The organism is Pontibacter sp. LHS2 (genome assembly GCF_058932845.1).
On record NZ_JBZYWG010000004.1, the window covers coordinates 230,686 to 288,356 of the forward strand.

The 57,671-nt window shown below is 46.7% G+C and carries 48 protein-coding genes and 2 pseudogenes (2 of these 50 only partly in view); 24 read left to right on the top strand and 26 right to left on the bottom strand.

Annotated elements, in window-relative coordinates:
* From AC5FX6_RS18910 to rbfA, 5 genes are all read right to left on the bottom strand, one after another.
* Window positions 1-2,762, bottom strand: partial view of a DEAD/DEAH box helicase gene (locus AC5FX6_RS18910; RefSeq protein ID WP_493598527.1) — the 5' portion only. It extends 172 nt beyond the left edge of the window; only the first 2,762 of its 2,934 coding nucleotides appear in the window; it begins with the start codon at window positions 2,760-2,762; its stop codon lies beyond the left edge, outside the window.
* A gap of 301 nt (window positions 2,763-3,063) precedes the next feature.
* Complete coding sequence (locus AC5FX6_RS18915) at window positions 3,064-3,564, bottom strand: hypothetical protein (protein ID WP_493598528.1); 501 nt, start codon at window positions 3,562-3,564, stop codon at window positions 3,064-3,066.
* A 92-nt stretch (window positions 3,565-3,656) separates the two neighbouring features.
* Window positions 3,657-4,880 (bottom strand): ABC transporter permease, encoded by a 1,224-nt coding sequence (locus tag AC5FX6_RS18920; protein ID WP_493598529.1) that lies wholly within the window; start codon window positions 4,878-4,880, stop codon window positions 3,657-3,659.
* 216 nt (window positions 4,881-5,096) lie between these two features.
* Window positions 5,097-5,906 (bottom strand): class I SAM-dependent methyltransferase, encoded by an 810-nt coding sequence (locus tag AC5FX6_RS18925; RefSeq protein ID WP_493598530.1) that lies wholly within the window; start codon window positions 5,904-5,906, stop codon window positions 5,097-5,099.
* Between the two features lie 17 nt (window positions 5,907-5,923).
* Window positions 5,924-6,319: a 30S ribosome-binding factor RbfA gene (gene rbfA / locus AC5FX6_RS18930; protein WP_493598531.1), complete on the bottom strand. Its 396-nt coding sequence runs from the start codon at window positions 6,317-6,319 to the stop codon at window positions 5,924-5,926.
* A gap of 103 nt (window positions 6,320-6,422) precedes the next feature.
* Here rbfA and AC5FX6_RS18935 point away from each other — a divergent pair, with 103 nt between their 5' ends.
* Complete coding sequence (locus tag AC5FX6_RS18935) at window positions 6,423-7,829, top strand: hypothetical protein (RefSeq protein WP_493598532.1); 1,407 nt, start codon at window positions 6,423-6,425, stop codon at window positions 7,827-7,829.
* Between the two features lie 15 nt (window positions 7,830-7,844).
* Here AC5FX6_RS18935 and rpiB read toward each other — a convergent pair whose 3' ends face one another.
* The 12 genes and pseudogenes from rpiB to AC5FX6_RS18995 form a co-directional block, all read right to left on the bottom strand.
* The gene (gene rpiB / locus AC5FX6_RS18940) at window positions 7,845-8,282 is read right to left on the bottom strand and encodes a ribose 5-phosphate isomerase B (RefSeq protein WP_493598533.1); all 438 of its coding nucleotides are present in this window, start codon (window positions 8,280-8,282) and stop codon (window positions 7,845-7,847) included.
* A gap of 4 nt (window positions 8,283-8,286) precedes the next feature.
* Entirely contained in the window at window positions 8,287-9,129 is an 843-nt protein-coding gene (gene tatC, locus AC5FX6_RS18945) for a twin-arginine translocase subunit TatC (RefSeq protein ID WP_493598534.1), read from the bottom strand.
* Window positions 9,130-9,164: 35 nt separating this feature from the next.
* Window positions 9,165-10,439 carry a serine hydroxymethyltransferase gene (glyA, locus tag AC5FX6_RS18950; RefSeq protein WP_493598535.1) on the bottom strand — a complete coding sequence of 425 codons (1,275 nt, stop codon included), beginning with the start codon at window positions 10,437-10,439 and terminating at the stop codon, window positions 9,165-9,167.
* A gap of 214 nt (window positions 10,440-10,653) precedes the next feature.
* A complete protein-coding gene (locus AC5FX6_RS18955; protein ID WP_493598536.1) occupies window positions 10,654-16,389 on the bottom strand; it encodes an IPT/TIG domain-containing protein in 5,736 nt (1,911 codons plus the stop codon).
* A 1,189-nt stretch (window positions 16,390-17,578) separates the two neighbouring features.
* Entirely contained in the window at window positions 17,579-18,247 is a 669-nt protein-coding gene (locus tag AC5FX6_RS18960) for a T9SS type A sorting domain-containing protein (RefSeq protein ID WP_493598760.1), read from the bottom strand.
* 198 nt (window positions 18,248-18,445) lie between these two features.
* Window positions 18,446-19,843, bottom strand: a pseudogene (locus tag AC5FX6_RS18965) (immunoglobulin domain-containing protein); the annotation flags it as partial.
* 756 nt (window positions 19,844-20,599) lie between these two features.
* Entirely contained in the window at window positions 20,600-21,178 is a 579-nt protein-coding gene (locus tag AC5FX6_RS18970) for a T9SS type A sorting domain-containing protein (RefSeq protein WP_493598761.1), read from the bottom strand.
* Window positions 21,179-21,505: 327 nt separating this feature from the next.
* Window positions 21,506-22,207 (bottom strand): annotated as a pseudogene (locus AC5FX6_RS18975) (IPT/TIG domain-containing protein); the annotation flags it as partial.
* A 411-nt stretch (window positions 22,208-22,618) separates the two neighbouring features.
* Entirely contained in the window at window positions 22,619-23,314 is a 696-nt protein-coding gene (locus tag AC5FX6_RS18980; protein ID WP_493598537.1) for a metallophosphoesterase family protein, read from the bottom strand.
* A 93-nt stretch (window positions 23,315-23,407) separates the two neighbouring features.
* The gene (locus AC5FX6_RS18985; RefSeq protein ID WP_493598538.1) at window positions 23,408-23,647 is read right to left on the bottom strand and encodes a hypothetical protein; all 240 of its coding nucleotides are present in this window, start codon (window positions 23,645-23,647) and stop codon (window positions 23,408-23,410) included.
* 91 nt (window positions 23,648-23,738) lie between these two features.
* Entirely contained in the window at window positions 23,739-24,050 is a 312-nt protein-coding gene (locus AC5FX6_RS18990) for a hypothetical protein (RefSeq protein ID WP_076421339.1), read from the bottom strand.
* Between the two features lie 76 nt (window positions 24,051-24,126).
* Window positions 24,127-24,996 carry an SDR family oxidoreductase gene (locus tag AC5FX6_RS18995; RefSeq protein ID WP_493598539.1) on the bottom strand — a complete coding sequence of 290 codons (870 nt, stop codon included), beginning with the start codon at window positions 24,994-24,996 and terminating at the stop codon, window positions 24,127-24,129.
* Window positions 24,997-25,114: 118 nt separating this feature from the next.
* Here AC5FX6_RS18995 and AC5FX6_RS19000 point away from each other — a divergent pair, with 118 nt between their 5' ends.
* The 6 genes from AC5FX6_RS19000 (at window position 25,115) to AC5FX6_RS19025 (ending at window position 28,954) form a co-directional block, all read left to right on the top strand.
* Window positions 25,115-25,390 carry a 4a-hydroxytetrahydrobiopterin dehydratase gene (locus tag AC5FX6_RS19000; RefSeq protein WP_493598540.1) on the top strand — a complete coding sequence of 92 codons (276 nt, stop codon included), beginning with the start codon at window positions 25,115-25,117 and terminating at the stop codon, window positions 25,388-25,390.
* A gap of 49 nt (window positions 25,391-25,439) precedes the next feature.
* Window positions 25,440-26,132 (top strand): 16S rRNA (cytidine(1402)-2'-O)-methyltransferase, encoded by a 693-nt coding sequence (gene rsmI, locus AC5FX6_RS19005; protein ID WP_493598541.1) that lies wholly within the window; start codon window positions 25,440-25,442, stop codon window positions 26,130-26,132.
* Between the two features lie 22 nt (window positions 26,133-26,154).
* A complete protein-coding gene (locus AC5FX6_RS19010; protein ID WP_493598542.1) occupies window positions 26,155-27,393 on the top strand; it encodes an Lnb N-terminal periplasmic domain-containing protein in 1,239 nt (412 codons plus the stop codon).
* Window positions 27,390-28,193: an inositol monophosphatase family protein gene (locus AC5FX6_RS19015; RefSeq protein WP_493598543.1), complete on the top strand. Its 804-nt coding sequence runs from the start codon at window positions 27,390-27,392 to the stop codon at window positions 28,191-28,193. Before AC5FX6_RS19010 ends, AC5FX6_RS19015 begins: the two co-directional genes overlap by 4 nt.
* Before the next feature lie 34 nt (window positions 28,194-28,227).
* Complete coding sequence (locus AC5FX6_RS19020) at window positions 28,228-28,404, top strand: FeoB-associated Cys-rich membrane protein (protein ID WP_493598544.1); 177 nt, start codon at window positions 28,228-28,230, stop codon at window positions 28,402-28,404.
* Between the two features lie 211 nt (window positions 28,405-28,615).
* A complete protein-coding gene (locus AC5FX6_RS19025; protein ID WP_493598545.1) occupies window positions 28,616-28,954 on the top strand; it encodes a hypothetical protein in 339 nt (112 codons plus the stop codon).
* Between the two features lie 56 nt (window positions 28,955-29,010).
* On the opposite strand, the gene AC5FX6_RS19030 is transcribed toward AC5FX6_RS19025, so the two are convergent.
* From AC5FX6_RS19030 to radA, 5 genes are all read right to left on the bottom strand, one after another.
* On the bottom strand, window positions 29,011-29,937 hold the full coding sequence (locus AC5FX6_RS19030; protein ID WP_493598546.1) for a mechanosensitive ion channel family protein: 927 nt from the start codon (window positions 29,935-29,937) through the stop codon (window positions 29,011-29,013).
* A 39-nt stretch (window positions 29,938-29,976) separates the two neighbouring features.
* A complete protein-coding gene (locus AC5FX6_RS19035; RefSeq protein WP_493598547.1) occupies window positions 29,977-30,999 on the bottom strand; it encodes an SPASM domain-containing protein in 1,023 nt (340 codons plus the stop codon).
* A gap of 88 nt (window positions 31,000-31,087) precedes the next feature.
* The gene (locus AC5FX6_RS19040) at window positions 31,088-32,275 is read right to left on the bottom strand and encodes a baeRF7 domain-containing protein (RefSeq protein ID WP_493598548.1); all 1,188 of its coding nucleotides are present in this window, start codon (window positions 32,273-32,275) and stop codon (window positions 31,088-31,090) included.
* 208 nt (window positions 32,276-32,483) lie between these two features.
* Window positions 32,484-33,899 carry a redoxin domain-containing protein gene (locus AC5FX6_RS19045; protein ID WP_493598549.1) on the bottom strand — a complete coding sequence of 472 codons (1,416 nt, stop codon included), beginning with the start codon at window positions 33,897-33,899 and terminating at the stop codon, window positions 32,484-32,486.
* Between the two features lie 197 nt (window positions 33,900-34,096).
* Window positions 34,097-35,482 carry a DNA repair protein RadA gene (radA, locus tag AC5FX6_RS19050; RefSeq protein ID WP_493598550.1) on the bottom strand — a complete coding sequence of 462 codons (1,386 nt, stop codon included), beginning with the start codon at window positions 35,480-35,482 and terminating at the stop codon, window positions 34,097-34,099.
* A gap of 143 nt (window positions 35,483-35,625) precedes the next feature.
* Between radA and AC5FX6_RS19055 the strand changes: the two genes are divergently transcribed.
* Window positions 35,626-36,771, top strand: a complete 1,146-nt coding sequence (locus tag AC5FX6_RS19055) for a porin family protein (RefSeq protein WP_493598551.1) — start codon at window positions 35,626-35,628, stop codon at window positions 36,769-36,771.
* 25 nt (window positions 36,772-36,796) lie between these two features.
* On the top strand, window positions 36,797-37,363 hold the full coding sequence (locus AC5FX6_RS19060; RefSeq protein ID WP_493598552.1) for a hypothetical protein: 567 nt from the start codon (window positions 36,797-36,799) through the stop codon (window positions 37,361-37,363).
* 140 nt (window positions 37,364-37,503) lie between these two features.
* Here AC5FX6_RS19060 and AC5FX6_RS19065 read toward each other — a convergent pair whose 3' ends face one another.
* Window positions 37,504-40,428 carry a CHASE domain-containing protein gene (locus tag AC5FX6_RS19065; RefSeq protein WP_493598553.1) on the bottom strand — a complete coding sequence of 975 codons (2,925 nt, stop codon included), beginning with the start codon at window positions 40,426-40,428 and terminating at the stop codon, window positions 37,504-37,506.
* A gap of 267 nt (window positions 40,429-40,695) precedes the next feature.
* On the opposite strand from AC5FX6_RS19065, the gene AC5FX6_RS19070 reads away from it, so the two are divergent.
* The 10 genes from AC5FX6_RS19070 to AC5FX6_RS19115 all read left to right on the top strand — a co-directional run bounded on the left by AC5FX6_RS19070 (window position 40,696) and on the right by AC5FX6_RS19115 (window position 48,869).
* Window positions 40,696-41,412, top strand: a complete 717-nt coding sequence (locus tag AC5FX6_RS19070; RefSeq protein ID WP_493598554.1) for a hypothetical protein — start codon at window positions 40,696-40,698, stop codon at window positions 41,410-41,412.
* A gap of 111 nt (window positions 41,413-41,523) precedes the next feature.
* Entirely contained in the window at window positions 41,524-42,921 is a 1,398-nt protein-coding gene (gene fumC, locus AC5FX6_RS19075; protein ID WP_493598555.1) for a class II fumarate hydratase, read from the top strand.
* 424 nt (window positions 42,922-43,345) lie between these two features.
* Window positions 43,346-44,374: a hypothetical protein gene (locus AC5FX6_RS19080; protein ID WP_493598556.1), complete on the top strand. Its 1,029-nt coding sequence runs from the start codon at window positions 43,346-43,348 to the stop codon at window positions 44,372-44,374.
* A gap of 309 nt (window positions 44,375-44,683) precedes the next feature.
* Window positions 44,684-45,655, top strand: a complete 972-nt coding sequence (gene rlmF / locus AC5FX6_RS19085) for a 23S rRNA (adenine(1618)-N(6))-methyltransferase RlmF (protein WP_493598557.1) — start codon at window positions 44,684-44,686, stop codon at window positions 45,653-45,655.
* A gap of 132 nt (window positions 45,656-45,787) precedes the next feature.
* Window positions 45,788-46,564, top strand: coding sequence for an SDR family NAD(P)-dependent oxidoreductase (locus AC5FX6_RS19090; RefSeq protein ID WP_493598558.1), 777 nt, complete (start codon window positions 45,788-45,790; stop codon window positions 46,562-46,564).
* Window positions 46,565-46,658: 94 nt separating this feature from the next.
* Entirely contained in the window at window positions 46,659-47,054 is a 396-nt protein-coding gene (locus AC5FX6_RS19095) for a methionine-R-sulfoxide reductase (RefSeq protein ID WP_493598559.1), read from the top strand.
* Between the two features lie 23 nt (window positions 47,055-47,077).
* Window positions 47,078-47,389 carry a peptide-methionine (R)-S-oxide reductase gene (locus tag AC5FX6_RS19100; protein WP_493598560.1) on the top strand — a complete coding sequence of 104 codons (312 nt, stop codon included), beginning with the start codon at window positions 47,078-47,080 and terminating at the stop codon, window positions 47,387-47,389.
* Window positions 47,390-47,477: 88 nt separating this feature from the next.
* The gene (locus AC5FX6_RS19105) at window positions 47,478-47,864 is read left to right on the top strand and encodes a diacylglycerol kinase family protein (RefSeq protein WP_493598561.1); all 387 of its coding nucleotides are present in this window, start codon (window positions 47,478-47,480) and stop codon (window positions 47,862-47,864) included.
* A gap of 131 nt (window positions 47,865-47,995) precedes the next feature.
* The gene (locus AC5FX6_RS19110) at window positions 47,996-48,385 is read left to right on the top strand and encodes a DUF6970 domain-containing protein (protein WP_493598562.1); all 390 of its coding nucleotides are present in this window, start codon (window positions 47,996-47,998) and stop codon (window positions 48,383-48,385) included.
* A 7-nt stretch (window positions 48,386-48,392) separates the two neighbouring features.
* Window positions 48,393-48,869, top strand: coding sequence for a DinB family protein (locus AC5FX6_RS19115; RefSeq protein ID WP_493598563.1), 477 nt, complete (start codon window positions 48,393-48,395; stop codon window positions 48,867-48,869).
* Window positions 48,870-48,998: 129 nt separating this feature from the next.
* Here the strand turns inward: AC5FX6_RS19115 and AC5FX6_RS19120 are convergent, their stop codons facing one another.
* Both AC5FX6_RS19120 and AC5FX6_RS19125 read right to left on the bottom strand, forming a co-directional pair.
* On the bottom strand, window positions 48,999-49,790 hold the full coding sequence (locus AC5FX6_RS19120; protein WP_493598564.1) for a DUF4382 domain-containing protein: 792 nt from the start codon (window positions 49,788-49,790) through the stop codon (window positions 48,999-49,001).
* A gap of 153 nt (window positions 49,791-49,943) precedes the next feature.
* Window positions 49,944-52,970 (bottom strand): AsmA family protein, encoded by a 3,027-nt coding sequence (locus AC5FX6_RS19125; protein WP_493598565.1) that lies wholly within the window; start codon window positions 52,968-52,970, stop codon window positions 49,944-49,946.
* A 107-nt stretch (window positions 52,971-53,077) separates the two neighbouring features.
* Between AC5FX6_RS19125 and AC5FX6_RS19130 the strand changes: the two genes are divergently transcribed.
* Window positions 53,078-54,094 carry a PorP/SprF family type IX secretion system membrane protein gene (locus AC5FX6_RS19130; RefSeq protein WP_493598566.1) on the top strand — a complete coding sequence of 339 codons (1,017 nt, stop codon included), beginning with the start codon at window positions 53,078-53,080 and terminating at the stop codon, window positions 54,092-54,094.
* Between the two features lie 63 nt (window positions 54,095-54,157).
* On the top strand, window positions 54,158-55,390 hold the full coding sequence (gldJ, locus tag AC5FX6_RS19135; protein WP_493598567.1) for a gliding motility lipoprotein GldJ: 1,233 nt from the start codon (window positions 54,158-54,160) through the stop codon (window positions 55,388-55,390).
* Between the two features lie 74 nt (window positions 55,391-55,464).
* Here the strand turns inward: gldJ and AC5FX6_RS19140 are convergent, their stop codons facing one another.
* The gene (locus AC5FX6_RS19140) at window positions 55,465-56,157 is read right to left on the bottom strand and encodes a ComF family protein (RefSeq protein WP_493598568.1); all 693 of its coding nucleotides are present in this window, start codon (window positions 56,155-56,157) and stop codon (window positions 55,465-55,467) included.
* A gap of 95 nt (window positions 56,158-56,252) precedes the next feature.
* Between AC5FX6_RS19140 and AC5FX6_RS19145 the strand changes: the two genes are divergently transcribed.
* From AC5FX6_RS19145 to AC5FX6_RS19155, 3 genes are all read left to right on the top strand, one after another.
* Window positions 56,253-56,606, top strand: a complete 354-nt coding sequence (locus AC5FX6_RS19145) for a carboxymuconolactone decarboxylase family protein (RefSeq protein ID WP_007656658.1) — start codon at window positions 56,253-56,255, stop codon at window positions 56,604-56,606.
* A 103-nt stretch (window positions 56,607-56,709) separates the two neighbouring features.
* Complete coding sequence (locus tag AC5FX6_RS19150) at window positions 56,710-57,060, top strand: hypothetical protein (RefSeq protein ID WP_493598569.1); 351 nt, start codon at window positions 56,710-56,712, stop codon at window positions 57,058-57,060.
* 97 nt (window positions 57,061-57,157) lie between these two features.
* Window positions 57,158-57,671, top strand: partial view of an exodeoxyribonuclease III gene (locus AC5FX6_RS19155; protein WP_493598570.1) — the 5' portion only. 248 nt of this gene lie beyond the right edge of the window; only the first 514 of its 762 coding nucleotides appear in the window; it begins with the start codon at window positions 57,158-57,160; its stop codon lies off the right edge, out of view.

Consider the following 57,671-nt stretch of genomic DNA (forward strand, 5'->3'; position numbering starts at 1 on the left):
ATGCGGTGAGCCCGGTCCACAGCCTGCGCCTCCACAGCTGGGTTCCACCACGGATCCAGGATGAACACATAGTCAGCGGCTGTCAGGTTGAGACCTACACCACCGGCTTTCAGAGAAATCAGGAAAACCTGTATGCTGGTATCATTTTGGAAAAGCTCTACTTGCTGCTGACGGTTCTTGGTATTGCCGTCCAGGTAAGCATAGGTGATCTCTTTCTCGTTTAGAGCCTGTCGGATAATCTCCAAGTGCTTTACGAACTGACTGAATATAAGCACCTTGTGACCTTTTGCCACAATGCTCTTAGTCATGCGCATTACCTCTTTCAGCTTACCAGACTCGCCCTCATAACTTGGGTCGGTCATGGAAGGGTGGTTGGCTATCTGGCGGAGTTTCATCAGACCCTGTAAGAGCATGAATTGCGTGTTGCCCGGTCCGTTTTCTTCCAGACTGGTCAGGATCTTGTTACGATAGTAGGACTTGGTTTCTTCGTAGGCATGCTCCTGCTCTTCTGTCATCTTGCAGAAAGTAGTATGCTCGATCTTAGGCGGCAGTTCACGGGCCACCTGCGACTTGTGCCTGCGCAGTATAAACGGCTTGATCAACGCATGCAATCGGCGCGTCTTGTGTTCGTCTTTCTCCTTCTCGATCGGCTTCAGGAACTCGTTGCGGAAGAAATGCTGATTACCTAGCAAACCCGGATTGATAAACGACATCTGTGACCAAAGATCCATGGTGCTGTTCTCAACCGGCGTACCTGTCAGGATCAGGCGGTGACGCGATTTGAGCGAACGAACTGCTTTCGAGGTATTGGAATCAGGGTTTTTGATCGCCTGCGACTCGTCCAGTATGATGTAGTCAAAGTAATAAGTCTTGAGCAGCTCCGTATCCAGGCGCACAATGCCGTAGGAGGTCAGAACCAGGTCATAGTTTTTGAACTGCTCTACGTTCTTGTCACGGTAAGTTCCGGTATAAGTAAGGATGCGCAGTTCCGGAGTAAATTTCTGCGCCTCGTTCATCCAGTTATAAATGAGCGATGTCGGCATAACCAAGAGCGAAGCTGACTCGGCCCCGTTCTCCTTGCGGTGCTGCAGCATCGCCAGTGTCTGCACTGTCTTGCCCAGGCCCATGTCGTCAGCCAGACAGCCTCCAAACTTGAAGTCTTTTACAAAGTGCAGCCAGTTGTAACCTGCCTTCTGGTAAGGGCGCAACTCACCCAGGAAACCTGCCGGCAACGGCTTATCTTCAATGGTATCGAACTCGCGCAGCTTCTCCAGCTTGCGTGTCATGGTTACCTGGGCCAGGTTGCCATTCTGCAGGTCGTTTACCAGCGCCATATGATGCTTGCGCAGCGTAAGCTGGTGCTCTCCTTCCGAAAAGGCGAACAGCTCTATGTACTGCGTAAACCACTCCTCCGGTATAATGGCCACCTGCCCGTTTGGCAACAGGTATTCGTTGTTGCGAGTCAGTATGTGGTTTTTAAGCCTGATAAAAGGAATTTCGAACTCGCCGAAGCGCACGGTACCGTAGATATCGAACCAGTCGTTGTTTTCGGTTATACCTACATTCACAGAGATCTCACCTATGAAGTAGTTCTTGCCGCTTTTCTCAGACTGCTCTACCGTGAACCCGAGCTCCTCCAGCGCCTGCAGGTTATTATTGAGCCAGGAGAAAGCTGCGCTCTTGTCCAGCACAGCCTGCCCGTTCTTCACTTCCAGTTCACGCTTGGTCAGTTCTTTCACATACTGCTTTTCGTGCACAGCATCGCGTATCAGCTTATGGAAAATGTAGGAATCCTCTGTCTTCTCCATGCTCACACTGATGCGCTTGGCATCCTGGGCTTCTACCAGGTGGTCGCCATACCTGAACGAGAGGTTGAACAGGATTTTGTCGGCAGCTGCTGCCTTATCTGCTTTGCTGGCCTCGCTGCCTCCGTTACTCAGCAGCGCCGATACCTCAGCCGATTTGATCTCGGAGAAGTTCAGGTGCGGCTTTGGTCTGAATTCCTGCGGTTTGATCTCAAACCCGTTTGGTTTCACGTCAAAGGACTCTACCAGCGAGGTCACAAACTTACGGTAGTAGTTTTCCTCCACAGATCGCGGAATCAGAATAAACTTCTTATTTAGGAAGGGTTGAAGCTTCTTACCGTCAATCCCGTTCTCGAAACTGTATACCACACCATCCAGCATCAGCCAAGCTGGTTCGTAACAGATGAGAGCCGCATTGCGATATTGGAAATTAAGTCGCTCCCCTTTGTATTTAATGGTAGGGTAGTAGTGGGTGTTATCTTCGTTTCGGTGCAAGTGAAAGCGCACTGTTGCCTTGTCGGCCGCCACCTGAATCTCTTTCCAAGCAGGGTCACCGTCTTTGCCCATTATAAACGTGCGGCGGTCTTCGAGCATTTCCAGGATCTTACCCATACGCACCTGAATGTAGTGGCTGATCGCCTCCTGCGTGCTTTTATCGCCTTTCTCAGGGTCGTATACCTTCAAGAAGAAATCAATAGGGGAGAGTTTCTTTGGAGAGAACTTCTTCAATACTGCGTCCTGCTGGATTTGGTCGATCAGGGCAATCAGTTTAAAGTCTTTCGCGTCAAGGCGAGCGGAAAATTCGTCGGCGTTTTTGGCAGAAATATTCTGGTGCTGTAAAGTCAGCTGCCCCTTGCTATTAATCTGCACCACAAAAGATTCGAACAGGTATCCCAGGTATTCGTGTTCAAACAACGAATATATTACCTGAAACGGCTGTGTGGTGTATACTTTCATACAAGTACAATTTTAGGACTTCAAATTTACTCCCAAAACTCTTGATTTCCTATCGTACACTCTTGAAATTACCGCCGCTAATCAAACTATTTTTATATTTTCGGTAGATGATTACAAGCTGTAACACATTAAAGACTTTTAATCTCAATATATAGGCCTTGGCATATATTCCCTAACGCTTATAGCCCTTCGCCGATCCAAAGTTCACTCCTGATCACCTCAGGTTTATTGACCTCTATCAGGCTGAGCGCATCGTTTTGAATTAAGAAAATATTCTTCTCTGCCCATTCCCAACCCGCATTCATGGGTATGCACCACTTGCCTTGAACCACACCTGCACTGTATCACCTGCAGTTGCCAGGTATATTTCATCAAACGTTTGTTGGCTCGAAGCAGTGTAGGGTACCCGAGGGCAGGAAGCCAAGCGATCCAGCACATCCTGATCTCTTCGGAACCAGTCCTTAAGAAACCCCAGATGCTGATCGGAGCACTGATATCTCAGGTTTAATGCGGTAAGCGTTTTGCATTCTAGATTACTGAACTCGTCATTTGCCTCACCATCCCAATCGCACTCACTCCCAATAAAAGTGGCGACATAGCCAAGCGCAGCTCGTTCGGCATCGGTCAGTTTATCAGCAACCTTCTGGTCAATCACTATGGTGCTCACAGAATCCTGCAGGTCTGCGTCGTATACCTGCTCACGCCATAAAAAACGAGTTTTGCCGTTAGCTAAGGTGCAGTTTTCTGTTCCGATCGTCGCTATACCTGATGCTGCCTCTTCTATAGGCGTATCTGTCTCCATTGTAGAGCAGCTAACTAACAGCACAGATAAGAAAAGAAGAACAGCCTTCATTTGCGGAGAAGTGAAAAGGGAAGAAGAGAAGATGCTATACCTTACAGGTTATCGCGCACGGACATGGCAGCGGCCTTACGGGCTGGGCGTATGGACACCAGCATCGTAATAGTCACAATAGCAGCCCCTGTTAGCACGAAGTCCATTAGCACAAGCTTTACAGGGTAGGAGTCGACCACTGAGGTAGCCATACCCATCGACACAATACCGAAGGTCTGCTGTAGGTTGGCAATCAGCATACCTAGCGAAAGGCCGTAAGACGCTCCGATAAAGGCTACCAAAGCACCTTCGAACAAGAATATATTGCGGATTTGCTCTTTTGTGGCGCCCATAGAGGCAAGTACTGCGATATCCTTTTTCTTATCGATGACGAGCATGGAAAGAGAAAAGAAGATGTTGAGCGAGGCGATCAGCAGGATAAAAGTAAAGGTAATGAACACAAAGAGCTTCTCAACCTTCACAGCACGTAATAGGCTGGTATGCTGCTCGTCGCTATTTTGCACCAGAAAGCCATCGCCCAGTATTTTCTGTAAAGAGCGCTTTACCGTTTCTATCCGGGTCCCATTCTCCACCTTGATCTCGATGGCCGTGCGCCGCCGGCCGTACTCCATTAGCTCCTCTGCAAACTGTATGGGCACAAATACATACGCGTCGTCATACTGCCGCTCAATGGCGAACACACCGCCAGGGGATATCTGCAGTGACTTAAAAGATCCTTCGGGGTTGAGTGGGTTAAATTTGGTATTGCGCGGGTAAAGGAACTGCATGTACGTAAACTGACTGCTCGTCCTGATGGAAAGCTGGTACTGCACGCCCCGCCCTACCAGTGCGTAGTAATTGTCATTGGCATACAGGTTATAGTCACCTTCCACTACCGAAGAACCGATCCTGTTTTGCTCAAAGAAGTTCTCACTCACGCCCTTTACCTTCACAACCATCTGCCGATCGTTGTAACGTAGCAGGGCATTGTCCTCTATTACCTCTGTCACTAGCGCTACACCAGGCGTACGGCGTATGCGGTTCATGAATTCGGTATCCGTCTCAAACGACTTGCCTTCTACAGACGATATCTTGAGGTTCGGATCAAAGCTGGTATAGATCGTACGGATCAGGTCCTCGAGCCCGTTAAAGACAGAAAGCACAATAATAAGCGCTGCCGTACCCACCGCCACGCCGATCATGGCAATGTTGGAGATAATGCTGATGATGCTCCTCTTCTTCTTAGAGAAAAAATAACGCTTCGCTATGAGATAAGGGACGTTCATTTAGCAGTTATGGGTGCTTGGACTAAAGGTTAATTGTTGATCGTTTTACAAATAATTATCTGGTCTCCAGTTACCTCAGAATACCAATACTATATTCAATTAATCCCTGCTATACCTATCCGATAAGGTCAGTTGCATAATCAGCTTATACCTCTTTAGCAATTCAATCAATTTGTTGAGACAACAATTTAGCAATTAAGCCATCAACAATTTAATTTATTTCCAGGCTTTTACGATCAGGCCTGTGCCAGAAGCGTGTTTGCCGTTCACATCAAACCAGTTCAGCACAAGACTTATAGGGAACGTGATCAGGTAATAGAATGGCAGCAGGATAAAGAAAGCCTTGGATGTGTTGAGCATCAGGAGCGGATACTTCATGGAGAGTCGCCATGAAATCTGACCGGGCTTGCCATAAGAGTATCGGGCTTCCACTTTGCTAAAACCGGCAATCCGGAGCTTGTCCTGAATCTCCTGGATGTTATACCCATCACGCACGTGTTCTTCAATGAACGAAGTTTCTCCGTCGCCATGTACATCCGAACCTCCCTGATCAGACGGGGTGGAGATAACCAGCATACCGCCCGGCACGAGCGATGCCTGAAAGTTGCGGAACACTTCCACATCCTCCAGAATATGCTCCATCACGTCTACTGACAGAATCAGGTCATAGGTGTTTTCTTCGCGGTACTTAACCAGATCCCCGATTCTAAATAGCACGTTCTGCCGACCGATGGCTCTGAAAAAACGGTTGCTGTCTGAGATCTGCTCTTCTTTTACATCTACCGCCAATATGCTCCATTTGCTACTCTGGCTGGATAGCCAGTAGGTATACTGTCCGAAGCCGGAGCCTGCATCCAGTATATGCTGCTCCTCATTTTTACGGGTGGCTGCCCACTCGCGCAACTCTTTGTGCACGTGCCAGGCACGTAGCAGGAGTAGGTCCAGCAGGTTATAAAATATGCGGCGCAGGAATGGGGTTTGGTTAAACACATCGCCCAGCACACGCTTAATCGGGTCGTACTGCATAAGGGTGTTGCTGATTCTTAGCGGGTATAGGTATCGTCCTCCTCGTCTTCCTCAGGAGCAGGCGGTATGTCCAGGTTAGAGAATAACTTGTCGATCTTGGCGGCATACTCGGCTGTGTCGTCCAAAAAGAACACCAGCTCAGGTATAACACGCACTTGTTTTTTGATGCGCTGGGCGAGCAGGTGGCGAATCGTTTTGGTATTCACGCGCAACTCCTGCAAGAGCATTTCGTTGCCGTCCTTGGCGTTCATTACGCTCAGGTATACACGCGCCAGGCCCAGGTCAGGCGACATGCGCACTACGCTCACCGAGATATAGGCCCCTCCGAACAAGTGTGGCACTTCCCGTTGGAATATCTCTGCCAACTCCCTCTGAATAAGGCGCGAAAATTTCTGTTGTCTTTTACTTTCCATATTGAAGATGCAAATATCATATTAATTTCGCATTTTTACCCCAATTGTGCCGTACTCATTTCGGCTCCGGCTGGTGTATAGTTCTTTCTAACTCCGTCTACCTTTGATTAGTTACTTCCGAAGCATACTGCCTTCCCGCTTATTTCTGCTAGTATTATTGTTCCTGGCTATCCGGTTACCTCTTATCTTCTTAGGTATACCTGCTACCGTGTCCGAGCTGCTGTACATGCTGGTGGGCGAACGTATGGCTGATGGCTTTGCCATGTACCGCGATATTTATGACACCACGGCCCCGCTTTCCGCCTTTGTGTACTGGACTATCGATGTCATCGCAGGGCGCTCATACCTGAGCTACAGAATAGTGGCTACGCTCTTGCTGCTTTTTCAGGCAGTTATGCTTAATCTAACGCTTAACCGCCACCAGGTATACGCTGGCAAAGGCTACATTCCCGCTTTGCTTTACCTGCTCATAGGCAGCCTGACCTTTGAGTTCGACATGTTGACGCCGTTGCTTATTGGTAATACTTTTGTCATTTTGTCGCTCCCTTACATTATCACGATCTCTCGCGAGGGATTTGAGAACAACCGGTTGTTTGTGGGCGGTTTCATGGTGGGCCTTGCCGCTCTGAGCTATTTGCCACTTGCGCTGTTTTTGCTGGTGGCAGCCTTTGGGGTTGTCCTCTTCGCCTCCAATACTTTTAGAAGCTTCTTATTGATGCTTTGTGGCTTTGCTTTTCCGTATGCTGTGTTGGTGACGTATTACCTTTACACCAATACTACTTCCAACTTCGCAGAGATGCATTTGCTACAGTCCTGGCAATTTGGGATCAATCCCTTGGTACCGCTGTCGCATTTAGCCTTGGCCATGTCTCTCCCTGCTGCCCTGCTGCTGCTTTCGCTGATCAGTACTACTTCGCTACCGCAGCGCCTGGTGTTTCAAGGCAAGTTTCAGCAATTGATGATTGTATGGCTTGTGGTAAGTATCCTTGTATTGATCACCAGAAATGAATTATCCCTTGGGTCCTTTGTGGTCGTGCTGCCGCCTATTGCTTATTTTGGCGAATTCCTTTTCACCAGCCGCATCAAGAAGTGGATATTAAACCTGATGTTTTTCATTCTGCTTGGCGGCGTTCTGCTTATTCGTTACCGGCAACCACTAGGTATAGCTTCGTATGTAAAGATCGATGATTCTCAGTTGCTGCTACCAGACAGTGGCCTGAGTGGAGAGATTAGGGGAGGGACAGTGTTAGTATTGGGTAACGACCTGAGTTACTACGAGCATAACAAGCTTGCAACGCCATACCTGAACTGGCAACTATCACAACGCCATTTCGGCCGCCTCGATGAGTACCAAGCTGTATATGACCTTTATCAAAACTTCACAAAAGAAACTCCTGACTACATCATAGACGAATCAGGACTCATGCCCCAGCTTAAACACAAACTGCCGTCTGTTTTCGATGGTTATGAGTCCACGCAAACAGCGGCAGTCTATAAGAAGGTTCGCTAGAAGGCTATACCTGACTTAGCAAACCGGAATTTTGTCTACCCGATTCTGGTGGCGTCCACCTTCGAATTCAGTCTCCAGAAACACGCGTGTCATATCAGCTGCTACGTCCTGCGACACAAAACGGGCAGGGATGCATAGCACGTTGGCATTATTATGCTCCCGTGACAGCTTAGCCAGTTCTGTTTGCCAGCACAGAGCTGCTCTTATTTCCTGATATTTATTAGCTGTCATGGCTACACCGTTACCGCTTCCACAGATTAGGATGCCAAAGTCAGCCTCTTTGTTCACTACAGCCTTCGCAAGCGGATGCACATGATCCGGATAGTCTACTGAGGCGTCGGATCCAGGACCAAAGTCCGTTACTTCGTGACCTGCTTCCGCTAACTGCTCTTTCAGCAAACTCTTGTATGTAAAGCCGGCATGGTCACCACCAATTGCAATTTTATATCCCATAGTTCTAAGCGTTATTTTCATTCAGTCTTTTCAAGTCACGCTTGATAATCCTTCTTGACACACTGATACTAACCTCATACAGCACGATCAATGGAAATGATATCAGTAGCTGACTAATTACATCTGGCGGCGTGATAACTGCAGACACGATCAGGATAACGATGATAGCGTGACGGCGGTACAGCTTCATGATTTCCGGTGAAAGAAGTCCAGCCTTGGTAAAGAAGTACACAATCACCGGCATTTCAAACATGAAAGCACATGCCAGGCATAGTGTAGTAAGCGTTGAGATGTAGGAGGATAGATCAAACTCGTTTATGATAGACGGGTCTACCTGGTAGCCCGCTAAAAAGTTAATGGAGATTGGGGCTACAACATAGTAGCCAAAGAGCAAGCCCATCGCAAACAGAACTGATACCCAAAATACAGCTCCACGCGAATTCTGTTGTTCCTGTGGGTAAAGGCCCGGCTTCACAAATCGCCAAATCTCCCAAAACGCATATGGAAAGGCCATAGCCAAACCAAGTAGCAGTGATACCATGATGTGCATGGAAAACTGACCACTCATCTGTCTACTTTGTATCGTAAATCCCAGGTCTTCAATGCAAAGTGCGGCTGATCCAAAATACTGACTGGCCTCGCACATCATCCTATAGCTTAGGAAATCTGTGCGTGACGGCGCCAGGATAATATCATGGAACACGAAGCCTTTAGCCAGGAATGCTGCCGTTGCGAATACGAGGATAGAAGCCACTGACCGTATAATGTGCCAACGCAACTCCTCTAAATGGTCCACAAAGGACATTTCCTGCTGCTTTTCCGCTCCCTCGAGGTGTGGTTGGTCCATTAATTATGGCTTATAAATAAAGTTTTAGTATTGAATTAGTAAGCGAAAAGTGGATAGTCTTTCATCCAGCTGTTCACTTCTTTGCGCACAGCTTCAATTTTGCTTTCATTGTCGTTATTGGTCAACACCGTGTCGATAAACTCTACGATACGGGCCATGTCAGCTTCTTTAAAACCACGGGTTGTGATAGCAGCTGTACCCACACGCATACCAGATGTTACGAACGGTGACTTATCATCAAAAGGCACCATGTTCTTGTTAATGGTGATATCTGCTTTCACGAGTGTGTTTTCAGCCAATTTACCAGTTATACCTTTTGAGCGTAGATCTATCAGCATCATGTGATTGTCTGTACCACCTGAAATGATATTGTAACCACGCTCTACAAAGGCAGACGCCATTGCCTGCGCATTCTGCTGCACCTGCTTAATGTAACCCATGTAGTCATCAGACAAAGCCTCGTAGTAAGCTACTGCTTTCGCAGCAATTACGTGCTCCAACGGACCACCTTGCGTACCAGGGAACACAGCACCATCTAACAAAGAGGACATCATGCGGATTTCGCCCTTTGGCGTTTTCAAACCGAATGGGTTTTCAAAATCCTTGCCCATCATGATCATACCGCCTCTAGGTCCGCGCAGTGTTTTGTGCGTGGTAGTTGTGATGATATGGCAATGCTCAAACGGATCGTTCAACAAACCTTTCGCAATCAAGCCAGAAGGGTGGGAGATATCAGCCAACAGGAGTGCGCCAACCTCATCAGCTGCTGCACGCAGTTTCTTATAATCCCAATCACGGCTATAAGCAGAAGCACCACAGATGATCAGCTTCGGCTTCTCGCGGCGGGCTGTTTCTACTATCTTATCAAAATCGATCAGGCCTGTTTCCTGCTCTACCCCATAAAAGCTTGGCTGGTACAGTTTGCCAGAGAAGTTTACCGGAGAGCCATGCGTCAGGTGACCGCCGTGCGACAGATCAAAACCAAGAATCTTATCCCCAGGTTGCAATACCGCCAGCATCACAGCTGAGTTAGCTTGTGCACCTGAGTGCGGTTGCACGTTTGCCCAGGTAGCACCAAATAGCTCCTTAGCACGGTCTATCGCCAGCTGCTCTGACTGATCCACAATTTCGCAACCACCATAGTAGCGCTTGCCCGGCAGGCCTTCAGCATACTTGTTGGTCATCACGCTGCCCATCGCCTCCATTACCTGATCCGAAACGAAGTTCTCGGACGCGATCAGTTCGATGCCGTGGGTCTGGCGTGCTTTTTCTTTTGCAATCAGGTCAAATATAGCTGTGTCTTTCTGCATGGCTGCTTTGGTTTATTAATCTTTCAAAATTAAAGCTTGTGCCTGAATAAACCAATGTTTCAAAAGTTTATCTACGACGCTGCTCCGCTTACTGGATTTAGTGATTTGTAATTTATTTCGATACACTACAAAATCTCTTCCTTGAAGTAATACCTCTTAAAACAAGAAGGCCCGCCATAATTGGTGGGCCTTCTTTATGATAGTAATGCTCGGATTACTGCTTCAGGAGTTTCACCTGTTCCGTCTTACCATTAAACTCTGTCATCAGGATATACATACCTGTCGGCAGGTTGTTGTTTAGGTTCAGGAGTATGGTGTTCTCACCTGCTTCGATGTCGTAAGATTGGTTCATAACAGCTGATCCGTTCATGTTTACAACTCTTACATTCAGTTTACCTGCATCTGCAGCATTGTACACTAGCTTAGACTCAGGAGTGATCGGGTTAGGATATACTCTTGGACCAACTGCCAGGTTCACTCCATTAGATGATACGGCCACTACTTTGCTGTATTCAAATGTTCCATCCAGGTCCACTTGCTTCAGTCTGTAGTAACGTGTACCGTTGAAGTTACCTTTGTGGTTGAACTGGTAGTCCTGACGAAGTGTAGTTGTGTTCACGTTGCTCTTCACTTTGCCTACTGCCTTAAATTCACCTTTCAGGTCTTCCGTCATCTGTACTTCGAAGTAGTCGTTGTCTAGCTCAGAAGCTGTCGCCCATGTCAGTTGAACATTGTTACCTTCTTTTCTAGCGTTGAAGGAGATGAGTTCTACTGGGAGAGGGATGATTTCAGACTGTAATGTCACAGTACTAGTAGTTGCTTCCAGTGAAGAATGGTTAGCAAATACTGTGTATCGATCTGATGAACTATTAGATACAGCAGTTGAGTTATTTCGGGCGTAAACTGTTTGGCTTAAATTACCATTAGCATCTGGTGTAAGTGTCATTCCAGTTGTCCAAGCATCTTCTGCAGTTGAGTTAGGGTCAAGTGACAGAAGATATGGTATGTTAGCGCTTAATGAAATGCTCAAGTCAGCACCTACAGCTAGGTTTGTCGCTGTCAGGGTATAGCTCTTCACATCGTATTCTGTCACACCTTCAGTTTCAACTGCTGCTTTAAAGCTTAGAACTGTTGGGTCAACTGTAATGTTAGGTGTTACAATTACCAAATTGCTTTCGCTTGCATCGCTACCTACCCCAGTTGTAACATTTACCAATCCTGTTCTAGCCGTTCTTGGTACAATCATCTCCAGGGTATTCTCGTTTTCTTCGTAGTAGCCAAACACGTTAGTGCTTCCAATTCTTAATCGCTGCACACCAACCAGATTATAGCCTTTTACGATTACCGTCTCCAGCAAACGAGCTGGTTTATTCGCATCGATTACAGTGTTATCAATATCATTCTTCTCAAATCTTACTACCACTGGGCTTGTAACAGTGTACACATCTATTTCAGTGTCTCTCGCTGCTGCTGTTGTAATTGTACCAGCTTCGTTTGTAAGTGTAATCACACCTGTAATTGCATTGGCTGGCACTGTTACTGCAATTGAACGAGCAGTTGTTAAGTCTTCTGCCGTTACTGCCGCAGGAAGATTAGCCATTAAATCAACATTAGTTACTGGTATAACCTCACCGCCATGGCCTTTGAAAGACACTTTGATTCTGCCATCAACATCTATCAAGTTTTCACCAGTAATGGTTACAGTTGAACTTGAAGGACCAGTCTTAGCATTGAAGTCATACACAATCGGCGCTTTCACTACTCTGAAGATTTGAGTGCTTACTACAGTGGTTCCATCTCCACCATTGAAAGGAGTTGTTACGGCTATTCTGCCGATTGTAGCTCCAGCTGGCACTGTAACTGTAAGTACTGTATTTGAAGTTCTAACGAAAGTAGCTTCTACCTCATCTTCTTCTCCGTCAATGCCCAGGAATGTTACCTTAGTTGCATCATCGAAGTTAGTTCCTGTGATGGTGAATACGTCACCCACAAGACCAACTACTTTGCTCAAACCAGTACTAGTAATTGTTGGCGTTCCAAGAACAGTGAACGTACCAGTTGTGCCAGTTGATTGGCCTGTACCACTACCACTTTCTATTCTTACGAAGTAGTCTCCTGCTGCAACACTTGTTGGAATATTGGCTACAATTAAATCTACACCATCTTCAGTTGTACTTGGTGTGAATGTGAACCCTGTTATAGCAGTTACGGCTCCGTTAGTGCCAGCCCTTACAAGAGACACAATTGGATCAGCTTTCGTCACTGCAGTTCCATTAAAGAACTCATCGAAACGTGTACCTCTGATTGTAACAGTGTTTACACCAGCGTACACTCTTCTGTCTTCAGAGCTCTCCTTACCTGTTTCGAAAACAGTTGAAACTACTGGACGGTAGATAGTAAACACTGTTGTACTGCCTGTACCACTTGTTGAAGTTACCGACAAAGTATTGCTGGTATTGAAATCAATTTTCGGAGCCACAAAGGTGATAGTACCTGTGCCTTTCTCAGTATCCGTTAACACAACATTATAACCAGTAATCGGAATGTTGCCATAGGACAGCCCTGTTACGTTGATAAAGTTTGTGCCAGAGATTGTTACCGTCTGACCTGCATAAGCTGCTGTAGGCGTCACAGATGATAATACAGGAGCAAGTACATTAAACTGCACCGGTTCACTTTCGCCGCTACCTGACATAACTGTTACGCTACCAGTTCTGGCAGAACCTGGTACTGTCACTGTGATGCTAGTACCATCTTGTTCATAATTGGTTGCCTCAACTTGTGCTCCGTTGAACTTAACAATTGGCGCCTTAAAGTCTTCTCCACCTTGACCGCCGTTCAATGTCTCATTCCAGTACTGCGTAAATAATTCACCAGTGATAGTTAACACTGTTTGGGCTGCGTAACCTTCGGTAGCACTAATGCTTGCTATCTTCGGCTCTCTCACAGTATAGTCATCAGCACTCACGCCCGAACCAGCAGGAGTAGTCACTGTGATCTTACCTGTTCCTGCATCAAATGGTGCTTTTACAGTAATCAATTGGAAACGGTCAGCTTCAGTACTGCCTTCAACTTCGTTTACAACTGTTATACCTGAAGTAATCTTCTTACCATTGAAATCAACTTCTGTTGCATTAGTGAAGTACTGACCTCTGATCGTTACTAACTGGTTAGCATAACTAATGGAAGGAGTGAATGTGATGTTCGCAGGTGTTGGAACAATAAAGTTCGCATGAGTTGCACTACCTGCTTCTGTTGTCACTACTAAGTTGCCAGTTGTAGCTGTAGTAGGAACTGTTACTGTAAGCACGTCGAATGTCTCATTGACCGCAATATTCTCAGCAGCAACTGCCACACCGTTAAAGGTAACAGACGTCACATCAATAAAGTTAGTACCTGTAATGGTCACTACTGTTCCTCCAACGCCACTGTTAGGAGTAACTGAAACAATAGTTGGTGCAGGTATAACTGTGAAGATTACATTTTCTGCTGTTGTGAACACTGGGGTTTCATTCTCTCCTTCGAATAGAGCCAATCTACCAGTTGTTGCACCTTCTGGCACTTTAACTGTAATTGTTCTACCATCTGCACTTGGTGTCACTGAAGCTTTCGTACCGTTGAAGGCTACGTAAGCCACGCTTTCCATCAACCAACCAGTAATTGTTACATCATCACCTACTTTACCTGTAGTAGGTGTAAAGCTGAAGATTTCTGGGGTAGTCGCAACGATGTAATCCGTTTCACTTGGCTCACTTGGTCCGGCAGCATTGCTTACAATCAAGTTACCTGTTACAGCACCTGCAGGTACTGTTACCTTCAGTTGTGTAGGAGTGACATCTCTAGCTGGCGCAATTACACGGCCTTCTGCACCTGCAAATGATACCGTAATGTTTTCGCCGTAGAAGTTAGTACCCGTTATAACTACTTCACTACCCACAATGCCTCTTTCCTCTACAAAAGATGCAATAGTAGGTGTTTTGATTACTGTGAAGTTTACAGCTTCACTACTGCCAGAAGCGTTTGTAATAACAACAGGGGAGATAACCGGCGCTTCCGCTGGAACTGTTACTGTAATCTGCTTATCTGACACAACGGTGAAGCCCTCTGTATCTTCAGTCGCTACTGGTATTACTATACCTCCAAAGTTTAGTGATGTTGCATTGTCGAAGTTATACCCTTCAATTGTCACAGTAGAAGCAACCACACCCATAGTTGGTGTGATAGACTGCACTACTGGGCGAAGAATTACTTCAAATTCATCTGCAGAAACAGCTGCATCAACAGAGTTTCTAACTAACAGTCTACCTAAACCAGCTGACGCACTAGTCGGCACATTAAACACAAGCTGTGTTTCACTATCATTAGGTGTTGTGAAAGTTACTCTTGCATCTGACTCATCTTCTGTATTGTTCTCACCAAGGAAGACAACTTCTGTTACATACTTCAGGTTTGTACCTGTCAGAGTGATCTCTTGGCCAATCGGGCCTTCAGCAGGTGTAAAGGCTGTGATAGTCGGCGCGTATACCACATCAAATGTACCGTTCCAAACGCCAGTGCCACCAAGCGGTGTGGTTACAGACACAGTGCCTGTTGTAGCGTCCGTAGGTATGGACAATGTGATGATCGTTCCATCTGTGTTAACTTCAAAGTTAGCAGCGAGCACTGTTCCGTTACCAATTTTTACAGATTCGGCATCCTGGAAGTTAGTACCTGTTATGGTTATTTCCGTTTCCACTTCACCATAGACTGGTGTAACAGTAGCGATAGAAGGAGCTGGCACAAACTCAAAAGTTTGTGAGCTAATCGCTATTTTATCACCGGGAGCAATTAACTGCAGAGTGCCAGTGGCAGCGCCTGTTGGTACAGTTACTGTCAACTCAGTATCAGTAGTTGCAACCAGGTTGGTGCCATCAACACCTTCACCTTCAGCACCCGCGAATACCACGCGGCTTACGCTTGCCAGGTTTTCACCGTAAATGGTAACCTGCTTGCCTGCGCCTGTTCTGGTTGGATTAAACTCTAGTTCTGCTGTTCCTTCTCCTACTGTAATTGTGCGTGCTACGAATTTAGGCGCTGGCACATCAAACGGTGTTTCGCTTGTACCAGTACCAGCCGGGCTTGTCACAGTTATAGGACCTGTGCTCGCACCAAGCGGCACGTTTACCGTAATCTCGTCATTTGTTTCATTAGTGGTGAAGCCTGTTGCAGTTACATCGTTAAACTTTACTTCTGTAACTCCATTGAAGAACTCACCAGAAATGGTCACTTCTGTTCCCGGTCCTTCGCTTACTGTTGGAGTAAATGTTGAGATTACCGGGATTGGCACTGTGAATGATGTGCTGTTTGCACTTCCTGAAGGAGTAGTTACTGTGATTGGGCCTGAACTAGCCAAAGCAGGAACTGTAGTAGTGATCTTGCCATTATGGTCTACTGTAAAAGTCGCTTCTACACCATTAAAGAGCACAGTTCTTGTATCGATAAAGTTACTGCCGCTCAATATTACCTCAGTACCCGCTACACCTGATGTTGGCGAGAAAGGTGCGGTCGCATTGAACACCGGAGCAGGAACTGTAAATGCTATTGGTGCTGTAGTGCCATAGGTAGTGCTTACTGTGATAGGAGAGTTTGATATTGCACCATAGGGAACATAAGCGATAATCTCTGTGCCTGCTGCATTAATGGTAACTCCATTTACTGTGCTTTCTGAACCTGTAGCATCTTTAACAGTCAATGTCGCTGGCACTTCAATTTCGCCAAATTTTACTGTCGCATTGTTCAGGCGGTTACCTGTAATGGCTACGGCCGTGCCAGGCACACCGCTAGCTGGCGTAACCGCAAGTACTTCCGGAGTTTGAACTAATTCAATCGCATCCAGCAAAACGTATGCTTCAGAGATAGAATTAAGCGTGAAGCGGATATTGGTCGTTGCTGCCGGAAGTAAATCCGTCAATCGCTGAGCGGTTCTCGCGGGTGTTATGGCATTAGCGCTTTCAGTTGGTGTGTAGGTGCTGCCATTATCTGTAGAATAGCTAACAGTAAAGCTCGCATTATATCCAGACCTTGTTGTTACAGCCTGTAGGCTATATCTCAAGCGGAAATCAGTAGTGCTTGCGTTTACAAAGCTAATTTGGATGGTAGCATCAGCACTTCTGAACTGAGCTGAGCCCTGACTACCGCCTTCTAAATCCTGACCAGTAATAATAGTACCAGTCTTCGACCAGCCTTGTGGAAGTTCACCTCCCCACGGACCATCATAATTAATTGGTAAAGTAGCTTGCGCCACACCCGTGGAGACAATTCCCAGCATAATAACGCACTGCAGAAGCAGTAAACGTATAAGCCGGCCTAATGGGGGGGAGTAGATTTGTGCCATAGCTAAAAGTTAAGAGTTAATAAATTTTTGTGCAGTTTTAATGCTAAGTTAATTATCACAAAATAAGATAATTTATCTTTTACAATTGCAATAATTACCACTGTTTTTTTGTCTGATTTTTACTCTCTCTTTTAAATAGGCTTTTTTGAATCATTGAAGCCAGTTTTTTAAAAAGTGCCTCAATTATGTTATTTGAAAACTTTTTAGATTTATTTTTTAGTTATAGAATAAAACAATGTTATAAATTAACTTTTTGCGGATTGCATAAAAATATTATATATAGAGTTTAGGTATTATTTAATTTCTATCTGTAATGCAATAAGGCAATTTTACTGGCTAGCAAACTAGTACAATTACCTGTACTTTTATAAATAATATTATTAGCATTTCATCATCATTTCGCAGTTAATTGCAAATAGACGTATTATGCTTTCCTGTCAACTAAAACACGCATAAAACCGCATTAAATAATGGTAATTCACCCCCCGAAATAGCGCTTATTGACTTTATTATGCATGTAACTTCCACATTATAGACTTCATTTATTGATACACTAGTATGCATTTTAAACCATCGCATACTTATCTCTTTAATATATCCCCGTCAATATATTACCCTTATTATCAGCCATCTAGTTTGTTTTCCTGTGCTCTGATTTAGAGTATAATCCATCTTCACAGCATTGCAAGGATCAAGGTTAACCCTTCAAGCAAAAAAGGGCTGCAGAAAACTGCAGCCCTTCAGAGTGTGTTATAGTCTTGCTGGCCTAGCGCTTCATCAACTTGAAGGTATGCTTGGTGCTGTTGTCGAGCACGTGCAGCACATACATGCCCTTGCTTGTCACGCCGCGCATGTCCACCGTGATGGAGTTGCCAGAGGTCTCCTCGGTGCGCTGCTGCAGCACCTTGCCCATCGCATCCATCAGCACCACCTGCACGCTGCGCGACTCTGCACCGTTGAGCGTCACGACAACGGCATCATCGAATGGGTTGGGGTATGCCGACACTGTAGCTTTGTCAGTATTCAAAGCCACCGCTCTGATTGGCGAGTAGGAAGCGGTCCCATCGAAGTCCACTTGCTTGAGGCGGTAGTAGCGGGTGCCAGACACCGCCTTCTTGTCCAGGAAGGCGTAGTCCTGGCGCAGCGAGGTGGTGCCCACCTTGCTCTCCACGAAGCCTATAGCGGCGAAGTCCCTGGCATTAGTGGATACCTGCACCTCGAAGCCCTTGTTTTCAAGCTCAGAGGCCGTCGCCCAGGTTAGGTTGACACCCCTGGTCTGCGCCTGCGCTTTGAAGAACATCAACTCTACAGGAAGGGGGGTGATAGGGAGGTTATTTATATAAACTTTGCCATCAGATGCATTGATATAGCAAACAGTCGGACTTAATGTTAGGACTACCCCTATACCTATCATCTCTTCTGAGACCGATTCCACCCTAAATGTAGCACTACTCCCCGTGTTAATTCTTTGAGGCTCAGTTTGGCCTCTAAAATAAAGCTCCCATTCATGGGATATTACTTCACTACTTTGAACATTAGAGCTATAAGTATAATCAGCAGGTTTACCCACCTCTGGATTAGAGAGACCAACTATTTCCCCACCGACTACCGTATTGTTAAAAGGATATGCTGAAGCAGTAACTAACACTCTTTGCCCATCACAACCAGTAGCTGTATTAACTTTACTTACATAGTAATTACGACTAGTCCCCTCAGTAATACTTGCTGTAGTAAATGTTAGACCTTGTGAAATATATGTTCCTCCTGATTGTGCAGTGTACCATCTATAACTCTCCCATTGCTCAGCTCCTGTAGCAGTTAAAACTACTGTTCCCGTACCACAACGTGTTCCGTTACTGGCTGAAGGAGCAATTGGGGCTATATTTGTTATATTCATGGGAGTTCTTTCGCTCTCACATCCTTCTACAGAGTCATATATAGCAGCGTAATAAATACCACTTTGGCTATTCCGGTTCCTTGAAAATGTTGCTCCTGTAGATAAAGGAGTTCCACCTGACGCAACACTATACCATCTGTAAATTTCATTGCCGGCCGCGCCACTTGCTGTTAAAGTAATGGATGGGTTACCATTGCCACAATCTCCATTTGAAGTAACTATAGGTTTTGATGGATTACCTATTCTTGCAACTACTGGTACTCTAGGACTAACACACCCAGCAGCATTTACAATACTTACATAATATGTATGAGTGCTTGTTAAGTTTTGAATGGTATAGGTTGGTCCAGTTGCTAAGATTGCTTGAGCATTTTCATTAGCGTACCATCTATAAGTACCACCTGTAGGTGTTCCTGAAGCTGCTAGGGTTACTGCTCCCGGATTGCATCGTCCACCACCTGTAACAATTGGACTAATATTACCTATAATAGCTCTAACTAAAACGCGAGAAGTTTCACATCCTGAGATGAAAGCACTTACATAGTAATCAGTCGTAGTTGTCAAGTTCTCGATAGTAAAGCTTGATCCGGTAAAAACTGGGGTTCCTCCAGTCGCAGCTGTATACCAACGATAACTATAACCTACTGGTGCTCCTGAAGCTGTCAGAGTAACTGGTCCAGCTGTACAGCTTTGCCCTGGTTGAGTGCTTAAATTAACTACTGTAACTGTTCTAGCATTAGAAGTTTCGAATTCGTTATTATTTTTCTGCCTAATTTTCACATCAAAATTAGCGCTATTTATGTAACTACTCGGAACAGTAACTATTATGCGATTTGGCTCTAATGTAGAAGGTATAAGGTAATTTGTATTATTATTTATAACAACTTCTGCTGCAAGCCCTTGGCCAGTTGTTCTGAAGTTTGAGCCTGTTATAGTTAGAGTTACATCTTGCCCTGCTAATACACAGCTAGGATTTACTCCAGAGATACTTTGCCCCATACCTTCCCCACTCACCAGCAGGAAAAAGCCAAGCAATAGTAACGTGATAATTTTACCACTTAAAGCCGTTCCCATAGCTGAAGTAGCTGACTGGAGGGTGGGACCAGCCGTAGTTGTTTTGTAGAAGTGTTTCATAATAAAATGTATTGTGTGAATTTCTAAGAGTGTTTTGCGAATGCGCACGTAAAATTTTGGGCAAAGAAATTCCACTATGCTTTTTTAAGCATTTAATTGCACTTATAGCACAACGGATTAAGAAGGAGTCATCAATAAAACAGATAATATTTCTAAGATCTGTTCAGCAGCCCTACTTAGCTAATAAATATTTTGGAATTTAATTTTGCCTCACAATAAATAAGTGTAATTATTTATTTATATAAGGCAATATTAGTTATAAGGAGACAATTATCAATACAATTATTGTTATTTTTTTTATAGCTTTTTTACAAATTGTATTATGATTTAGATAATTATATATTACACTTCATCAACAAACAAATATTATAAAAATATATATTGTATTGATCATCAATACTATATGAATCTAAAAAACTATAAATTAAATTGCACTAAAAATCCAATAAAAATATTGGCATAATTAAGACTGTATATTATATATAATTATCTACTGGCCATATCCTGCTTAACTTCTGAAATGGACAGTTTATGGTATTTGATTTATATGTATTTATTAGTGCAATATGTGATGCGCTTCGATTTTCATTAGCTTATAAGGCAGTATTGATTATCAGCCATCTAGTTTGTTTTCCTGTGCTCTGATTTAGAGTATAATCCATCTTCACAGCATTGCAAGGATCAAGGTTAACCCTTCAAGCAAAAAAGGGCTGCAGAAAACTGCAGCCCTTCAGAGTGTGTTATAGTCTTGCTGGCCTAGCGCTTCATCAACTTGAAGGTATGCTTGGTGCTGTTGTCGAGCACGTGCAGCACATACATGCCCTTGCTTGTCACGCCGCGCATGTCCACCGTGATGGAGTTGCCAGAGGTCTCCTCGGTGCGCTGCTGCAGCACCTTGCCCATCGCATCCATCAGCACCACCTGCACGCTGCGCGACTCTGCACCGTTGAGCGTCACGACAACGGCATCATCGAATGGGTTGGGGTATGCCGACACTGTAGCTTTGTCAGTATTCAAAGCCACCGCTCTGATTGGCGAGTAGGAAGCGGTCCCATCGAAGTCCACTTGCTTGAGGCGGTAGTAGCGGGTGCCAGACACCGCCTTCTTGTCCAGGAAGGCGTAGTCCTGGCGCAGCGAGGTGGTGCCCACCTTGCTCTCCACGAAGCCTATAGCGGCGAAGTCCCTGGCATTAGTGGATACCTGCACCTCGAAGCCCTTGTTCTCAAGCTCAGAGGCCGTCGCCCAGGTTAGGTTGACACCCCTGGTCTGCGCCTGCGCTTTGAAGAACATCAACTCCACAGGGAGGGGAACTATACCAATATTATTTATCTCCACGATTCTACTTGCTGGTAGGTTTGTGTAGCAACTACTAAGACTCCCTTCTTGCTTTGCGGTTAAGCGTACTTGAATGCCTTTTAAATTCTCAGGGACAGAGGAAATAGTGATCTCTCTTGAATTTGAATTTGGAATGCCAGCCCAACTTTCCCCATCTGTCGTTATAAACCAAGCGTAGCTTGAAACATCGTTTGCATCTACAATTTCTGACCATGCAATAAATGTAGCAGGCTTGAAAGCATCAATTCTATTATCCGGATTTTCTGTTCTTATATCTATCCTACCACCAGATAATGTAATAGCCCTTTTATGTATTACTCTCAAACTAGTAGATCCACTTGTAAAACAATTGTTACTTGCTGAAACTGATAAGGTTCCATCTATATCTGCATTTGTATATTCCAAAGTAATACTATTTGCATTACTAGCCCCTATTACAGATGCTCCTGATGGTATAACCCAGTTATAAGATGTAGCATTTGTTACTGCTGGAACTGAGTAGGTAACCCGCTGCACTCCACATGTGTTATTACTTGTGGAAGTTATATTTCCTATTGAGCTAAGAGTAGGCAGGATGTCATATAAATGTATTCTCTCAATGTTAGAAAGCGGATAAACATTGCCACTGCTTTCCCTTTGCCTAACCTGAATATCTAAAAAATTACCAGTTACCCTAGTAGCAGGAATAGTTACTCGCAATTCAGTCGATGTTTTATAAGTAGGAGTTATTAAGCTCGCATTCGTTGTAACTCCATTTATCACTACATGAGCATCATGATCATTACCCCCGCCTTGGTTTATCTTAAAGCCCGAACCAAATATTGTTAAATTTATAGCTTGGCCTCTTACACTACATTTCGGAGTAATATTAGTAATAACTGCAGCCTGCCCAAAACTCTCCTTGCTCACTAATAGGGCAAAGCAAAGTAACAGTGTATATAAAATTTTACTTACTATCGCCGTTCCCAAGGCTTTAGCATTTGACTGCGTTGCGTTCGCAGTTGAGTTTGAATTGTAGAAGTGTTTCATAAAGGATAATTGTTTAGAAGATTCGGGTTGAACCTGCCTTTGTGAGCAGGAAAGTGTAGGCAAAGCGATTCCAGTATGCTTTTTCAAGCAATTATTTTCATCTGCAAATTTTAAAGCCCATTTCTAATTCATTAGATAGAAAATAGACGTTTTGCAGCTAACCAAATCAGACTAAAGCTTAGTTAAATATTTTGGAATTTTGTTTTGCCTTATAACTACTTAGTGTAAAAAAGTATTTATATAAAGCAATATTAAGAATTGCATCATAAAAACCCACATTATTTATGTTATTTATTTTATTAGATTTTCACAAATTGCACTTAATTAGAAGGGTTTTATACAGAAATATATGCTTTGATAACAATTTTTAAGCACTAATAAACCACCTATAACAATTCAAATAATTAATTTTCAGCTCTTTCTACGAACTGCATAAGGCCGATCTAAATTGCACTGAATATTCAACAAATTAGAGTCTAAATCCAATGCTATCAGGTTGCCATAGGCTGCGTTTTTGTAGTAAACGCAACCTGCATCGAGGTTGATCCGAGCGTCTTGGTGTGCAACACTTTTCTTGATGGCATGGAGGGCGGTAGGGGTATGGCCGTGCAGGAGCCTCTTGTTATTCAGGCGGTTCCAATCCACTTCGTAATGTCTTATGTTAAGCATGGCTTCTTTGTCTCTGAATAAATCGTCCTGATGGAAATCGAAACCAGCATGCACTAAAAAGTAGTCGGGCAATTCGAGATAATAGGGGAGGGAGTCTATGAAATTGGCATAGGGAGTGGGAAGTTTCTTAAAGTCATGCATGCCAAAGTTGTTCAAAACCATTTCCTTTTCCGGTTCTGACAAATTGAGAGCTGATTCGCCTTTGGAAGCAGCTTTGAGTAGCATCTGGTCATGATTACCTCGCAGGCAGTGTACCTGGTATTGCTGCTTTTGGAGGTGGATGATAAAGTCCAACACTCCTTTACTGTCAGGACCTTTGTTCACATAGTCGCCTAACAGGTATAATTCATCCGTTTTTTTGAGTTGCAGTTGCTCAAGTATGAGCGCTTTAAAGGTGCGGGCGCAGCCGTGTATATCACTGATCGCATATCGGGCCATGGCGGGGAGCGTCTGGTCTGAGTCGGTTAGAAGCAGTTAAAAAAATAGCACCTGTGTGTAAAGCAGGTGCTATTCTTTTCAGCTGTTTACTGATTAGTTATACTTGTTGTTATCTAGGCCTGGTTTGTCATGATTACGGTTAGGGTTGTTCACGCGCACATTGGCCCCTGTTTCATCCGCATCATCTACGGTATACTTCTTTTCCAGGTCCTCGTGCTCAGCTCTTGTGCTGTTTGGATCTACTGGCTTGCCGCCAGCAGCTTTGTCCTGACCACGGCCAGATGGTTTTCCTGAATCAGCCCCGCCGGGCTGGGTATGCTTATATGATGGCATAATGTGTCTCCTTGTATTTAAGTTAAAAATAATTGGCAAGCGCCCCTAGGCTATACCAGAGAGCAGCTATACCTTATGTAAATTCAATTGATCAGGTACCGCGACCTTCGTCTTCGGTACGCATGTTGTCAGGTGGTGGCGTGCCGTCGTCAGCAAAGTCATTAACACCTGTTGCCGATGGCCCTTCAGAGGCTGTATCGCTGCCGAAGCCTTCTTTGCCGTCACGGTTGCCAAAGCCACCGCGTTGGTGTTCATTCTTGGGCGGATCTGCACCAGGGATGATGTGCCCTGCACGGAATTCCTGATCTGTTGTATCGTCTTCTATCACACGCACCGGCCTGTTTTTGGCGGCATCGCTGTGCTGCGATTCTCCTGCGTGCTTATCGTTTTCTTTGTTTTCCATAGTTCTGTATTTATCACACTCCGCTCGGGAGCTATACCTGTTTTTACTCCATTTCGGTCGCTATGGTTTAGCTAGATTAACTGCCAACCAGTTCGCCACCATTCACATGTATCACCTGGCCAGTTATATAAGATCCATCTTCAGAAGCCAGCAACACATAGGCCGGAGCTACTTCGGATGGCTGCCCAGGGCGTCCTAACGGCACATCCTGCCCAAACTCTTTCACTTTTTTCTTATCAAATGAGGCAGGTATAAGCGGAGTCCAGATCGGACCGGGCGCCACGGCATTTACTCTTATTTTCTTTTCTGCCAGGTTCGATGACAGAGAGCGCGTGAAAGATGTGATGGCTCCTTTTGTAGAGGCATAATCCATGAGGTGGTGACTGCCGCGGTACGATGTAACGGAAGTAGAGTTGACGATGGCGCTTCCTTCCTTCATATGTTCCAATGCGGCTTTGGTCATGTAGAACATCGAGAAGATATTGGTCTTAAAAGTTCGCTGTAACTGGTCTTTCGAGATGTCTTTCAGGTCAGTTTGCTCGTGCTGTTCAGCGGCATTGTTTACGAGTATGTCCAGTCCGCCGAGTTCTTTCACGGTCCGCTTAACCACATCTTTGCAAAAGGCCTCGTCACCGATGTCTCCAGCTATGATCAATCCTTTGCGGCCTTCCTGCTCTATCAACTGGAGCGTGTCTTTGGCGTCCTTGTCTTCGTTCAGGTATACGATGGCGACATCCGCTCCCTCACGGGCAAAGTGTACGGCTACGGCACGTCCTATACCACTGTCGCCGCCCGTGATGAGCGCTTTCTTACCTTTAAGTTTATCGCTGCCTTTGTAGTTTTCGCGTATGTACTCGGGCTGTGGGGTCATTTTATGTTCCTTGCCCGGTTGCTCTTCTTGTTTCTGGGCAGGTACTTCTTTTGGTTTGTTTGCCATAGTTTTCATAGTTTTAGCGTGTTTACAGTCCATACCTATACGCCTGCATTTTTGGGCTAGTTACCGCTACCTGTAATCTGGTAAGGCAGCCAGCCGTTTATACCTTAAAAAAATACGTCTCCAGATCATGTGGAAAGAAACAAACAATAAACTCACCCGCAGCTTTAAGTTCAAAGACTTTAGAGCAGCCATGGCATTCATGAATAAGGTAGCCGATGTGGCCGAAGAACTCAATCATCACCCATGGTGGAGTAATGTATACAACCAGGTAGAGATCGAGTTGACCACACACGATGCCGGCAATACCGTTACTGACAAAGATCTGGAACTGGCTCGGCGCATCGATGTGCTCTATGACAATATGATGGTTAAAACGTTTGAAGGCGCGGTGCACCTGCCCTAACTAAGCAGTGAGCCGTGAACAATCGACAATTAAGTAATACCTTTGCTGTATGCAGGAACCTGAAAAAACCAATCTATACCTGGTGCCGACACCTATCGGAAACCTGGAGGATATTACGCTGCGGGCTATACGCATCCTGAAGGAAGTAGACGTTATACTGGCTGAAGATACCCGTACGAGTGGAAAGCTATTGCAGCACCTAGGTATAGAGAAGCGCATGCACAGCCACCACCTGCACAATGAGCATAAAGCCAGCGCTCACTTGGTAGAGCGCATGAAGGCAGGAGAGGTGATGGCACTTATTTCTGATGCCGGCACGCCCGGAATCTCTGACCCTGGCTTCCTGCTCGTGCGCGAATGTCTGAAGGCGGACCTTAAGGTAGAGTGCCTCCCTGGCGCCACTGCTTTTGTTCCTGCCCTGGTCAAATCTGGCTTTAGCACTGACCGCTTCACATTTGAAGGATTTTTGCCTCTGAAGAAAGGACGTCAGACTCGCCTGATTAGTTTAGCGGAGGAGGAGCGCACGATGATCTTTTACGAGTCTCCACACCGTCTGCTCAAAACACTTACGCAGTTCAAGGAGTATTTTGGGGGCGAGCGCATGGCCTCTGTTTCACGTGAAATCTCGAAGATGTTTGAAGAGACCGTGAATGGCACACTCGATGAACTGATCGAAATTTTCACGACCAAGGCAATCAAAGGGGAATTTGTACTGGTGGTCTCCGGAGCGGGAGCAAAGTAAGTTGAACACGAATAACAATAAGATGAAGCTATACCTTACCAAGCTTTTACTAATAGGCATGCTGCTGCTTGTTGTCGTGCAGGCGCAGGCGCAGTTCGAGGGAACCCGGTTGTCTCCTGAGGCAAAGATCAGCCTGATCACCTGTTCGCCCGGTGACGAGCTTTATGCGATCTTCGGGCACAGTGCCGTGCGTGTCAACGATCCCGCCTCAGGTATGGACATCGTGTTCAATTACGGCACTTTCGATTTCAATGAGCCCGGCTTTTATATTAAGTTCATCCGAGGCAAGCTCAACTACAAGCTCTCTATCGCTTACTTCCAGGATTTCGCTTACAGCTATACCTTGGACAACCGCTCTATTTATGAGCAGGAGATGAACTTCACGGAAGCGCAAAAGCAACAGTACTGGCAGTTTCTGACAAACAACTACCTGCCTGAAAACCGCTTCTATCTCTACGATTTCTTTTTTGACAATTGTGCGACCCGTATCCGCGATGGTATAGAGGCCACTTTCCCGAACCAGGTTGCCTTTAACCTAGCGCATTTGGATCAGGACATGAGCTTCCGTAATCTCATTGATCTATACCTGCCTCCGCAGCCTTGGTCAGACTTTGGCATTGACCTGGCACTTGGCGCACCGATCGATCGCAAAGCCTCCCCTTATGAATATATGTTCCTGCCTGATTACCTTTCGAAAGGATTCGCTAGCGCTACTATTCAGCAAAACGGTAAGCAGGTACCTCTGGTGAGCGCACCGCAGGTAATATTCCAGAATACTCCAATGCCTGCCTCAGCTGGCAGCATGTTTAGCCCAGTGCTGGTTTGGTGGCTGTTTTTCGGGCTCGTACTAGCCATTACTGTGCTCGACTACAAGCGCCGCACACGCAGCCGCACCTTTGATGTATTCCTGTTCCTGATTACAGGTCTTTTGGGCGTGTTGCTGTTCCTGCTTTGGTTTGCCACGGATCACCAGGCAGCTGCGAATAACTTTAACTTGCTTTGGGCACTACCTACTCACGTCATAGCCGCTGCTTTCCTGGCAAGACCTGTACTACCAGACTGGTTGCAGAAGTACATGATGGGAACGGCCGCATTGGCTTTGATCACACTCTTATTATGGCTGGTATGGCCACAGCAATTGCACCTCGCCGTTTTCCCGATTGCTTTATCTCTCCTGCTAAGAGCGGCGTATACGGTTTGGGCTGCCAGACAGCCGGCAGTTATCAGCAACACAAACTCTAAAGTAAAAGAGCGCATATGAACCTCCAGCAACTTTGTCAGAATGCCAACATTATTGTCAAAAAAGTAGGCGCTTTTATCAAGCATGAGGCCAAAAACTTTGACAGGGATAAGGTAGAGCTCAAGGGTTTTAACAACCTGGTTTCTTATGTGGACAAGGAAGCGGAGCAGCAATTGGTAGAGGCGCTGCGCCACCTTTTGCCAGAGGCTGGCTTCATTACGGAAGAAGAAACCGATAATACCCGCGGTGAGCGCTTTAACTGGATCATTGACCCATTGGACGGCACCACGAACTTCACTCATGGCTTGCCGCTATACTCGGTGAGCGTCGCTTTGCTGGATGGCGAAGAGGTAGTACTGGGCATCGTGTATGAGATAAATAAAGATGAATGCTTCTACGCTACTAAAGGCGGAGGCGCTTTCCTAAATGACAGCCCTATCCAGGTTTCTCCTGCAATAGGCCTGAAAGACGCACTTATCGCCACAGGCTTCCCTTATTACGAGTTTGGACTCACACAGCAGTACCTTCAGGTGCTAGGCGCTTTTATGGGCAAGTCACATGGGGTGCGTCGCTTAGGTTCTGCCGCTTTGGACCTGGCCTATGTGGCAGTGGGCCGTTTTGAAGGGTTCTTTGAATATAACCTGAATGCCTGGGATGTGGCAGGCGGAGCCATTATCGTGCAGGAGGCTGGTGGTCATGTTTCTAAGTTTACGGCTGGTGGCGACTATATTTTTGGTCGTGAGATCGTGGCCAGCAACGGAAACATTCACCAGGAGATGCTCGACACCATCGCCGAGCATTGGAAAGGGGCGCCTCAATAAACTTTTTGTATCTTTGTGCAGTTGATAAGAGCATATGATACAGCAAATCATCATCTTCCTGATATTCGCGGTGGCAGTGGGCTACATGGGTTGGATAATTTACCGAAGTTTCATGCCCAACAAAAATGCTGGCTGCGCCAAGGGCTGCGGTAGCTGCTCAGCTATCGACTTCAGTAAGATCCAGCAAGAGCTCGACAAAAAAGCGGTATAACTGTTTCGCTTCCCTTCTTTCATTTTCCTGGATTGAAGCTTGTTTTGCTTAGGTATACCGTTATACCTGTGAGTGGGCACTAGTTCTATCTTATCTAGGCATGCACTTGCCTAAGCCTGCCTTCTGAATAATTCCACCCCCTTTTTCGTATCCATTGCCTGATTTTGCGTATAGTTCTATACTTACAAGATATCCCTTAAAACTATACGCTATGCAAGATAAAGTAGAAGAAAGATCCCTGGTAAACGTGCTCAACCGCCTGCGTAAAGACGGCTATACCTACGATTTTAAAGTATCGGGTGAAGGCACGCTTTGCACGATGGAGGACAAGCACACGTTCGGACCTGACCAGGTACGCATTGTGGACTTTTACCGCTTCGAAGGTGAAAGTGACCCGGATGACATGTCGATATTATACGCTATAGAAACCAGTAATGGCCTGCGCGGCACGATCTCTAACTCTTACGGCCCTTATGCCGACGAGAAAGTAGACAACTTCCTGAAGCAAGTAGAAGACCTTGGTAAGAACCTCGATAAGAAAGACAAATAAAACAGAAAGGGCCGATTGATCGGCCCTTTCTGTTTTATACCTGCGCAGCCTATACCTTAATTGTCTGAAGCATTGCGACCATTTTTTATTTGTGCCTGTAAGTCTTCTAAATGTTCGTTTAACTTCTCGCCACCTTTTATACCAAAGTCCAGCGTACGAATCGGGAATGGGATCATGATATCATTCGCATCAAATGCCTTCTTGATCTTAATGATCGCATCGCTCTTAGCCGACACAAAATCTATCTGCCGGGAATAAGATATCCAGAAACGGACTTTGAAATCAATCGAACTATCATTGAAGGCATCATACATCACCTCCACATCACGGGTCTTCACACGGTTTTTTACGTCCTGAAGCGCTTCTATCACAATTCGCTCCACCTTTTCTAAATCCTCGCCATACGATACGCCTACATCCAGGTCGAGGCGCCGTATGCCACTACTCGAGTAGTTGGTCACAGGGTTCTCAAACACCATCTTGTTAGGCAGCTTCACTAACTCTCCTGACGGCTTACGGATGTCCAGTGTACGCAATGAAACCCGTTCAATCACCCCAAAGTAATCGTTGGTCTCTATCATATCGCCTACGCCAAACGGCTTCTGCACTGCGATGATGATACCTGAAATGAAATTAGCCGCGATATCCTGAAAGGCGAAACCCAGTGCCAGACCAATAATACCAACACCAGCCAGCAAAGAGATAACGACCCTGTCAAGCTGGAGCACGCTGAGCACAAAGAAAAAGCCGACACCCAGCAAAGCAATGTATAGAATGGTAGATATCAGATTATTAAGCGCAGCACTATGCGATACCCGTCCTATTACTCTATCTAAGGCATTGCGAATGAAGCGAGCAACCGTAAACGTAATGATCAGCAGAATGATGGCTACAACCAGGTTAGGAAGCATTAAGACCAGATGCTCTCCCCAGTCTTCCAGCTTGCTTAGCAAAAGTTCAAGCGCTTTGTTAATGTCGTTCATAAATCTTATCTATTGTATTACATTGTTAGCAGGTATAGCTCAGGCCCATACCCGGGTGCCTTCGGTGCAGTTCCGGCACATTTCTATCTCTTCCCGTGACTGTAACAGCGATTTGCGAAATTGGTTATACCCTGGGCTGCGCCATACCTGCCGGAACCCCTGCTCTTTTACGTCTCCCATGCGGTACTCAGCGTCCTTATCGAAGCAGCAGGGTACTACCAGGCCGTCCCAGGTGATCACACAGGAATGCCACATTTTCCAACACTGATTCAGCAGTTTGTTTTTGATAGAGTAACTGCCATCACCGTTATTTCTATACCTGGAGTAATAGTCAATGGTAGGTATAAGCGGAGAACCCTGCTCGTAGTCATAAATCTGCGCCGTCTTAAATACGACTTCATCCACGCCAAGTTCATCGGCCAGTGCCTGCACCTCTGCAATTTGGTGCTCGTTGGGGCGTACCACCAGGAACTGAAACATGATATGCGGTGTGCGAGACTTCAGCTCTTTCTTCCATTTCACGACCTGCCGCGTACCTTCCAGCACTTTATCCAGCTTGCCACCTACCCGGTATGCCGCGTATGTTTCCTGCGTAGTGCCGTCTATGGACACAATGAGCCGGTCCAGCCCTGATTCTACGGTCTTGCGGGCTGTATCGCTATCAAGGAAGTGGGCGTTGGTAGAGGTGGCGGTATAGATGCCTCTGTCTGACGCATACTTCACCAGCTCCAGAAAACTCTTGTGCAGGTAAGGCTCCCCCTGAAAGTAAAAGATCAGGTACAGCAATCGTTTGTGCAGCTGGTCGATAGTCTCCTTGAAAAGGTCATTCTGTAGCATACCCGTCGGTCTGGTAAAAGAACGAAGGCCACTGGGGCACTCGGGGCAGCGCAGGTTACAAGAGGTGGTTGGCTCAAACGAAATGCTCAGCGGGTCACCCCAGTGCACTGCCTGGCGCGAAGCCCTTGCATACCAGTAGCTGCCTGCCACCTGCAAGGCATTAAACATGCGCAGCGGCGTGAGTTTTGACAGAAAATTGAGCTTATCAGCGAGGTGCAGCTTCATGTGTAGGGACGCAAAAGAAAGGGCAGCCCATAAAGGCTGCCCCACTAAATTATACTTTATGGCGCTAACGGCCAAAATTATCGCGTGTCTAGTAACGGAAAAGCGCTTTTACGCTGCCTCCCTCTTCACCAACTTCTGACAGGCCGTTATAGCTACTCACGTATACCTTACCCCCCTGTGCCAGCGTCTTGATTGCCGCCAGGTTGATCAGATCATCGTCACCACGCTGGTAGTCTTTGTGCACTTCAGCTGCTGCGCTTTTGGCATCATAGCGACCCCAAACCGGGCTGCTTGGTGCAATAAACAGCGTGTCAATACGGCCATGTACGGCTTCTGCGGCCACTGTGGCAATGTCTTCGGAAGTTACACCAGTGCCTGCTACGTTCTCGTAGCGGCTCAGCGAGTCGGTGTGGCTTTGCTGCATCAGCGGTTTCATAACCTCAAGTGCTTTCTCATGAATCGTCTGCGGATTCATACCGGCCACGGTTTCATTCAAATTGATGTTCTGTGGCACAATGTTCTTGTACTTGCTGAATTTGCGGTACAGGGCGCAGTAATGGTCCACACCGGCCAGCACCAAAGGCTCTGTCGCGTTGTGCAGGATTTCCTGCAGGCTGTTGTCAACCTCATGGATAAACTCACGCACTTCGTCGTGTTCGTCGTCACCCTTCGTCGCACCCGCCCCATGCACGATATTTGAGCCGTTCACGGTCGTGGTGGAGTTATGGAAATCCTGGTCGTTGCCTTTGATGGTAAACTTTAGGGCCTCGTTCATGCTCTCCGGTGCAAAAGCACTGATGTCGATCTGGCGGATGCGCTCAATAGTGGCCTCGAAGAAACCAATGCGCTCGCGGTACAGCGACAAGATGAAGAAGCGGCCATTCTGGCTTAGGATCGGCAGCATAGGCGTGAAGTAGAACTGATCAAGCACATATACCACATCCGGCATTGTGATAGGCAGGGTATAGTGCGCCGAGAAGCCTTTGGTGATAAACACAGCCAGGCCTTCTGACTGATGGCGCCAGAACCCGGTATCATTCAGCAGTTCTTCGGCCGGCTTCAGGTAAGCGTCAATTTCAGCATCGGCTACATCGTGTCTTGCCAGTAGTGCGCGGGCTTCTTTGAGTTTGTTCTTGAACAGTGTGTGGTCCTGGCCATTTAGTGTTTCGTGACCAGCTCGGTGCGTAGGTATGTAAATAGAGATGCAAAGTGCGTCTTTTGTGTTGTTCTGCACATTGAGAAGCTTCTCAATGTCACTTTTGTTGATTAATGCCATATTTTTCTAGCGGTTAAATGAATAAGGATATCTCCAATAATCTATTCCTTTCTACTTTCCCCTTACGATAAGGGGTTAGGCTTTAATTACGCACTAAACAAATGCACGGTTATTGATGCTTTCAGAAACAAGGCATTGGCCCTACAAAACAAAGCCGCCCACAGTCGTGAAACTTGGGCGGCTTTCTTATGAAGATCAGGTATAGGTATTACTTGCGGGAGGCTCTGTTGCTCAACACATGCTGCAGGATTTCAGTCTCGGCTTCCCGATCGATAGGGCGGCGTGGTTTTGTGCTTAGAATGGTGCCATCATCATCTATCAGATAGTATGCCGGTACGTCTTTAAGTCCATACTGACGGGCCAGTTCGTGGCCCTGCCCCTTCAGGTATAGCTGCACGCCTCCGAAGCCGCGTGATTGCACGACACTGCGCCAGGCCTGTTCGTTTTCATCTACTCCTATATTGATAAGCACTACTTCGTGGGGCTGGAGCTTTCGGGCCAGCTCTTGTGCGTGCGGTTGCTCTACCATGCATAGGCCACAGTCCGTACGCCAGAAACTCAGGTAAACAATCTTGCCCTTAAAATCGCTGAGTGCCACCAACTGCCCATTTATATCTTTCAGACTAAAGTCAGGGGCTGCACTGCCAATGCCTAAGCCTGGATGGCTTTCGTACTGGCGCTGCAATGTGGCATACACGTCGGCTATACCTTCGTTTTGTCCGAAATCCTGCAGCATGGCGGGTACGTGCAGCACATTGCCCTGTTGCAATGACTGCCGGATCAGGTACGCTTGCGCCATTTTGCGTGCGTACCCCTGCAAGGTATAGCTCACCTCATAGTATGCTTTTTTATAATAATGTATATCGCTGGCATCCAGTCCGGCCTGCAGCCCTACAAAAGTGATGTAGTTTCGCAGGAAGGTTGGAAAACTGATAGCTTCCAGGCTGGCGGGCTGGTCCATTTCCATATGCTCCAGAAAATCGAAGTATCCGGCGGAGGGGCTAAGCTGTACTGGCAGCCTCATCAGCTTTCGCATATCAAAGAAGGTGAGACGATCATTGGCGTAGCTGTACTCAATCTCGGCCAGTATAAGCTCTTTGAAATGATCACTTACCGGATTTGCCGCTATTTTCTTCTCAAAAATCGCCAACTGATCCTCTTTGCGATAGGTCAGAAACTGTAGGAATTCTTTCTCTGACAGCTTTACATTGTCAGGCAACGTTTGGTAGTCTTCTTCTTCGTCAAAACGATAGGTATGCAGCGCCAGGTAATTGTTCTCATTTGCCCCTTGGCCACTGTACTTCAGTGTTTTGAGCATCTTCTCTGCTATGAATGTCACTTGCAGGTCGTAGCCTGACTCCAGGTATAGCGGTACTGATTCGTTGCCATATACCAGCTCTACCGTCATGGCCTTGTCAACTGGTATTTCAAATTTGAAACGCCCGTTGTTTACCTCAGCAAACGTACGCTGTTCTTCCGGAAACAATAAAGAGGGGAGAGAGGCGATGAAAATTTCAGCCTCCTGTCCTTTTTGAATTTTGCCTGTAAGTGTAACAGTGCCTTGAGCCAACAGGAAATGAGTTGCCAGCATGTAAGCCAACAATAGAGTGAGCATTCGTTTCATAGGTACGGCGCGGGTAGAGGTGTCTTATAACTATCTAATTTTGGTCCAATTAGCTGGAAATTTCATCTTTGCGCTCGTGTAGGCAAAGATTTCAGCTAAGGCACTGAACACTAATTTTATAGATTATAATTCCAATTCCCAATACTCCCTCTGAAATTATACGAAAGATAGAACTACTTCCTGTTTAAAACACAATTTTAACCAAATAGGGAGGCGAATACCTCTTCTAATCGTCCAAAAGCATGCACATTAATGGAAAATTTGCCCAGGTCCATGCCCTTCTTGTTGTACTTGGAGATGTAGATATCCTTAAAGCCCAGTTTCTCTGCCTCTGTGATGCGGTTTTCAATACGATTGACAGCTCTTACCTCACCGCCAAGTCCTACCTCCGCAGCAAAACAGGCAGTGCTGGGGATAGCGATATCCTCAAAAGAAGAGAGGATCGAAGCGCACACCGCCAGGTCAAGCGCCGGATCTTCTACCTTCAGGCCTCCAGCCAGGTTAAGGAAGACATCCTGAGCACCCAGTCTGTACCCACCGCGCTTTTCCAGCACAGCCAGCAGCATGTTGAGGCGCTTGCCATCAAAGCCAGTACTGGTGCGCTGTGGCGTACCGTACGTGGCAGGTGTTACCAGGCTCTGCACTTCTATCAATAGTGGACGGTTGCCCTCCAGTGTGGCGCCGATGGAAATGCCACTGAAAGCATCTTCCCGCTGCGATATCAGGATCTCAGACGGGTTGCTCACTTCCCGCAGACCGGTACCCAGCATTTCGTATATACCTAGTTCAGAGGTGGATCCAAAGCGGTTCTTAGAAGTGCGCAGAATCCGGTAGGTCATATGACGGTCGCCCTCAAAAGTCAGCACCGTGTCTACCATATGCTCCAGTATCTTAGGACCTGCCAGGTTGCCCTCTTTGGTGATGTGGCCAATCAGGAAAACAGGGGTACCGCTTTCTTTGGCAAACTTCAGTAGCTCGGCCGTACATTCCCGTACCTGACTCACACTGCCGGCCCCCGCCTCTATAAAGGAGGAGTGCAGTGTCTGAATGGAGTCGATTATGAGTACCTGCGGCCGCAACTGCTCTATTTGTTTAAAAATGTTCTGCGTGCCAGTCTCTGTCAGGATGAAGCAATCGGAGGTTTGGGCATTGAGACGCTCCGCTCGCATCTTGATCTGGTGCTCACTTTCCTCGCCGCTCACATACAACACCCGCAGCCCTGTCAGGCTCAGAGCGATCTGTAGCATTAGTGTGGACTTGCCTATACCTGGCTCGCCACCAATAAGCACCATAGAACCCGGTACAATGCCACCACCCAGTACCCGGTTCAGTTCCTGATCTACCGTCTGAATGCGCTGCTGCTCCTGATAGTTGATATCTGCTATTGGCTTGGGCTTGTTGGCGACCTGTGCTGAACTGCTGGTATTGCCTACTTTCCATACACTAGTAGGCGTGAGTTCCTCACGCTGCACCACTTCTTCCACGTAAGTATTCCATTCACCACAAGCGGGACATTTGCCGATCCACTTGGCCGACTGCGCCCCGCAGTTCTGGCAGAAATATGAGGTTTTGATCTTAGCCATACTACGAAGATACGCATAATGAGACAATATACAGTGGCTTTAACCTTCTCCTATTTTAAGATTATTTCGGCCAAAAATTGGGTTAATAAGAGTTTAATCACAACTATTTAGCTATATTTAGAAACATTAATTCTTTATCACACATGTCATTTGTTCGAATATTTACCTACACCCTGCTATTCATGCTGGCAGGCCTCTCTACTGTGAAAGCACAAAAACTAATACCATCTGCGTATTTAGTTACTTTATCATCTGACACGCTCCATGGAGAACTATTGGATGAGGGAATATCTAAAAGAACTTATCAGATACAGTTTAAACCTGATGGAGGCCAACTCAAGAGCTATGCAGTGGGTGAGATTAAGGGTTATGGCCTTAGCGACAGCCTTTACTATGAAGCGCACGAGGCGCTGGTGAATGAGCAACAGCATAAACTCCTGATGCAAGTGTTGGTAACAGGTCCAACCAAGCTCTATTATGCAAAAGACTTTAATCCAGCTTATGAGTATTTCCTACAGATACAACAGCAGCCTCTGGTTCCTCTGCATAAGGACTACTTTGCTGGTACCATCTCCGCTCTCCTAAAAGATTGCGCCTCCATAAATACACAAAGGTATAAGTATAGCAGCCCTAGCCTGGCCAGTCTTGTACATGCCTACAATAACTGTCAGTACTCCGGACAGAGAAGCGCCATATTATATAAGCAAGCCAGAACACAGGTAAAATGGGGCATCAGAGTAATAGGCCAGTCTTCTCAACTCGTTTTTCCCTTTGAAAACAGGTTGCCTTTTGATCATACCTTCAACTGGAACACGGGAGCTACAGCAGGCATCTTTGTAAATTTAAGCTTCCCTGGAAAAGCGTTTTCCATTCAGCCTGAGCTGATCTATGTCTCCCGGAATGTTAGCAGCACGTATCGTTTCGAAGACCCACAGGCTATGAATTATGACAGCAATCTGAAATTAAGTGCGCAATACCTACAGCTGCCTGTGCTGCTGAAGTACAGGTTTGGCAATGGAACATGGCATCCTTATCTGAATGCAGGAGTTAGCTACGGCCTGGCACTCTCGAAAAAACTGGACCACTTCATTACATTTGAGAGTGGCCATGTTGTTGATATGAATTCAAAAATAGACGGTTACACACTGGGGTTTGCATTTGGTGGGGGCGTACAGTTCCAACGCTTCTCTGTGGATGCTCGCTTCAGCCGCGATATAGCCAATAGCAACGAACTAGAAAACAGACTTTACTTCAATAATATACAGCTAGGCTTAGGCTATACCTTTTAGCAACAAGCCGTCTTACCTTCAAGAAATGAGAAAAAGTTTACCAAGCATCCTCTTAGTTGCAGCTGTATGTCTTTTGACTGGCTGTGCAGCAAACCGCTATGTAACCCAGGTAAAGCAAACTAATTTACTGCCTCTAAATCTATCCTTTACTGTTGAGGAAGCCCAGATAACAGACAGCAGGACAAATCAAGCTGATGAAGATATCAAACTGCCATTTGTTTCGAAACCAAACATGTTGATTAAGCATGTTCCCGCTTTAACAGCGACCCATAAACAGCTAATAGAAAATGTAATCAGAGAGAACACGACTAATTCGGGCGTTCTTGTAAAAGCAATCATTAATATACCCGACAGCTACAAGGAGTTCACATCTACATGGAGTAGTGAGAAAGAAAGGGGATTTGCGCAAGTTCAAATCAATCTGGTTAGCCAGGAATCAGGTGAATTGATTATGGCATGCGATTCAAGTGGAGAACTATTTGTGCAATCAGTAGATGCTACGAATGAAAGGATGGAAGAAATCTATCAACTCACTATCAAAAACGTCATCTATAATTGTTTAAAGTCAATGTCTGGTCAGGTGAAACAGTGACGCAAGCCCGCCTTGTATAAACACCGTATGTTGGCCGTCGACCTGGCACATTAGTTACACGACACCGATAGCCGAATAGCAGAAGCGGCACTCCCTTGGATTGGGGAGTGCCGCTTCTGCTTACTGGGGTTTCCAAAAATCTAGACTCGCTCTATTTCAACTGGCGCCTGCTTGAAGTATACCCTAAAGGTAGTGCCCTCACCAAGTTCGCTTTCTACTTCTATGCGGCCCCCATTGTTTTCGATAATACGCTTCACAATGTACAGGCCTATACCTGTGCCCTCCACGTGTTTGTGCAGGCGCTTGAACATATCGAAGAGTTTATGCTCCTGACCCTTTTTAATGCCGAGTCCATTGTCCTGTACCCGTAGCACCACGAAGTCATCTTCCATATAGGTATCTACACGTACCTCTGGTTTTAACTCCGGCCTGCGGTATTTGATCGCATTCGACACCAGGTTATAAATAATACTCCGCAGATTCTTGCGGGCGTACAGCAGGTCCTTCACCTGAAAGTCAACTTTCACAACCGCGTCGGACTCTTTCACAAGGCTGTCAATATCCAGCATTACGTCCTGCAACACTTGCTCAAACGACAGGGGCTCAACCTTAGCGTGAAGTCCTTTCTGTACTTTGGTGATCTCAGCCAGGTCGGCAATCGTTCGCTTCAGTTTGTCAATCGCCTCACCCATCATGTCAAGCAGTTGCTTGTCTTCACCCTCCAGCTTATCCTCCAGTATACCTCGCAGCAAGTTGGACAAACCTTCCATGTTCGCGATAGGGGACTTCAGGTCATGCGAAGCTGTATAAACGAAGTTGTCCAAGTCATTATTGGTGCGCAGCAGCTCCATATTCTTAATGCTCAGCTCTTCGTTTGTAGAGATCAACTTTGTGCGGGCCTTCACCAGTTCTGTCACCTCCACTGCAAATATGAGTACTGCCTCTGGTTTACCCTTTCCGTCCATGAGCGGCTGTATCACAATGTTGAAGTAACTCTGCGTCAGTTGTCCGTCGTTATGCCGGTCTATCATGAGCGGCACTTCCTGGCCTATGTAAGGGGAGCCATCTACGAACACTCGCTCAATCTCTTCGAATATGCCCTGATGCACGAGTTCGGCATGGGCTTCACGCAGTGTCTTACCCACCAGCAAGCGGTTACCGAAAAGCTTGCGATAAAGCGGGTTGGCCAGCAAATACTGCTGATCAGAAGCTCGTACCAGTCCAACCAGAGCAGGCACCTCCAGGAACAATTTCTGTAGTAGCTCGGCGTTTTGCTTCACTTTACGGTCAGCCTCTTTTATGTCCGTAATATCGATTGTAGAGCTAATATGCCCCAGGAAGTCGCCATCGGCACCAAAGCGTGGTGTGCAGGTCGCCACCATCCAACGATACTGCCCATCGTAGCGACGCATGCGCAACTCCACCCTAAAACCACTTTCAGAGGCCAGCGCATTGTTATACTGCTCTTCAAAGCCAGGCAGGTCCTGCGGATGAATAATTTGCTGCCAGCCGAAGTTAATACTGTCTTCGAAGCTGCGCCCTGTAAAGTCAAGCCATTGTCTGTTCACATACACGCTCTGTTTCCAGATGTCAAGTATGCTGATGATCACCGGAGCGTTGTCGGCCATGGTTCGGAAGCGGGCCTCACTTTCGATTATAGCTTGCTGCGCACGCTTCTCCTCTGTGATATCACGCACTTCGATGATGGTGGCCGTCGGCACGCCGTTTTCGATGATGGGGTGCGCAGCAACTGTCACACTGAAGAATTCCCCGCTTTTGCGGATAAACACATCCTCGTGTGAGCGCATGTTATTGTTTGTAGGCAGGGCTCTGTCGAGTGGGCACTCCTCCAATGGGTATGGTGTACCATCCGGATGGGTATGGTGGATCATGTCGTGAAGCGGCTTGCGTCTGATTTCTTCAAAAGTAAAACCAGTCATCTCCTCGGCGGCCGGGTTCATAAAGGTACAGTAGCCATTGGCATCCATCATAAAGAGGGCGGCAGTTGCATTATCGGTAATGGTCTGCTTGAGGCTATTGGAACGGCGCGTGTTAATGAGTGACCAGATGATGAAGAACATCAGCAAGCTGATGATCGTACCGCCCAACAAGATAAAGTAAGGCAATTCGGTATCGGCTGAGCGCATAAACGAAGGCTTCGCAGAGCAGTATACCCGCCACGTATGATTGCCAATGCTCATAGTGCTCAGCATGTCAAGCTCACGCTTTTTGGAGGCGTGGTAATACAGCACACTGTCTGAGCTGTAAAGCACATCATTCTTACCTAAATTCGTGCCGTCGTATACCTCAATATCCAGGTCATCATAATTATTTTCCCAGATGGCTTCCATCAAGTCCTTGGCCCGGAAGGGGCTGTATACATAACCTTTGATCAGCCGTTGCCGCTCTTTTATGGCTTCTGGCTCCGCATTGTCTTCATAAATAGGGAGGTATATCAGGAACCCGGCCTGTTCGTCCACACTAGTCTCTTGTACCAGTCTCACTTTGCCTGACAGTGCCGGCTTACGGGTATCACGGGCCATTTGCATAGCGGAGCGCCTGACCGAGTCGCTGAACATGTCAAAGCCGAAAGCACGTCGGTTACGCTCGTTGAGCGGCTCCAGGTATATGATGGAGGTATAGATTGGCCGGGGGTCGTCAGGGCGGATTGCAAAATCGCTGAACCCTTCTTTTCGTAAGCGCTCAATGTGGGCTGACAGGTCTTTCGCCTTCACAAAATGGGTATATCCCACGCCCTGTATGCCAGGGTAATTCTCTTCCAGCTTTAGCGTGCTGTAATACTGGCCCCAATCCTCCCGAGTCACGGTGTCAGAAGACACAAACAGGGCTTTTGCGCCAACCAGTATCTGGATATAGTCGCGCATACGCAGCTCCAATGCCTGAGTGGCTTGCGCTGCTTTTAATTCAAATAGTTTCTCGTTTCGCTCCAGAGCCTTCTTTTTGGTCTCTGAATAGATAAAAAGCGTCAGTAAAAATATGAGCAGGAACGACGCGATTGCGATCAAATACTCTCGGACAAACGCAACCAACTTATAAAGTTTCATAGATGAGATGAACAGGCCCTTCAAAAAAACACCGGCCTTGCGCAAAACAACGGCCGGCAGTAGCACTTAGTTCAATGGTTAGATCATCAAAAATAACTAATTTATTGTATCAGCTGCAACATTTGAGGAGCTTAAAATACGGATGCTGCCTCAACATGTACCACACCTATTATTATACCTGAACCATCCACAGTCTGATGATACTCTTGATATAACTGTAGAAAATTGGGCTTTGCATGTTAATTTTACGTCAAATACCTTTTTACCATGATAGATATCCTGAAAAGCCTGCTGCTAAGTTTTATTGCCGTGGCCATATTGCTACCGGTGCTTCGCTTTGCACTGCGTCGCCTGTCACCAGCAGGCCAGCAAGCTGAATTAAGCGCCGACGAGGCTCGCTACCTGCAAAAAAAAGAGTGGCAACTGATGCTGGCTTACTTTGTTTTTGCTTCAGTGCTTTCCGTGTTCTTCTCAGGGGCGCTGGCTATGCTCTCCAGTATATTACATGTTTCTCGTGAGCAGATGTTTGTGATGACCCCCAACTTCAAGGCATTTTTTGCGCCGGGTCTGCTTCTTGGCCTTACCATAGCGCTGCTACCGCTCCGACTCTCACAAAGCACACTCCTCAACCAGGACTATGACATGTACAAGCAGTATCTCCGTCAGCAGGAAGGCCTCCGCTCTATACGTCTTTATAGCATCCTGTTCGGTATTATGCTGGGCTTTTCGTTGGTTGTGCTTTGGTTTGCCATGCGCTGGCACGTGAACGTAGATGAAAATCAGGTCCAAATCACCAATCTGCTGAACCAGGAGCGTACTTACCCGCACAGTTCTATTGAGAGTATCCATTACCTGGGCGCTGAAGGAGAATACCTGGTTACTTTTGATGACCAAACCATACTGAATACGGCTTACCTGAAGCCAATTCCGCTGGATATGATTGCCCTGCTGGCTGATCGTTCGGGCAAGCGTGTGATCCGGTAGGGTTTCAGGTATAGGCTATACCTTGATTATACCTGTAAAGCGGCCGTAAAAGAATATTTTTCGTAGTTTTGCCGGAGTTAAATTGATCCTTTAAACCTAAGTATAAACGATATGCAAGTTCGCGTAGAGAAAGACACGATGGGCCCGATCGAGGTGCCTGCCGACAAATACTGGGGCGCGCAGACACAGCGCTCAAAAGAAAACTTCACCATCGGTGGTCAGCAGATGCCGAAAGAGGTAATTGAAGCTTTCGCTATTCTGAAGAAGTCAGCGGCGCAGGCCAATGCCGAGCTGGGTGTTCTGGCGCAGGACAAAGCAGATATCATTTCGACGGTATGCGACGAGATTCTGGATGGCAAGTTAGACGACCAGTTCCCGCTGGTGGTATGGCAGACAGGCTCGGGCACACAGTCGAACATGAACGTGAACGAAGTGGTGGCCAACCGTGCACACGTAGTGCTTGGCGGCGATCTGATGGATGAAAAAAAGAAGATCCACCCGAACGATGACGTGAACAAGTCACAGTCGTCGAACGATACCTTCCCGACCGCCATGCACATTGCCGCTTACAAGAAAGTGGTAGAGCATACGCTGCCCATGGTGAAGAAACTGCACGACACGCTGAAGGCAAAGTCAGAGGAGTTTATGGATGTGGTGAAGATCGGCCGCACGCACCTGATGGACGCTACGCCACTGACACTGGGCCAGGAGCTATCTGGTTACGTGAAGCAGCTGGAGTACGGCATGAAGGCGCTGGAAAATACACTGGATCACCTGAAAGACCTGGCACTGGGCGGCTCTGCTGTAGGTACAGGCTTGAATACGCCGGCTGGTTATGCTGAGCTGGTTGCTGAGAAGATCTCCAAGTATGCTGGTCACGATTTCCGCACCGCTCCAAATAAGTTTGAAGCCCTTGCTGCACACGATGCTATGGTGGAAACATCTGGCGCCTTAAAGCAACTGGCTGTTTCGCTGATGAAGATCGCTAACGACATCCGCCTGTTGGCTTCTGGTCCGCGCTCAGGTATAGCTGAGATCCTGATCCCTGAGAACGAGCCAGGCTCTTCTATCATGCCAGGCAAAGTGAACCCAACGCAGGCTGAGGCCATGACGATGGTTTGCGCTCAGGTGATTGGTAACGACGTGGCCATTTCAGTGGGCGGCATGAACGGCCATTTCGAGCTGAACGTGTTTAAGCCGGTGATGATCTATAACCTACTGATGAGCGCCCAGCTGATCGGTGATGCTTGCGACTCATTTGACAAGCACTGTGCTGTAGGTATAGAGCCAAACAGAGAGCGCATCAAGCACAACCTGGAGAACTCCCTCATGTTGGTGACTGCTTTGAACCCGCACATCGGGTACGACAAAGCTGCAGCCATAGCCAAGAAAGCCCATAAAGAAGGTACTACCCTTCGTCAGGCAGCCATTGAGCTTGGTCACCTGACCAATGAGCAGTTCGATGAATGGGTGAAGCCAGAGGACATGATCGGCAGCTTGAAAAAGTAAGCCTCCCCAAACACGCAACATACGCACTAGCAAAAGGCAGCCTCCAAAGGGCTGCCTTTTTTTGTCCGCCCACAAATTCTATATCCGTGAACAAGCCAATCGCGATATTTCAAATACAGCACTAACACGGCAATCAGAGCCCTTTTCACAGTGTCATATCACAAAAAGATTAAATTTTTAGTGCAATTTCACAAACCGTTATAACAGAAGTCACGTATCCCAATTCATACGTTTCAAAATCAACAGATCGTCCTTTTCATAGCAAAAACAAACAATCAGCCGGCCGGGCTGGGTCACAAAAGGTTTGCCTTTCTGTTATATTAATTAAATCAATCACCCATATATAATACAATTTATATACATGAACTTATGATTGATGCATAGGTTGCATTCTCTTATTATTTCACCCTAGTATATTTCCCCTATGAAAACATTCAGTACAAACACCCTTGCTATCGCATTTGCCAGTATTTTCCTCTTTTCATGTGAGCGCAACAACGAGGTCGATCCAATAGAACCTATGGCTGTCAGCCAGGACGATAACCTGATTGGCTACGATCCGACAACTTGTAACCTGGTGCAGACTTTTGGTGAGGGAGCCTTGCCCCGCACAGCTGATGTAATAGAAGAAGACGGCGCAGTCATGATCGTAAAAGCTCAAAAGAGAGCTCAGAACGGTAAGTATTTGCCAGAAACTCAGGCTCTATTACTCGACGCACATGACCCAGCCACTGACCTCGTCAACAGAATGGATGCCAATATGCTAGACATGTCGGGCCTGTTAACAGTAGGTGATGGCTCTGGCAAGCAGGCGAATCGCAAAGGTGGCCGCCTTATATTGGATTTCTCGCCGGTGAGCACAGTTACCATGAAAACCATGGTCTTCACAGATATTGCCGCCGAAGATAAAGGTTCTAAAGTAGAACTTTACAGCAGCAACGGGCAACTGCTCGAAAGCCTGGAAATCCCGACCGGAGAAAAGAACTCAACAGTGATCGTGCCTTTCGGTAATATACCAGGCGTAGCGAAGGCAATCGTTACCTTTGGTGACGAGCGAAGCACGACAGGCTCAGGCGCTTTGGCCCGTCTGCAACTGTGCGTAGAAGGACAGGGACGCTATGATGATGCCCGCTATCAGGATGTGCACACCTTGTGGCTGGAGTATACGGGCAATCAGCCTGCTAATGTCACCGTTAAGTCGCAGCAAGACGATAACATGAACAGCGACAACGTGATTTTTGAGGCAAAGGGCATGAAGCAAGGCACCATATTCAAGATCGCTGCAGCAGATGCGATCTCGTTAGGCCAGACCCTTCAGATTGAAACGCAGCGTCGCGAAAAGCAGCTTATACCTGTCAATGCAGATCCTAATGCGTCCTTAAAGAAACAGTATGGCAGCTTCAGAGTAGTAGAGGCTCGCTGCAGTGATTATCCCCTGAAATTAGAAGAGTAAGATCGGAGTTAAATAGATAGAAAAGCAGCCCCTTAAAGGGCTGCTTTTTCGTTTTCTCAAACTTGGATCCGCTCTCAGGAACCTTACCAGCAGTTAAAATTTTGCTATTTTTATGTCCTTGCTCTAACAGTTAAGCTGCCGGAAAGAAATCCGGGATTATTTGCGTGCTCGACTGAACGCTGAAAAATAGCTGATGCCACTAACAATAATTAAGGTTCTCTGTGTGGAGTCACTATTAAGAGAAACGGTACATTCAGATCATTATACGTTTCCATAACTATATATTACCAGTTCAAAAGCAGAAGTTGAATGTCTCAAAAAAAGAAGTCCCATCCTAAAGAAAAATCTGGTTTACATCCGCGAAGCAGGCATCGGGAGCGGTATGATTTTCAAAAACTCATACAGAGTTGCCCGGAGCTGAAGTCCTTTGTTAAGCTGAACGAATACAACGACGAGTCTGTGGATTTCTTTGATCAGAAAGCAGTAAAAACATTGAATAAAGCACTGCTGGCGCATTTTTACGATGTAAAGCATTGGGATATTCCACAGCATTACCTGATCCCACCCATACCCGGGAGAGCAGACTATATACACTATGTAGCCGATCTGTTAGCAGACTCTAATCAAGGGAAAGTCCCAACTGGGAACAAGGTGACGTGTCTGGACATCGGCGTTGGGGCCAGTTGCATTTACCCGATCATCGGACATAAGGAATACGGCTGGCGTTTTGTCGGGGCAGATATAGATCCGGTTTCTATTGCATCGTCCAAGCAGATCGTGGAAGCCAATCTTGCGCTTCATGGCCATGTTGAACTACGTTTGCAACCAAACTCTGAAAATGTATTTAGTGGCATCATCAACAGAGATGAATTTTTTGACCTGACCATTTGCAATCCGCCATTTCATAGTTCATTGGCTGAAGCCCAGGCCGGCACTGCCCGAAAACTGAAAAACCTGCAACAAAAGAAGCCTGCAAAGCTAACTCTCAATTTTGGAGGCCAGAACACTGAACTTTGGTGCAAAGGAGGAGAAGCTAAATTTGTGGAGAACATGGTGCAGGAAAGCAAGCAATTCGCTACATCCTGCTTTTGGTTTACAACGCTTATATCCAAAGAGGCTAATCTCAAAACGGTTCAATACGCCTTAAATAAGGTTGGTGCACAGGATGTTAAAATCATAGACATGAGCCATGGAAACAAAATAAGCCGCCTCGTTGCCTGGACATTCCTAACAGAAGTACAGCAGCAGAAATGGGCGGCCCTGAAGTGGAATCAAAAGTAGTTTCGCTTTTGCTGTTCCCTTCCTGTTTTAAATTCCTATAACAATCAACAGGACATGATAGTATGTTTATAAAGGCTTATCAGCTCGACGGGAAAGCCTGACTGATAAAGCACATACCTTATAAACACAGCTATGGAAAAACTTAAAGACAAAGTGGCCCTCATTACGGGCTCCGACTCAGGTATAGGCCGGGCTACCGCCATTGAATATGCCAAACAGGGAGCAGATATCGTAGTGACTTACCACACTGACAAAGAAGGCGCCGAAGAGACGCTGAACGAAGTTAAAAAACACGGTCGCAAAGGAGTGGTGCTGCAAGTGGATATCAGCGATGAGCAGGCTGTGGAAAAGCTTTTCAAGCAGTCCCTGCAAGAGTTTACCTCCATCGATATACTTGTGAATAACGCAGCGGTAAACGGGTCTGGGATCAACGTAGCCGACATGGACACTGAAGTTTTCGACAGGACGATCAAGACTAATTTATACGGCACCTTTTTCTGCTGCCGTACTTTTATCAGGCACCGCAAACAGCAGGGAGGCAAGGGCAAAATCATCAACGTATCATCCGTGCATGAGGAGATCGTATCGGCGGGAACGGCAGACTACTGCGCCTCCAAAGCCGGTGTGCGCAACCTCACCCGTACATTGGCGCTGGAACTGGCGGAGGATGGCATCAATGTGAATAACATCTGCCCGGGCATGATACTAACGCCTATGAACCAGGAGGCGATGGACGACAAAGAAGCCCGTCAGGAAAGCGAGCAGAATATACCGATGAAGCGAGCAGGCAAGCCAGAGGAAATCGCGAAAGTAGCGTTATTTCTGGCCTCATCCGACGCTGACTATGTTACCGGCTCCAGCTACTTCATGGACGGTGGCCTGTCACAGCATGTAGGGCAGGGAGCATAGGTATACTGTAAACCTCAGTCATCCTGACATAGTAATGCCTTCAGGCTTGCTATTTGTATACCTTTGTATACACAACTTAATGACAAATAAGCTTATGAAAATCGCGAAAGATCCATCTGATTATAATCAACTCACACCGGACGAAGAACGCATCATTGTGCGCAAGGGCACTGAGTACCCTGGTACTGGCGAGTATAATAACTTTAAAGGGGAAGGGGTATACCTCTGCCGCCGCTGTAACGCACCGCTCTATACCTCTGAGTATAAATTTGAGTCCAACTGCGGCTGGCCGAGCTTTGATGATGAAATAACGGGAGCCGTCAAGCGTATACCTGATCCGGACGGACGCCGCACCGAGATTGTGTGCGCCAACTGCGGAGGCCACCTGGGTCACGTGTTTGAAGGAGAGTATCTGACTCCTAAAAACATCCGCCACTGCGTCAATTCCCTCTCTATGAAATTTGTACCGGTCGAAGACCTCGAAAAGTAAAACACAGGTATAGCCGGAAGCAAATGTTTAAGCATAGGCAACAGGTATCGACAGAGGACCGTGCGCATGAAACCGGCTCCTATGTTTGTGCCTGTTGCGGCAATGCGCTGTTCGAGGCCAGCAAGAAATTTGAGGTCGGATCAGGCTTCCCAAGCTTTTGGGCCCAGATTGGAGATCATGTTTCTCAGAAGGCCCTTAGCACTTATGAACGTGAGCGCACACAGCTACTGTGCAGCCAGTGCGGACAGCACCTGGGGCACCTTTTTGGAGATACACGCACCCCTTCCCAGCTACGCTATTGCATCAATCAAGCAGCCATCAGTTTTATAGAATAAACAGGTCGGGCTATCTCTTAACTTTATACCTGTTTCATCAGTATATCATAGCCGAAACTGAATATTCTCACCTCGATCTACTCCTTATATGAGTCGACCCTCATTTATAAAAAGCCGCTATAACAGCTTTCGTTTTGCTTTTAAAGGCCTGACAGCTGTATTCCGCTCCGAACCTAACATGCACCTTCACGTGCTGGCCAGTGTCATTGTGCTGGTTATGGCCTATCGCTTTGAAGTCACACGGGTAGAGTGGTGCCTGCTAATTTTGTGTATCGGCATTGTGTGGATGGCTGAGATCTTCAACACTTCTATCGAAACGCTCACTGACCTTGTGTCGCCGGAGCATAACATCTGGGCGGGCAAAACCAAAGACCTGGCGGCTGGTGGGGTCCTGATGGCTGCTATTACCTCTGTAGCGGTTGGCTTGTTCATCTTCATACCTTATTGGGTTGACTACGTAAATACTGAACTATAATAAGCCTATTAATCCATGTGCTATACCTGAATAGGGTGCCTTTTGAAAGCGACACCAGGTATAATGCCATCGCATGAATAGTGTTTAACCATAAATCCCTACCTTTGCGCACCATTTAAATAATGCATGCTATGCTGCTGTTAAAACCAATTGGACGGGCACTTGCCTTCTTTGTTTTAGTCGCTTCGGCAGGCTGCCAGACGGCACAACAGCCCGCAGTTACTGAAACTGAGCAGAAGCGGGACACGCCTACTGGCTGGCTGAGTGAGCTCATAAGGGAATTAGAGCAGGATAGCGTAGCCAATCCTCCAGCCAAGGTATACCGCTATACCTATAACGAGCAGGAAGTCTATTACCTGACCAGCCGCTGCTGCGACATACCTGCCAGGCTATATGACACTAATGGCAACCTGCTGTGTGAGCCTGAAGGCGGCATTACGGGTCAGGGCGATGGTCGATGTCCTGATTTTTTAGATGCAAGGACAAACGAGACCTTAATTTGGGAAGATAAAAGAGAATAGATTAAAGATGACTGGAAACGACGTATTAAAGAACCTTTCGGAATACAATATCTGGGCAAACCAGACAATGCTAGATGTATTCGACACGCTGCCAGAGTTGCCTGTTAACTCAGCACGCTTGTTTAGCCACGCCCTCAATGCGCAGGCCATTTGGATAGCTCGTATTACGGGCACCCAGAGCCCTGTGAAGGTATGGCAGGAGCATACGCTTGAGGAACTGCACAAGCTGCATCAGTATGCCTCTTATAAAATAGCTGAATTGGTAGCCAACTCAGATGAAGCGGAGTTTAATCGCCTGATTGATTATACTAATAGCCAGGGCCAAAAATACAGCACCCGTGTGCTCGATATCCTGACACACGCTTTTAATCATGCCACTTATCACCGTGCTCAGGTAGCCACAGATCTGCGCAAGTGCGGACACAACCCGCCTAACACCGATTACGTGACGTACGTGCGCGAGCTGATGGGGCAGGTGTTCTAATTGCCAAAGGACTATTTGCTAATCAATAGCAGGACTTTATACAAACAGAAAGGAGCTCTTCACAATGAAGAGCTCCTTTTTTGTTGAATGCCAAACGAAGCTGCTCGTCAAACAGGCTGTCGCTTTATATTATTTAGCAAGCAGATCCACTACGCCAAGGTCTCTGATCTGGTCGGCGGCTACAGTTACATTCTCACGTGTTTTGTTGTGCTCGTTGTTCTCGGTATAGAACTTCACCGTGTAAGTACCTGCCCGCACACCTCTAATCAGGAAGTTGCCATTATCATCAGCAAAACCACCAATCGTATCGTTCGCCGCAGAGATCACATAAATACCTGGCTTGGCCTCGGCAGGGGTAACCCGACCTGATATACCGCCAGCTACCGCCTGAGTAATCGTGCGAATAACTGGTTTCAAGTTGTACTGTCCGTTCCCTCTGGCTACAACCGACTTGGCTGCATCGAAATCCAGCAGTACCACATAGGTTACATCTTCTTTCAAGTCAGCATTCAGCTGCACTTTCAGACCAGAGGTTTGCCCACTTGGGGTCTTCAGATCCACTGTTGTGCCATTTTTAAGTTTTACAGAGTTGTTCTCACCTAGCACCAGTCTAATCTGGGATATAGTACCTGTCGGCAGATTAGCAGAAGCAAGCAGGGTGTCACGTCCATTGGCAAAGTCAAGCAGGTTGTATACCCCCGGATTGATCTCGTCCAGTGTCATCCAGCCACTTTCGCTATCAGTGTTTTCTTTATGAATCTGCACAGAGCGGATGTCCACGTTTACCTCTTCATAGTCGCCGGGCGCGTCTGTCATGCGCACTTCCATACGGGCTGTGCCATTGCTGTCGGAGTCGCTGTCGCAGGAACTGAACCATACCAGCCCACTCATTAGAAAAGGAATTAAGAATTTAGTTCTCATAGAAATTGGATTATGTTTAAACCATTTCGGCGCTAAATAGCAACCATTATACGAATAAACGGGATAAAGTTGCACAAAAGTATATAGCTATAAAAAAATATAGGCCGCTATGCTCAGCTTAGCGGCCTATAGAGAATTGTTAGACTTTACGCATTACTGCTGAACTTTAGCAGTATCGGGCTTAGCAGGCTGTGCGGCCGGTTTGGTTCTCGGCTTCAGGAAATCAGTAATTTTATCTGTTGCCTGTTTTTTGATTTGCTGCTCGGCCTCCAGTCGCTTTTTCTCCAATTCCTGACGGGCTTTGTCTTCAGCTTCCGTCTTTCTTCTTTCGAGCTCGTTACGCACGCTATCCTGCACCTGCTGTTTCTTCTGCTCCAGCTGCATTCTGGCATCATCAACCTTGCTCTTTACTACACTTTCCACCAGATCCTTAGCTTGACCCTTGGCGCTTCCGCCAGCCAAAGCAACACGAGGATCAGACAAAGTGCCTCCTATGTTCAGGTTTAGTGTAATGCGTTCTGATGTCTTCAAGGCTTCGTTTCCAATCAGACTGCCTAACCGGGAATTCAACTCACGGCCTATCTTGCCAGCCGGCACGTTGAGTGCAGTAACATAGTCAATATTGCCATTCACGTTATTAGAGCCGCCTACCGTCATATCTATATTACCTACTTTCAGGTCAAATGGACGAATCACCAGGCTACCGTCGATGATTTGTGCATCGATGCGCTTGTTCTCAACAACGAAGGTTCGCAACTCTTCAAAGTTTGTCAGCCTGCTGATCTGGTCCACGATTTTCACATCGCGCACTGCAGCTTTCACCACATCAATTACACCTGACCCATCCAAGGTCTTGAATACCGGCATCATATCCTGGCCAATCTCCCCTGCAAAATTAAACTTGGTCGAGAAGGTACCATCAAGAAGCCCCGCAATAGGAGCAATCACCTTAATCGTGTTGAATGAATTGAATGCCTCCTTAAAGCTTAGGTTCTGCACGTCCAGTTTCATGTCGAAAAGCGGCTGCTGCAGATTCTGGGTATTGTAGCTGCCGCTGGTTACGAAGGTACCGCCCAGTGTGTTGAACTTCACAGACTCCAATCGGGCAATCTTGTCTTTGATCAAAACGCGACCGCCTACATTGTTCAGCTTCAGGTTATCGTAAAGCACCTGCTTGGCATCCACATTTAGGGTGATATCCAAGTTAGCCGGCACTTCCACTACTCCTTCAGCTTCGTTAGTGGCGGCTGTAGTCTGGCCGGTATTTTCGTCTACCATCCACTCATTCACATTAAACATGTTGGAGCTCAGGTTGAAGTTACCGCGCAGTGACTGGTTTTCAGACAATGCATAACCCATATAGTTCGACACAGAACCGCTGGCTCTGAAGTCGCTTTTACCCAGGAAGCCATTCATGTTGTTGAGCTGGATGCGTTCGTTATTGAATACAGCGTCAGCCTTACTGATTTTGATACCTTGCGGCATATCCGTGCTCACAAAGTTCAGGTTGCTGATGCCCATCGTACCGTTTGCCGTTACGTTGTTATACCTTTCAGCTTCGATATCCGACATCTTGCCTTTGGCAGCCACGTTCGCATTGATGCGGCCTGTCACGGTCATACCTTCCTGCGGGAATATTTTGGTGAGTTTCTCCAGGTCCAATATACCTTTGATCTGACCGTCGAAAGCAGGATGTTCTATACCTTGCACCAGCATGCGGCCCTCCAATGGCTCTCCGTCCAAGGTCATGTTGAATCGCTCTATGTTAATGCGTGTATCATCGGTATTGCCTGTTTTGTTCAGGATGTTCACTACTGCATTTAGATTTTGGATAGGAGCGGGGAAGTCTGCTGATTTCACATAGCCGTTGGTCAGGCGCATATCAGCGTCTATCACCGGCATGCTCTTTTCGCTGTAAGTACCTTTCGCATCAGCGTCTACTTTCAGGAGGCCACGCAGCGTCATACCTTCTATAGGAAACACTTTGGTCATCTCGTCCAGATCGATGCTGGCTTTCACATTGCCGTCCACCTGCATTACTTCCATTCCTTTTATCAGCACGCGGGCATCCACTGGGTTTTTGCCCATGTCCATGTGGAACTTGCGCACATCCACTACCGTGTTTTCCATGTCGCCATCCGGATTGTCGATGCGCAGGTCTACGTTGATATTACGGGCGGCTTGTGGTAGGTCAGGGTACTTGAACATACCGTCCGCTACCTTCAGTTCGGTGCCAAAGCCCGGCATCTGAGTATCGTTAAAGCGCCCCTTCACATACCCGTCGAAGCTTAGGTTACCTTCTGTTTTGATGTCTTTGAAGTCCTCTTTGAACATACCTGGCACAACCGACAGCACACTTCGGAAATCCGTGTTCACAGCCTTAAAGGTCAGATCCAGGTCAATGTCGTCTTCCGGCATCAAAATGGTACCAGCAAACTGCACAGGCAGTTCGTTAATGCGGATATTATTGTCCTTGAAGGTATAGAGATACTTATCCAGGTCCATTTCCATTGTTACGTCTGCGTCCAGCACTGCATTCTCTATGTAGTTTACACCGTCATAAGTCATTACAAAGCGATCAGCCTGCGTCTGCGACTTCATATCAAATACACTCTTTTCGAAATCGCCGCTACCGGTATGGCGCACGTTGTAGGCCGCCAATCCAAAAGGGATGCTCAGATCGTCGTAATAAAGCGTGCCGTTATTAATATCCCAACGCTTGATCGCCATGCGGAAGTCGCTGGCTGCAGTATCAGCTTCGACTGCTGCAGTGGTGTCAGAGATAAAAATGTCCCAGTTTGCCTTACCGCTTCTGAGTACCAACAACCGGATAGTTGGGTCGTCCAGTTTGACATTGTTAATCTTAAGTTGGTTGCCGCTGATCACACTCATCAGATCCAGACCCATACGGAAAGAGGGAACCTTGGCCAGTGTGTCAGTTGCAAAAGAATCCTGTCCAACAACCAACAGGTTCTCTACACCCAATGACATATTCGGAAAATCCCTGAAAAGGGAAAGGCTTACGTCATCTGTCGCGTATATGACAGTCGCGTTGATATTCTTGGCAATCTCTTTGTCCAGGGCCTGTTTAATTTTATCTTTGAAGAGCAGAGGCACTAAAGCTGCCAGTGCTAACAGTACTGCTAAAAAGATAAAAAAACCAATAACTACTTTTTTCATATAGGTGGTTGCGTTTAGTAAAAGCTAAGCTATATAATTTTATAGCTAAAACCATGCAGAAATTACACTCGCTCTAAAACTATAACCGTTTTAGGGTCATATAAGGTATGCGTATAGCCCGGATAAAATATTATTTTTGTTTTGCCTTATACCTGCTGAGCAATAACTGTGCGGAGGCGCAGGACGCGCTCTTCACGCAGCAGTATGCCAACCGGCTATACCTGAATCCAGCCTTTAGCGGATTAGGGCGCGACTGGAGCGTAGCCGTCGCCCATCGCAATCAGTGGCCTTCCCTCAACGGATCTTTCATCACCAATCAAGTCTCTGCTGATTACCGCTTTGAAGGTACTAAAAGTGCAATTGGAATGGTAATGCAGCAAGACCGTGCCGGTATTGGCGGATTACAAAAATTGCAGGCTGCCCTGGCTTACGCTTATCACACACGCCTTACCGAAAATCTTGCATTCTCAGCAGGCCTTCAAACATCTATCGCCTCACTGCGTGTCAATTATGACAACCTGGTTTTTGGTGACCAACTAAGTGATTTCGGCCAGACTGCTCTTACGTCAGCCGAGGCCAACCAATTCGATCCTACGAACTATGTGAGCTTCGCGGTCGGCAGCGTCTTGTACAATAACAATTTCTGGGCCGGACTTAACGTGTCGCATCTCAACCAACCCTCTTACGGTTTTGATGAAACGACCAAACTGCCCTTGCGGTTTGTGGCAAATGCCGGCTATAAGTTTTATGTTAATACCGGTTTAAGACGTCATAGCGCTGAATTTAGCATTAGCCCAGCCCTTAATTTTACACGCCAGCAAGATTTTAATCGTGTTGACCTGGCCTTGTATACTATCTATTCGCCTTTGGCGTTAGGAGTAATATATAAAGGAGTACCTGTAACTGGCGCAGACCAGGATCAGAGCTTGGGAGTAATAGCGGGGATTAGCCTAAACAGGCTCCGTATCGGCTTCAGCCACGACGTGGGAGTGAAGGGTTTTGGCAGACAGGTGGGAGGGGCGAATGAAATTTCGCTCGTTTTTGAACAACTTAACCTAAATAATTTGTTCACAGGCCATCGATCGTCCAAAATAAACCATAACATTGTTTGTCCGGCATTCTGAATTTAGTTATAATTGCACGTTAAATTACATTAAAAGAACCTTATCATTAGTAGGTCCTAATCTATGAAGCTTATTAAGTATGTATCAGCTGTTGTTGTGGGAGGTGCACTTCTCGCATCATGTGGCAAAGGTGGCGGCTATCCAACTAGCACTGACCCAGGCGATTATAGCTCGGCCACGGGTATAGAATACAATGAGGACGAGACTGCGTTTCAGGTAAACGATTACGAAGACTTCCCTCAGGCCCCAGGTCTTGTATTTATTGAAGGTGGTCGTACCACCTTGGGCTCTATGGAGGAGGACATCGCCATGACCCGCGACAATATTGAGCGCACGGTAACAGTGGCTTCGTTCTACATGGACGAAACTGAAGTGGCTAACATCCACTGGCTGGAGTACCTGCACTACCTGAAGAGAGACTCTATACCTGAGGTATACGTAGCCGCCCTTCCGGATACAACGGTATGGTCACGTCAGCTTTCTTTCAACGACCCTTACGTAACGTATTACCTGCGTTACCCTGGTTTCCGTTTTTTCCCAGTGGTAGGTGTTAGCTGGCTACAGGCCAATGACTACTGCACCTGGCGTACGGCTAAGGTGAATGAGAACCTGGCCAAAGAAGCTAGTGGTGGCAGTCAAAGAAGAGGTTTATTTGGCAGAAGAGCTGCTCAGGAACCAACTGAAGCTACGGCTCTTTCAATCGAGTCTGGCTATGTGTTGCCGAACTACCGTCTCCCAACAGAGGCTGAGTGGGAATATGCTGCACAAGCGCTGATCGGTACACAGTACAACGAAGACGAAAATCAGCATAACAGAAGACTTTACCCTTGGGATGGCCACCAATTGCGTAACCCGCATGGCAAGAAAATGGGTCAGTTCCTGGCGAACTTCAAGCGTGGCCGTGGTGACTATGCCGGTGTGGCAGGTTCACTGAACGATGGTGCCATGATTACGGATTACATCTACGCTTACCCTCCAAATGACTTCGGTCTTTATAACATGGCTGGTAACGTGAACGAGTGGGTACAGGATGTTTACCGTCCGCTTTCATTCCAGGATGTAGAAGATTTGAACCCGTTCCGTAGAGACGGTTACCTGGACGAAGCTGAAAACTATGATACAGCTGAAGGTTTCCACTCCCTGATCAGCAACGAAGTTCGTGTATTTAAAGGTGGTTCATGGAAAGACGTAGCTTACTGGCTGTCTCCAGGTACCAGAAGATTCATGGCGCAGGATTCATCTACAGCAACAATCGGTTTCCGTTGCGCGATGATCAACGCAGGATCAAACAGATAAGAACTAACAGTTAATACTATATTTTAAAGGGCCCGGGATTTACCCGGGCTTTTTGCATTTATAACCAATCTGTCTTAAAGTTGTGCAGCCGCAATAGTTGCCACACTTATTTCATCACTGCCACTATCAAGTAGCGCATGCGCACAGGCTTCCAGGGTAGCGCCTGTTGTCAGCACATCATCCACCAGCAGTACACGCTTCCCGGTTACCTGATCGGTTTTCCTGACAACAAACACCTGTTCCACGTTTTGCCAACGATCAAGTCGGCTTTTCTTTGTCTGTGAGTCGGTATCGATAGCACGTTCCAGCACCTTGTTGCTCCAGGGAATTTGCATTGCCTCTGCCAGCCCCTTGGCAAAACCATCAGACTGATTGTAGCCTCGGCGCCGCAGTTTAAGACGGTGGAGCGGCACGGGTACTATCAGATCAAAATGTGCTGCATACCCATGATCAGACAGTACGGCTCCAAATCGTTTACCCAAATGTTCTCCGAGCTCTTCAGCCCCTTTGTACTTAAGCTTATGAAGGAGGCGCTGCACCCGCCCCTTTGGTCTGAAATGAAGATAGGCGAATGCAAACCTAACTGGCACTTTGCCCCAAAATCGCTGCTGCAGATAATTCAGTTCAGTCGCTCCGTGCAGGTGCAGGTCAGTATAAGGAAGTTTCACGTTACACTCTGTGCAGATATAGCGCTCTCCACGGGTCAACGGCTGGTCACATGCATGGCATACAGCAGGGAAAAGTAAGGACAGAAAATCCTGTAGCATAGCTGGGTGGGTGTGCTTAAGGTATTCTTGATATTTTGAATTAACTTTAACTCTTATACTTTTAATAGCATAAAACAGTCACAAGACACACAACAATGAGCCAGATAGAAGAATTCAACGAGTACCGTACGCGCATGAACGAGCGCATCATGTCATACGATAACAAGGTAATAAAGCGCTTTTTTAACCTGGACACCAATACCTATATGGAGGGAGCCCTCGATGTGAAAACCAAGGAAATGCTTGGCTTGGTAGCATCCATGGTGCTGCGTTGCGACGATTGCATTAAGTATCACCTGGGCAAATGCTTCGAGGAAGGCGTGTCGGACGAGCAGGTGTTTGAGGTGTTCTCAATCGCCAACTTAGTGGGAGGTTCCATTGTGATTCCACATTTCCGACGCGCAGTGGAATACTGGGAGGAACTTAAAGCACAGCAAAGCGCTTCCTAGATAGTGCATTAAAATACTGAATTGTAAAACTGTTGCCTCTGTTCATGAGGGTCATATTAGCATTAACAGTTTCAACAGTTCAGCTTACTTAATAATTAATTATATGTCCGACGAATCATCAAACCTGGATCACAGGTGGACCAACCTACGGGCTTCTATGATGAAGACTTTCGGGAAAAAGCCAGACTTGAATGCCATTCTCTTTTTAATAGGTATACAGGAACTGGGCAAAGGCATCTCAAACTTTACGAAAGAAGAAAAGCAGGATCTGATGCATATCGCCACCTGCAAAGTGTTCAGTCTGTCAGGTTTTTATGAACTGGAGCAGGTGGACGAGGAAGGTTGGCCCCATTACCGTTCTGTCAAGCCTATACCTTTCACAAATCTGAAAGACCAGGAGCGCATGCTGAAATGGCACATCCTGGAGTACTTTGACAGAGCCGACGATATTTAACTCTCATAATTTAATTTTTTACCTGTATGGGTAGCATGTAGCTTCTTCTATTGGAAGTGGAGGCATGCTACCTATGCATGGCTTTGAAACAGAAAGCATGAAAATTATCACCTATAACGTAAACGGCATCCGTGCCGCTATCTCAAAAGGTTTTCAGGATTGGGTGAAAGCTGCCAACCCTGATGTACTTTGTCTGCAGGAAATCAAAGCTTGTGAAGACAAGTTCGATCGTGCCATTTTTGAAGATATGGGTTACAATGTATACCTGCACCCAGCTGTTAAGAAGGGGTATAGCGGAGTAGCCATCCTTAGCAAATACAAGCCCAAGCATGTCGAGATTGGATGCGGCATGGAGTGCTACGACAATGAGGGGCGTGTGATCCGCGCAGACTTCGACGACTATTCGGTTATGAGCGTATACATGCCTTCGGGATCCAGTGGCGACGAGCGGCAGGGTTTCAAAATGCAGTGGCTCGATGATTTCTATGGTTACGTAAGAGACCTAAAACAGACATTGCCCGGTATGGTTATCAGTGGTGATTATAATATCTGTCACCAGGCGATTGACATTCACAACCCAAAATCAAATGCCAACAGTTCGGGTTTCCTGC

Excerpts from the sequence above, each read along its gene's own strand:
- AC5FX6_RS18915 (WP_493598528.1), bottom strand. The coding sequence starts at position 3,564 with ATGGAGACAGATACGCCTATAGAAGAGGCAGCATCAGGTATAGCGACG.
- AC5FX6_RS18920 (WP_493598529.1), bottom strand. The coding sequence starts at position 4,880 with ATGAACGTCCCTTATCTCATAGCGAAGCGTTATTTTTTCTCTAAGAAG.
- AC5FX6_RS18925 (WP_493598530.1), bottom strand. The coding sequence starts at position 5,906 with ATGCAGTACGACCCGATTAAGCGTGTGCTGGGCGATGTGTTTAACCAA.
- rbfA (WP_493598531.1), bottom strand. The coding sequence starts at position 6,319 with ATGGAAAGTAAAAGACAACAGAAATTTTCGCGCCTTATTCAGAGGGAG.
- rpiB (WP_493598533.1), bottom strand. The coding sequence starts at position 8,282 with ATGGGATATAAAATTGCAATTGGTGGTGACCATGCCGGCTTTACATAC.
- tatC (WP_493598534.1), bottom strand. The coding sequence starts at position 9,129 with ATGGACCAACCACACCTCGAGGGAGCGGAAAAGCAGCAGGAAATGTCC.
- glyA (WP_493598535.1), bottom strand. The coding sequence starts at position 10,439 with ATGCAGAAAGACACAGCTATATTTGACCTGATTGCAAAAGAAAAAGCA.
- AC5FX6_RS18980 (WP_493598537.1), bottom strand. The coding sequence starts at position 23,314 with ATGGCCCGATATGCGATCAGTGATATACACGGCTGCGCCCGCACCTTT.
- AC5FX6_RS18985 (WP_493598538.1), bottom strand. The coding sequence starts at position 23,647 with ATGCCATCATATAAGCATACCCAGCCCGGCGGGGCTGATTCAGGAAAA.
- AC5FX6_RS18990 (WP_076421339.1), bottom strand. The coding sequence starts at position 24,050 with ATGGAAAACAAAGAAAACGATAAGCACGCAGGAGAATCGCAGCACAGC.
- AC5FX6_RS18995 (WP_493598539.1), bottom strand. The coding sequence starts at position 24,996 with ATGAAAACTATGGCAAACAAACCAAAAGAAGTACCTGCCCAGAAACAA.
- AC5FX6_RS19000 (WP_493598540.1), top strand. The coding sequence starts at position 25,115 with ATGTGGAAAGAAACAAACAATAAACTCACCCGCAGCTTTAAGTTCAAA.
- rsmI (WP_493598541.1), top strand. The coding sequence starts at position 25,440 with ATGCAGGAACCTGAAAAAACCAATCTATACCTGGTGCCGACACCTATC.
- AC5FX6_RS19010 (WP_493598542.1), top strand. The coding sequence starts at position 26,155 with ATGAAGCTATACCTTACCAAGCTTTTACTAATAGGCATGCTGCTGCTT.
- AC5FX6_RS19015 (WP_493598543.1), top strand. The coding sequence starts at position 27,390 with ATGAACCTCCAGCAACTTTGTCAGAATGCCAACATTATTGTCAAAAAA.
- AC5FX6_RS19020 (WP_493598544.1), top strand. The coding sequence starts at position 28,228 with ATGATACAGCAAATCATCATCTTCCTGATATTCGCGGTGGCAGTGGGC.
- AC5FX6_RS19025 (WP_493598545.1), top strand. The coding sequence starts at position 28,616 with ATGCAAGATAAAGTAGAAGAAAGATCCCTGGTAAACGTGCTCAACCGC.
- AC5FX6_RS19030 (WP_493598546.1), bottom strand. The coding sequence starts at position 29,937 with ATGAACGACATTAACAAAGCGCTTGAACTTTTGCTAAGCAAGCTGGAA.
- AC5FX6_RS19035 (WP_493598547.1), bottom strand. The coding sequence starts at position 30,999 with ATGAAGCTGCACCTCGCTGATAAGCTCAATTTTCTGTCAAAACTCACG.
- AC5FX6_RS19040 (WP_493598548.1), bottom strand. The coding sequence starts at position 32,275 with ATGGCATTAATCAACAAAAGTGACATTGAGAAGCTTCTCAATGTGCAG.
- AC5FX6_RS19045 (WP_493598549.1), bottom strand. The coding sequence starts at position 33,899 with ATGAAACGAATGCTCACTCTATTGTTGGCTTACATGCTGGCAACTCAT.
- radA (WP_493598550.1), bottom strand. The coding sequence starts at position 35,482 with ATGGCTAAGATCAAAACCTCATATTTCTGCCAGAACTGCGGGGCGCAG.
- AC5FX6_RS19055 (WP_493598551.1), top strand. The coding sequence starts at position 35,626 with ATGTCATTTGTTCGAATATTTACCTACACCCTGCTATTCATGCTGGCA.
- AC5FX6_RS19060 (WP_493598552.1), top strand. The coding sequence starts at position 36,797 with ATGAGAAAAAGTTTACCAAGCATCCTCTTAGTTGCAGCTGTATGTCTT.
- AC5FX6_RS19065 (WP_493598553.1), bottom strand. The coding sequence starts at position 40,428 with ATGAAACTTTATAAGTTGGTTGCGTTTGTCCGAGAGTATTTGATCGCA.
- AC5FX6_RS19070 (WP_493598554.1), top strand. The coding sequence starts at position 40,696 with ATGATAGATATCCTGAAAAGCCTGCTGCTAAGTTTTATTGCCGTGGCC.
- fumC (WP_493598555.1), top strand. The coding sequence starts at position 41,524 with ATGCAAGTTCGCGTAGAGAAAGACACGATGGGCCCGATCGAGGTGCCT.
- AC5FX6_RS19080 (WP_493598556.1), top strand. The coding sequence starts at position 43,346 with ATGAAAACATTCAGTACAAACACCCTTGCTATCGCATTTGCCAGTATT.
- rlmF (WP_493598557.1), top strand. The coding sequence starts at position 44,684 with ATGTCTCAAAAAAAGAAGTCCCATCCTAAAGAAAAATCTGGTTTACAT.
- AC5FX6_RS19090 (WP_493598558.1), top strand. The coding sequence starts at position 45,788 with ATGGAAAAACTTAAAGACAAAGTGGCCCTCATTACGGGCTCCGACTCA.
- AC5FX6_RS19095 (WP_493598559.1), top strand. The coding sequence starts at position 46,659 with ATGAAAATCGCGAAAGATCCATCTGATTATAATCAACTCACACCGGAC.
- AC5FX6_RS19100 (WP_493598560.1), top strand. The coding sequence starts at position 47,078 with ATGTTTAAGCATAGGCAACAGGTATCGACAGAGGACCGTGCGCATGAA.
- AC5FX6_RS19105 (WP_493598561.1), top strand. The coding sequence starts at position 47,478 with ATGAGTCGACCCTCATTTATAAAAAGCCGCTATAACAGCTTTCGTTTT.
- AC5FX6_RS19110 (WP_493598562.1), top strand. The coding sequence starts at position 47,996 with ATGCTGCTGTTAAAACCAATTGGACGGGCACTTGCCTTCTTTGTTTTA.
- AC5FX6_RS19115 (WP_493598563.1), top strand. The coding sequence starts at position 48,393 with ATGACTGGAAACGACGTATTAAAGAACCTTTCGGAATACAATATCTGG.
- AC5FX6_RS19120 (WP_493598564.1), bottom strand. The coding sequence starts at position 49,790 with ATGAGAACTAAATTCTTAATTCCTTTTCTAATGAGTGGGCTGGTATGG.
- AC5FX6_RS19125 (WP_493598565.1), bottom strand. The coding sequence starts at position 52,970 with ATGAAAAAAGTAGTTATTGGTTTTTTTATCTTTTTAGCAGTACTGTTA.
- AC5FX6_RS19130 (WP_493598566.1), top strand. The coding sequence starts at position 53,078 with ATGCGTATAGCCCGGATAAAATATTATTTTTGTTTTGCCTTATACCTG.
- gldJ (WP_493598567.1), top strand. The coding sequence starts at position 54,158 with ATGAAGCTTATTAAGTATGTATCAGCTGTTGTTGTGGGAGGTGCACTT.
- AC5FX6_RS19140 (WP_493598568.1), bottom strand. The coding sequence starts at position 56,157 with ATGCTACAGGATTTTCTGTCCTTACTTTTCCCTGCTGTATGCCATGCA.
- AC5FX6_RS19145 (WP_007656658.1), top strand. The coding sequence starts at position 56,253 with ATGAGCCAGATAGAAGAATTCAACGAGTACCGTACGCGCATGAACGAG.
- AC5FX6_RS19150 (WP_493598569.1), top strand. The coding sequence starts at position 56,710 with ATGTCCGACGAATCATCAAACCTGGATCACAGGTGGACCAACCTACGG.